This is a genomic window from Streptococcus infantis (genome assembly GCF_018499575.1).
Classification (GTDB): Bacteria; Bacillota; Bacilli; order Lactobacillales; family Streptococcaceae; genus Streptococcus; species Streptococcus infantis_K.
The window spans coordinates 1-55,485 of the sequence record NZ_JAHDAP010000001.1 but is presented as its reverse complement, the minus strand read 5'-3'; the positions used below and the strand labels follow the sequence as shown (position 1 = coordinate 55,485).

Sequence of the window (55,485 nt, the reverse complement as noted above, 5' to 3'; positions counted from 1 at the left end):
GAAATTTTATAAGAGAATACTGACTTACGTAGTTCTTCGGCCAACCAGAGTTGTTCCTCCGTTAGGACTGGAGAAAAATCTAGTACTTCGACAATCTCTTTCAATTCCTCGTTTGCCACTTCCGCATCGGATTCTTGTTCAAATCCTAGAACAATCCCCTGAATCAAGCGATTGGCCTTCCCAAAAGGTACATGAACCCGCATGCCAACTTCCAGCATATCTACAAATTCTTCAGGGACCTTGTAACTATATGGTTGGTCCGTCTGCATCAAGGGAACATCCACAATGATTTTTGCAATAACCATGTCCTCACCTCCTTCTCTACTTAAATCGTTTCAATTGATTGAGTATTCTTGCAATAGAAAAAATAAGATTGAGTCCCCCCAACCTTAAATTTTTTCACCTTCTTCTTTTTCTTTCGCGATTTGCTCTTTGATTTTCTTTTCTTCTTCTTCTCTCAATCGTCTTTCTTCTTCGATTCGACGACGAACAGCTTCGCGTTTTCCTTCTGGATCTGGATGAATGGTTACATTCCCAGATTCAATTTCTTCCAAAGCTCGAAGAGTTGATTTTTCAGATTTGAATTCTTGTGTTGGAGGTGCTCCTGCTTCTAATTCATGAGCACGTTTTGCTTCCAAAATTACGAGTGAATATTTTGATGGTACCTTATCAAGCAAGGTATCAATAGAGGGTTTAAGCATCATTTGTTTGTACCTGTTTTCTATAGTTTATCGAATAGTCGGAGACTTTGGTAGCATATCCTGATAGTGACCGATGACACGATCCACACGGAAATGTTCAGCTTCAATCACACGTTTAACACGTTCTGCAGCAAGAGGAACATGATCATTGACAATGGCGTAGTCGTACTCACGCATCAAAGCAATTTCTTCTTTGGCTTTTTCGATACGTTGGGCAATCACTTCTGCGCTATCCGTACCACGGCCAACGAGACGGTCTTGCAATTCTTCCAAATCTGGCGGTGTCAAAAAGATAAAGACCGCATCCGGAACCTTTTTCTTGACCTGAAGAGCTCCCTGCACTTCAATTTCAAGGAAGACGTCAATACCCTTATCAAGGGTTTCATTAACATAAGTCAGAGGAGTTCCATAGTAGTTTCCTACATACTCTGCATACTCTAACATTTGTCCTTGACGGATCAATTCTTCAAATTCTTCACGCGTACGGAAGAAATAGTCAACTCCGTCTACTTCACCTGGACGTTGAGCCCGTGTTGTCATCGATACAGAATATTGGAATTGATTTTCAGAACTCTCAAAAATTTCTCGTCTAACCGTTCCTTTTCCAACTCCAGAAGGACCTGAAAAAACGATTAGTAAGCCACGGTCTGCCATTATGTCTCCTTTGGATAGTTTGTGAAATGACTCAAAAATTCATCAGAATTCACAGTGTAAAGCCATTTCTGCTTACTACAATCTTTCTATCTAGTGTAACAAAAAAGCAGTAATTTTTCAACTGCTCTTTCTTATTTATTTTGCATAATCAACTGCACGAAGTTCACGAATGACGGTTACCTTGATATTTCCTGGGTAATCAAGTGTGTTTTCGATTTTCTCACGAACTTTGTGAGCCAAGATTGTGACCTTGTCGTCCTTGATTTGACCAGGGTTTACCATGATACGGATTTCGCGACCAGCTTGAAGGGCAAAGCTATTTTGAACACCTTCAAAGCTATTAGCAATTTCCTCTAGGTCATGGAGACGTTTGATGTAGCTTTCAAGTGATTCGCTACGAGCTCCTGGACGGGCTGCGCTTAAGGCGTCCGCTGCAGCAACGAGAACTGCAATCACACTTTCAGGCTCTACATCTCCGTGGTGACTAGCAATCGTGTTAATCACAACTGGATGCTCTTTGTACTTGCGAGCCAATTCAGTACCAATCTCAACGTGGCTGCCTTCTACCTCACGGTCAATGGCTTTACCGATATCGTGGAGGAATCCTGCACGACGAGCGAGAGCCGCATTTTCACCAAGTTCACTAGCCATGATACCAGCCAACTTAGCTACTTCAATGGAGTGACGCAAGACATTTTGTCCATATGAAGTACGGAACTGCAAGCGACCCATGATTTTCATCAAGTCAGGGTGAAGGTTTGGTGCTCCAATTTCATAGGCTGCAGCTTCACCATATTCACGAATTCTGTTATCAATTTCTTGACGGTTTTTCTCAACCAACTCTTCGATACGAGCTGGGTGAATACGTCCATCCTTAAGCAAGGTTTCCATCGTCATACGGGCAATCTCACGGCGGATAGGATCAAAACCTGACAAGGTTACCACTTCTGGCGTATCATCAATGATGACATCAACCCCTGTCAAACTTTCAAAGGTACGGATATTGCGACCTTCACGACCAATGATGCGACCTTTCATGGTATCATCAGGCAGATGAACTGTCGAGTTGGTAGACTCAGCTACATACTCACCAGCAATTCTCTGCATCGCTTGGGACAGGATATCCTTAGCAAGCTTATCTGAACGTTCCTTGACTTCTTGCTCCGCCTCACGAATGCGGCTAGCAATTTCCTTGGTCAAGTCTTCCTCTGTTTGAGCTAAGATAATATCTTTTGCTTCTGACTGTGTCAGACTTCCGACACGCTCAAGTTCAGCTTGCTTTTGCTTTTCAATTTCCTCTAGTTGCTCTTCACGTGCATCAAGGTTTTTTGCTCTATCAGAAATACTTTGTTCTTTTTGTTCAAGTGTTTTTTCTTTGTTCGTCAAATTATCGTCTTTACGGTCAAGGCTCGTAGCTCTCTCCGTCAAACGACTTTCGATTTGCTTGAGTTCTTGACGCTCAGATTTAAATTCGGCGTCCACTTCTTCGCGGTATTTTCTGGCTTCTTCTTTAGCCTCCAATAGTGCTTCTTTTTTAAGGGATTTGCTTTCGCTCTTGGCTTCATTTAGTAATAAATCCGCTTCGCGCTCAGCTTGTCCTCGTAAATTAGTTGCTTCTTGTTCAGCATTTAAAAGCATCAACTCTGCAGCCTCTTGTGATGATTTCATCTTGACTGAGATGCTGACATATCCAATGACTAAACCAATGATGACGGCAAAAACAACTATAACAATTGTCATAATTTCCATGTTTTTACCTCAATTTATTTGTTTATCTGAATGACATGCATTCTTATACATTTTACCACAAAAAAACATTTTTAACAAACCTTAAATGGAAGATATTTTGGTCTTTTTTTGAGTCAATATCTTCATTTTCCCTAGTAAAATAGGCTTCTGTAATCCAGCTATTTTTTAAAAGATTTTTTAAAAAATATAAGAAAAAAGCCTACCTCTCAGTAGACTTAATTTGATTCGATTTTAATCGGCACTCGGCCAAAATTTTGCTCTGCTATACTTGGGTGTCCTAGTTGGTAAATCCGGTCTGCCTTTTGAGTTATAGCATCCCAGGGCTCTTTCCCAATTCGGCTGACGAGATTGACCTGCTCCTTGAGAACTTTAAGGTGTTGTCTGCCTTTTTCGGTAAAACCAAGGACGTGAATGGGTTCTGGCAGGTCACTTTCTCTAGCCTGCACCAAGATATAGGTCAAGAGGCGTCGTACACGCGCTTTTGTGTATCGTTTGGTAGCCACTAACTCAACCAATTCCTCAATAGATTTTGCTATTTTGATCGCTTCCGTGATGCGCACGGCCATTTCCTGATTGAGCTGATAAATAGTAGTTAGGTCAGGATTTGACAAAATTTGATAGCGTAAAAGTGAAAAATAATCTTCCCAGCTCACCTTACTAGCATTTTCAAAGAGATTAACAGAAGGCATAAAGCGTTCTAAGAAATCTTGATCTGATTGATGCTGACGGATGGCTGTCGCCGAAGCAAAGTCCACATCCTTGTCCACAGAATGATATCCTGCCCCCTGACGCTTGATTGGATGAAGTTTGATATCTCTTCCAGCAACTGCCTTGGCGTAGGCAAGAGCTAAGACATGATTGGGCGTATCACCCGAAAATTCAAGACCTGTAAATTCCTTCCACATAGCTTGGGTTTTCTGAGGGTAGGAGAGTGAATCAGGTAGATTGTCCACAAAATTCTCCATCTCTTGACCACGTTCTGCATATAAGTTAGCAATTTTCTGGTAATCTAGAACTTCCTCTGTCCCAAAAGCTAGGATATCAACCCCCAACCGTGCCAAGATATCTACTGCTCCTTGTCCAAAGAAATCCGCTGCTTGTACACTGACTAAAAAGGGCAATTCTACTACCAAGTCTGCCCCATTCTCCAGTGCCATTTGAGCCCGAGTCCACTTATCTACAATAGCAGGCTCGCCTCTCTGCATGAAATTCCCAGACATGGCCACAATTTTCAACCCATCTGCCTGTTTTAGCAGGTATTTATGGCCATTATGAAAAGGATTGAACTCCGCTATAATACCTGTAATGGTCATGGTAATCTCCTACTTCTGCGCGACAAAAAACCAACGAGTACTGGTCTCTGTAGGCTCCTTATCCTCAAAGTCAGCATAAAGCTTGAAGGACTTAAAACCAGCTTGTTCTAGCAAAATATCATAGGTCAAGACTTCATAGGTTCGCTCCTCATGCACTTCGTCGTGACGACTAAAGGAACCATCCGTTTCCTTGATAAAAAAGGTCAACTCATGCACGATAGAATGTGGCGCTGCATCCTCGTAGGTATCCCAAAGCATGGCAAAGTCTTCTGCATTTTCATGATGGGAATAGCCAGGAAAGACCTCATCTGTCTGGTAGGTCGAATGCACATCAAAGATGAAGAGCCCGTCCTCATTGAGAGCATTATAGACTTCTTTAAAGACATCCCCTACTTCCACCTCATCCTGCATGTAGCAGATAGAATCAGAATAGCAGGTCACAAAGTCGTATTTACCAGCCTTGGATAAATCCAGCATATTGCCTTCAATAAAATCAATCTTTTGCTTGGCTGAAGCCGCTCTCTTCTCAGCAATCTTCAACATGTCCGCGCTCAAGTCCAGTCCAGTCACTTCAAAACCAGCCTGAGAAAAGCGCACTGACTGGATGCCTGTTCCACAAGCCAATTCCAAGAGTTTCTTTCTCTCCTTAGTCTTTGGCAAATGACGCAGCGAAAAATCCGTCCATTTATCGTATAAACTATCATCCATCACAGCATCGTAAACAGCCGCAAAGGTTTCGTATGTTGCCATAATCATGATACCAAGAGCATCTCTGGAAATACCACTCGCCCTCACCTTTCTATCCATTTTCTTCTAAAATAAGCAAAGAAAACCCAGTTGACTGCAACTGAGTTCATCTCTTATGCCAAGGCTTCTGAAATATCTACAGAATTCGCTTCATGCCATAATTTTTCAAGATTATAGTGGGCACGCATTTCTTCTGAGAAGATATGCACTACGACACCACCAAGGTCTAGCAAGACCCAGCCTCCAGCTGCGTCGCCTTCAACGTGACTACCTTTAAAGCCCGCTTGGGCTACTTTTTCACGGATATTTTCAGCGATAGCATCCAACTGACGGCTATTCATTGAACTCGTGATGACAAAGTAGTCTGTCACACTGGTCAATTCTTGTACATCAAGTGCAAGAATGTCCTCGGCACGTTTCTCATCAGCCGCTTTCACGACTAGTTCTAGTAATTCTTTTTCGTTCATTTAGTCCTCTTTCAAATAGTGCACATAGGCGTTATAGGTTTCAAGGGTTTGGGGATAGATAGGCAATCCCTGGCGAGCCAAATGTTCCACAGTGCGAGCTGTTTCATAAGCTACTGCCTTATTAAGCGACAAACTTGCAATCTCACGCGCCTGGTCCACCCCTGGAAAGGCACGATTATGCTCGATGTAGTCTGCGACGTAGATGACTTTGTCTAGGTCGGTCATCTGACCAGCTCCGACTGTATGAATTTCAATGGCTCGTAGGATTTTAGAGTCTTGCAAGTTCAAATCTTCCTGAATTTTGTAGATACCGACCATACCATGCCAAACATTATTACCCCAGTTTTTGAGGTTTGGATCTAGTTGATATCGATCAATCAAGTCTAGAAACTCTTGATCTGATAGCTTTTTAGCATAGTCATGAAGAAGGCCTGCTAGACCAGCTTTCTCAACATCAATTCCAAATCGTTCTGCAAGCTCAATAGCTGCACGCTCCACACCCAGACAATGGGTTAAACGTTTTTCAGGTAGAAGCTCCGCCATTTTTTCTAACAATTCTTCACGGGAACAGTTGATATAGTCTTGGTATGCCATCAGTAAAGTCCTTCTTTCTCGATATAGTCTAGCACTGGCTTAGGTAGGAGAAAGTTGGGTGTGCGTCCTTGGGCAATGAAATCACGCACCATGCTAGATGAAATATCCATGAGAGGTACATCCACCCAGATAACTGGATAAGAAGTCCCTGCCTTGTAACGCGGACGTTGAACCCCTACAAACTGAACTAGTTCCACTAACTCATCAATTCGGTACCACTTAGGTAAATAGTCTACCATATCGGCACCGATAATGAAATAGTAATCTGTGTCTGGATTCTTCTCTGTCAGAAGCTTCATGGTGTCGTAGGTGTAAGAAATACCCTTTCGCTCCAGTTCGATTGTCTCAATAGCTAAACCTTCGATTCCTTCGATAGCCAATTCAAGCATCTCGAGGCGATGGTGCTCAGGGATGGTTTCCTTTTTGTCTACGTGAGGGGGTTGGTATTCAGGCATGAGCAGAACCTGATCCAATCCCAACTGTTGGCGCACTTGATCTGCAACAATCAGATGGGCATTATGAACGGGATTAAAATTTCCACCCAAAATACCGACTTGTTTACGTTTTTTATCCTTGATTTCTGGCTCTAACTCCACTTTTGTAAAGGGAGTTAATAATTCGATTGCCATAGGTTAATCTCCTTTACTCTTCTGTAAAAACAGTCTTGGGAGTATCGTGCTTAGATTTCTTTAACTTTTTTAGAAATCTTGCGATTTTCTTTCTTGCTTGATTGTTTATACAAAATCAAGATGCGTCCGATTTTTTGAACTGTGTCCACACCGATTTCTTCTTCCAAGATTTCAGCTACTTCGTGGATATTCTCATCTGTGTTTTGCAAGAGAGTAACCTTGATCAATTCACGGGCATCGAGTGCCTGACGAACACTTGTTTTGATTTGGTCATTGAGACCATTTTTCCCGATTTGGATGATGGGCTTGAGGGTATGTGCCTGGCTGTTGAGGAAGGCACGTTGTTTTGATGTTAATGACATATTTTCTTTAAAAGAGTTTTTTATACTTTTCTGAAGTGGTGACGGACATCAGCAAAGTCCTTCGGACTTTCATGACTAAAATTTGAGCCTAAGGTCTCAAATTTTCCGCAGTTGGTACAATCGCTTGTACCAACTGCCACCACAGCGAAAAGTATTCGTTATGGGCTCGCAATGCTCGCCTTTATATATAACTCTTTCCTTTCTGTGTTTAAATAATTGCTTTTCGTGTGACGACTGCGACGCCTTCTGGTGCCCAGACGGCGACTTTAGCAGTTCCTGTTACACGAATCCAGCCTAGTCCTGAAATAACTAGATCTGTCTTGTCTTTGATAGTAAAGACATGTTGGACCAGTTTTGGAAAATCTTCTTTTTCCTTGCTATTTGGCGGTGTGAGAAGGGTTCCCAGGTGCTTGTCGTAAAAAGCACTGGCTCCCTCCAGTTTAGTACGATGAAGTTTGAGTTCATTGTCAAAGAAGGCTGTGAAACCTTGCTTTTCTCCTGCAATAAAGTCAAAGCGTCCCAATCCACCTAAAAACAGAGTTTGTTCAGGGTTTAGCTGATAGGTTTTTGGTTTGATTTCCTTTTTAGGACTGACATACTTGAGGTTTTTAGCCGTCAAGTAGTGAGCCATCTGATGACGGTGAATAATCCCCGGTGTATCATAGATATAAGATCCGTCATCAAGCGGAATCTCAATCTTGTCCAAGGTTGTACCCGGGAATCGAGACGTCGTGATGACATTCTGGTCACCAGTGATTTCCTGGATGATGGCATTGATAAGGGTTGATTTCCCAACATTGGTCACGCCGACCACATAGACGTCACGTCCCTTACGGTATTGCTCAATCTTGTCGATTACTTCTCTAATAGCATGCTTGTTTTGTGCTGAAGTCAGGACAACATCCACAGGACGAAGACCTTCTTCGTGAGCGCGTTCCATCAGCCAGTGTGTTACCTTGCTGTCCTTAACAGACTTAGGCAAGATGTCTTTTTTATTTCCAACCAAAAGCACATCATTACCTGACACAAAGCGTGGCAAACCTGGGATAACAGAGCCATTGAAGTCAAAAATATCAATGACATTGACCACCAAGGCATCACTGTCTCCTACCTCGTGCAAGAGTTTGAGGAAATCATCATCCGTCAACTGCACATCTGTAATTTCATTATAATGACGAAGACGGAAACAACGTTGGCAATATACTTCTCCAGTTTCCAAACCTTTTTCCAATGCTGACTGAGGTGTAAAACCCAAACCAGTCTTATCTTCCGTCTGAATGGTTGCTCCACAACCAATACAGAGAATTTCTTCCATAGTTAAATTCCTTTTTTATAAGTAATAGGTCCGTACTTTTCAGTTATTTGCTTCATAACACGACGTTCACGAGCTCGGTTGATTTGCGTTTTGATGGAATCGTGCTGCACCAAAGGTTTAACCAAAATCGAGCGAATTCCTGCACGGTGAGCTGCACGAATATCTGTCATGAGCTGATCCCCAACCATGACCACTTCGTTTTTCTCATAGTGGAATTCTTTCATCGCTCGATCAATCCCGAAAGTAAAAGGCTTCAAAGCCCAGTAAACATAATCAATTCCAAATTTTTCAACTGCTCGTTTAACACGTTTCTTAGAATTGTTTGAGACTACGATAATGCGAATTCCTGCATCACGAAGGTCATGCAACCATCGTTTCATCTCTGGAGTCCCGTCAGGGTTATTCCAAGCAATGAGAGTATTATCTAAATCCACCAAAACAGCTTTTATTCCCTGTTTTTGCAGGCTTTCTACTGTCAAATCATATACTGCTTCCACAGCAAAATCTGGCATGTAATGTTCAATCGCCATTCTGGCTCCTTCTCTTTTATTTTCTAGTAATTTTCTTCAGCCATTGAGATAAGGCTGCCCATAAAATCAAGCTAGCTATTAAGATATAAATCCAAGCATTGGGCTCTTCTGTAAATGGTAGAGGAACATTCATTCCGAAAAAACCTGTAATAACCGCAAGAACTGCTAGCAATACTGAGATAATGGTCAAAATTGTCAAACTGTCATTCAGGTTATTGTTAAGGATGTTGTTGTAAGAAGCTGAGAGTTGTTGTAAAACTTGAGAAATCAAATCTGTCATAGACACCAACTGATGGGCTTCGATCATCGCATCGTCAAACTGCTCTCGTTCAACTTCGTTAAATCTCCGATACAGAGCATGACCTTGGATATGTTCCAATAGAAGTCGATTTTGTTTTGCCGCTGCTGTCAAGTAAACCATACCAGTCTCCAAGTCAGAGAGAGCAAAGAGATTTTTTTTGTCGTGGTTTGACGTAGCAAGGCACTAATTTCGTCCTTACTTTTATCCATTTCTTCAATGACAGGATAATAAGCGTTACTAATAATCTCTAAACCGGCAAAGAGAAATTTGTAAATAGAAAGGGACTCATGGCTATTCAGATAAGATAACATTTGATCAATGACATAAGCATTCTTATGGTTACTGATCGTAATCATTCGTTGTTGTTCAACGATAAAGGTCATGGGAATGGCTTCATAGTATTCCTTGTCCTTTTCTAAGTCAAGAACATTATAGATAAAGGTCACAGTCCCATTTTCACGGTTATAGTCCATGTGGGCTCGTTCATTTCTATCCAGAGCATATTCGATAGTTTCCTTATCCAATCCATAGATTTCTGATAAATCTTCAAGATTTTTAATTTTTTCGATATCAAGATTTATCCAGGTACAACCATTTCCTAATTGTTTATCTAAAACCATCATTTCTCCTCTGTCAAACTCCCTCCATTATACCATAAATCAAGGGAAATTTCAGTTCTGCTCTTCTCTTGAAAAATTGCTAACCACAGTAATATTACGGTTGGGAACAAAGTGGAGAGCCTGGTCTTCACCTCTTAGTTGAGTTGTTCGAATTCCGACGCTAACTACTTTTCCCGATACAGTAATGGGACCATTTGTCAAAACAACCTCATCCCCTACATCCAACTGGCGTTCAAAGAGAATAAAGAAACCATTAATAACATCTGATAAAAATCCTTGGGCCCCCATACCAATTGCAACTCCGGCAATCCCAGCCCCAGCTAGTAAACTAGATACAGGTAGTCCTAGGATCGACAAAATGCAGTAGACTAAAAAGAAATAAAGAGTGTAATTAAAAACATTTTCTAATAAACGCGAGATTGTCTTTTGTCTTCCTGCATCACGATTTGAATACTTCAATGAAGGCTTCACAATTTTCTTGACAGCCGCATGGAGAAGCTTTTTAGCTATGTAAAATAGCACAAATAAAATCAAAAGAGAAATCACTTTCGTTAAGAGATTCTCAAATACCGTTGTTAAATCTAACTTATTAAAATAACTTTTAAAAAATTCTTGCATGTAAAACTCCTTTTATCCATTATACCATAAAACGATAGATGCAAGATATTTATAAATATGCGATTTCGTTATGTAAATTTACATTTTGCTTGATTTTCAAGTATATTTATACTATAATCGTTACTATTACTCAAAAAAGGAGATGTGTATGACAAGAATCATTAATGCCTGGAACAAGTCAAGTCTTATCAAACGAATCCTAATTGGAATGCTTCTTGGAACTTTACTTGGATTACTTTTCCCCAATATGCCAGGGATTGGACTCCTAGGTGATCTTTTTGTCGGTGGACTCAAAGCAATCGCCCCTATTTTAGTATTTTTCCTTGTTGCCAATGCCATTTCTCAACATCGAAAAGGAAAAACTACAAATATAAAAACCGTTATACTTTTGTATTTACTTGGAACTTTTGCAGCTGCTCTTGTGGCAGTTTTCATGAGCTTTCTCTTTCCTATTCAGATTAACTTAGCAACAGCCATAACAACGGAAGCAACTTCACCAGATGGAATCGGACAGGTTCTCAGTAATCTTCTATTAAAATTAGTTGATAATCCTCTAAATGCAATCATCCAAGCTAATTACATCGGAATTTTATCTTGGGCTATTGTCTTTGGAATTGCTATGAGAGAAGCTAGTAAGCACAGTAAAGATCTTTTGAAAACCATGTCGGATGTTGTTTCCAAGATTGTTGGTTGGATTATTAATTTAGCCCCTTTTGGTATCCTCGGATTAGTCTTTCAAGCCATTTCAGACCAGGGGATTGCCAGCTTGACCAACTATGGTGTTTTACTGGGACTTTTAATTGCCACTATGCTTTTTGTGGCCCTAGTCATCAATCCATTGATTGCCTTTTTATTCATGAAAAGAAATCCCTATCCACTTGTTTTAAAATGTCTTCGTATCAGCGGTGTAACAGCATTTTTTACTCGTAGCTCTGCTGCAAATATCCCTGTTAATATGAAACTCTGTGAAGATCTCGGTCTTAATCCAAATACCTATACAGTCTCTATCCCATTGGGCTCAACCATTAATATGGCTGGAGCAGCAATTACCATTAACATTTTAACCTTGGCTGCTGTTAACACCCTGGGTATTTCAGTTGATTTTGCAACTGCTTTTGTACTCAGTATTGTCGCAGCTATCTCTGCCTGTGGAGCCTTTGGAATTGCCGGCGGTTCCCTTCTACTCATTCCTGTTGCCTGCAGTCTCTTTGGTATTAGCAACGATATTGCCATGCAAGTTGTTGCAGTCGGATTTGTCATTGGGGTTGTCCAAGACTCTTGTGAAACAGCCCTCAACTCTTCGACAGATGTTCTCTTTACTGCCGTTGCAGAATATGCAAGTCGGAAGGCTTGACCTATTTCAAATTCCTTTTATAATTAGTAGTATAACTATTTTTCATTTGGAAAGTATTCTATGTCTATCACACAACGTACTTTAAAACTAGTCCTAGCAACTTGTTTTGCTTGTTTACTAGCCTACTTTTTTGATTTGTCATCAGCTGTATCAGCTGGTATCATTGCTATCTTAAGTCTATCTGATACGCGAAGAAGCACTATCAAACTAGCTCGTAATAGACTTTTTTCAACCTTGCTAGCTCTGACAATCGGTGTTATCGCCTTTCAACTAACTGGTTATCATATCTGGAGCTTTGGGCTTTACTTAGCAATCTACGTTCCTCTAGCCTATAAACTCGGTTGGGAAATTGGGATTACTCCAAGTAGCGTCTTGGTTAGCCATCTATTAATCCAACAATCAACTTCTCCCTATCTTTTAGTGAATGAACTACTATTATTCCTGATAGGTACTGGCTTTGCACTTCTAATCAATCTCTATATGCCTTCACGAGAAAAAGAAATTCAGCATTATCATACGCTTGTTGAAGAAAAACTCAGAGATGTCCTTCTACGCTTAGCTTACTATTTAAAAAGAGGGGATGGTCGAAATCAAGCTCAACTAGTCAACGAACTTGACCAACTATTGGAGGAAGCCCTCAAACTAGTCTATCTGGACCACTCTGACCATCTCTTTCACCAGACAGATTATCATATCCACTACTTTGAGATGCGCCAAAGACAAACTCGTATCTTGAGAAACATGGCTCAACAGATTAATACCTGTCAACTAGCCGCAAGTGAAAGCCTGATCGTCGCTCAGCTCTTTTCAAAAACAGCTAGCCAACTGAGTCAAACCAGTCCAGCCTATAACTTGTTGGAAGATATCGAGAACTACTTGCAGGTATTTCGCAATCGTTCTCTCCCTAAAACAAGAGAAGAGTTTGAGACACGGGCTATTCTATTGCAACTCTTTCGTGAATTAGAGCATTTTATCCAGATAAAAGTAGATTTCTACAACCGTTATTCTGACAATAACAGTGACAAATAAAAACTTCTATCGGCAAACTAGTTGCTGATAGAAGTTTTTTGTTATGAATAGATTTAATTTTCGCGCTTCTTTCGAATCGACATGAGACTGATGTCTCTCAAACTAAAGTAAGTAAGAGCCAGCATTCCCAATGTAATAAAGATTTCTGCTGGAAGTTGGAAAATCTGCAGGGCAGACAAGAGCAACAAGATTACGAGGGCAACAAATCCAAAGACTAATATTACAACATTGACCGTCCCCTTGATACTTTGAGGTGTCGCAAATACATAGAGTAGTAATAAGAGTATCCCTATGATTAAATAGACCATCTTTATCTCTTTCTAGCTCTTATTCAGCTGATTTTTTCTTTTTGTTTGCTTTCTCACGCTCTGCCTTGTTAAGGATTTGTTTACGCAAACGAATCGATTCAGGCGTTACTTCCATGTACTCATCGTCATTCAAGAACTCAAGTGATTCTTCAAGTGTCAAGATACGAGGAGTTTTAATAACCGCTGTTTGGTCCTTAGTAGCGGAACGAACGTTGGTCATTTGTTTTGCTTTCGTGATATTAACAGTCAAGTCATTTTCACGAGAGTTTTCACCGATGATCATTCCTTCGTAAACCTCGGTACCTGGGTTGACAAAGATAGTACCACGTTCTTCGATAGACATGATAGAGTAAGTTGTAGCCTTACCAGCATCGATAGAAACGAGAGCACCACGGTGACGTCCACCGATTTCACCTGGAATCAATGGCAAGTATTGATCGAAAGTGTGGTTCATGATTCCGTAACCACGAGTCATTGACAAGAACTCAGTTGAGTATCCAATCAAACCACGCGCAGGAACAAGGAAGACCAAGCGAGTTTGCCCGTTTCCAGTTGCAATCATGTCCAACATTTCACCCTTACGCTCAGAAAGGCTTTGGATAACAGAACCTTGGTATTCTTCTGGTGTATCGATTTGCACGCGCTCAAATGGCTCACACTTCACACCATCGATTTCTTTGACGATAACTTCTGGACGAGATACTTGAAGCTCATAACCTTCACGACGCATAGTCTCGATGAGGATTGACAAGTGCAATTCCCCACGTCCTGAAACTGTCCATTTATCTGGTGAGTCTGTTGGATCTACACGAAGAGATACGTCTGTTTGCAGCTCAGCTTGCAAACGTTCTTCAACCTTACGAGAAGTAACCCATTTACCTTCACGACCAGCAAATGGTGAGTTGTTAACCAAGAAGGTCATTTGAAGAGTAGGTTCGTCGATATGAAGAACTGGAAGAGCTTCAACTGCATCTGTTGGAGTGATTGTTTCCCCAACGAAGATGTCTTCCATACCTGATACGGCAATCAAGTCACCAGCCTTAGCTTCTTGGATTTCACGACGTTCCAAACCAAAGAAACCAAAGAGTTTTGTAACACGGAAGTTCTTGGTTGTACCATCAAGTTTAGAAAGAGTAACTTGGTCTCCGACCTTAACAGTACCACGGAAAACACGTCCGATACCGATACGACCAACGAAATCATTGTAGTCCAAGAGTGACACTTGGAATTGAAGTGGCTCATCTGAGTTATCAATTGGAGCTGGAATGTGATCAATAATGGTATCAAAGATTGGCGCCATAGTCTTTTCTTGGTCGGCTGGATCATCTGACAATGAAGATGTTCCGTTGATTGCTGAAGCATAGACTACTGGGAAGTCAAGCTGATCATCATCTGCACCAAGTTCGATGAAAAGTTCCAAAACTTCATCTACTACTTCTGCTGGACGAGCTGATGGTTTGTCGATTTTGTTAACTACAACGATCGGAACAAGATCTTGCTCCAAGGCTTTTTTCAAAACAAAACGGGTCTGAGGCATTGTTCCTTCGTAAGCATCTACGACCAAAACAACACCGTCAACCATTTTCATGATCCGCTCAACTTCTCCACCGAAGTCCGCGTGTCCTGGCGTGTCCATGATATTAATACGAGTTCCGTTGTAGGCAACTGCTGTATTTTTCGCAAGGATAGTGATTCCACGCTCTTTTTCAATATCGTTTGAGTCCATAGCACGCTCAGCTAATTCTGTACGCGCGTCAAGTGTTTCAGATTGTTTTAATAATTCGTCAACGAGGGTTGTTTTACCGTGGTCGACGTGGGCGATAATCGCGATATTACGGATATCTTCTCTTAATTTTGTCATGATTTCCTCTGTTATATTCAAAAATTTATTTTCTAACTGAGCAATTATACCACAATTTTAAGCAAATGACTTAACTCAAGTAAGTGTAAATGTTTTCAAAAGAAAATTCATGGCTTATCTTTTCTTTTCAAAAATCCCGACTTGTGATAAGATAAGCTGGTATGCGTTTAGATAATTTATTGGCCCAGGAAAAAATCAGTCGAAAAACCATGAAACAGGCTCTCCTGAAAAAGGAAATCATGGTAGATAGATTTCCTGCTACTTCCCTTTCACAGAATATCGATACAGGATTGCAAGAGGTGATTTTTCAGGATAGAAAAATCCAAGGATATGAGCACACCTATCTCATGCTCCACAAACCAAGTGGTGTCGTGACAGCAAGTAAGGACAAGAAACTGCCAACAGTTATGGATTTACTCCCTCAACACCTCCAGTCGGATCAGCTCTATGCAATCGGTCGACTAGATCGAGACACAACAGGACTTCTTCTCTTGACTGATAATGGCCCTCTTGGTTTTCAACTTCTCCATCCTCAATATCATGTAGATAAAACTTATCAAGTTGAAGTCAATGGACCGCTCTTATCCGATCACATCCAACAATTCAAAGATGGGATTATCTTTTTAGATGGAACTAGCTGTAAACCTGCTCAACTTGAGATTCTATCTTCAAGTCCTAGTCTCAGCAGAGCCACTATCACCATCTCTGAAGGAAAATTTCATCAGGTTAAAAAAATGTTCCTCTCAGTCGGTGTCAAGGTCACTGCTCTAAAACGAGTTCAGTTTGGGGATTTCACATTAGATTCAGAGCTAGCAGAGGGGCAATACCGTCCCTTGAACCAAGAGGAATTGAAAATCATTAAAAACTACTTAACGAAAAGTGGATAAAACAAAAAAGAGAGTGGGACAGAAATCGGTAATTCGTTAGAATTCGATTTCGTCGTCCCACCTCCGCACAGTTGAGTAGGGCTGTAAAAGCTGATGAAATCAGCGTAGTAGAGCCCACTCAACCACTGCGTCTTGCTCGACAATCCATAAACAATTGAGAGGCTAGAATTTTTGTCCCAAACTCTTTAATTAATTCTCGAAAGTTGTGAGATTAATACGATACAAAAAAGTGCAGAAATTACAAGCCCTAACACAAGCCCTAAAATAGAGAGAATTTTTTCTGTCTTATAGTCTAGTCCAGACTCTTTTTGATGCGAATGTGCCAAGACCAAACCAAAAATACCAAAAATAATACTTAACACTGGAAATCCAAAGGCAGCTATGATAGATATGATACCTAAAACAAATGAAGTTTTTTTCTTTTCTTGTGTATCCATATTATAAAAACTCCTTAAATTTATCACAGATTCATTATACCATATAAAGAGATTTTATCTACGGTGTAATCAATTTTGCTATATGTAAACTTGCCCCTGAGTCAAGAAGCATTAGAATGATTCATACCTATTTCGAGAAGATTGGATCAAACAAAAAAAGCTTTAAAACTAAAGCTTTTTTTGTTAGAACCCTGATTAATGCATCATTAAGATAAGTCCTGCAATCCAGTTAAGTACAGAAATGACAATCCCTACGATATTGAGAATTTTTTCTGTTTTATACACTAGTCCAGATTGATTTTGATGTGAATTAGCCAAGACAAGGCCAATAATCCCCAAAATAAGTCCTATGATTGGAGATAGCAAACCAAGGACGATAGATAGAATACCTAAAACAAGTGAGGCTTTTTTCTTTTCTTGCATAATAAAAAACTCCTTAAATTTAATACAAATTAATTATATCATAAAAAGCTAGAACTGTATATTAAACATATGTGACAACTTTATTTCACATTATTAGCTAGTCTTAACCTTGCCTGTCCAAGAATCCAACCCGTAAGAGAGGATATAAATTTCTGAGAAACCTTGTTTTTTTAAGAAAAGTGCTGCATTTGTAACACGTTGTGCACGTTGGTTTTCATAGAGAAGGACAGGTTTATCCTTGCGAAGAGCTGCCAAACTTGTCTTCAATTGGTTTGAAGGAATATTACGAGCTCCGAGGATATGTTTTCTGTGGAAGTCTGACGGATCACGCAAGTCAATCAACTGACCGGTACGAATCAAAGACTCAAACTCTGCATTGTCAACAATCTTCGCTGCACGACGAATGCGAAGATAGTTGTATCCCATCCATGCTAACATTGCTACGACAAGTCCCCACAAAACCCAAGTTACCATAATACTTAATCTCCATTTTTCTCTAAATAGTCTAATTCTAGTTTGTGCTCTCTGCGCAGAACAGCTTCCGCTTCTAAATAATCTAGCTTATCCATCAAGCCAGCATCATAGATTCGAGATAGTTCAATCTTCATTAATTCAATGTCATAAAGACGTTTGCCCATATAGACAAGAATGCCGAACTGTTTGAGAAATTGTTGCACATCGTAGAGTGTTTTCATAGCTTTCATTTTAGCAAAAAATCAGATTTTTTTCAATAGTTCCCAGGGAAGACTTCCTTTTTACTGCTTACTAATTTTCTTAATACTCTGATAGAGAAGATAGCCAACAATCATTCCAACAAAATTCTGCAACAAATTGTGAGGAATATCCGTCAGAGCTACACCCCAACCTTTCATCCAAGAAGTTGCACATGCATAACCGGCTACCATGATAAAAGTTGCCAAAACTAATCCAAGCCATTGCCATTTCCCTTTAAAACCTGCAAAATAACCCTGCAAACCATGGAAAAGCAAGCTGAAGAACATCCAATGAGGATAGCCTGAGATCAGGTCAATAATGAAACCTCCTAGCCCTCCGACAACGGCTCCTTCCCGGCGACCATAATAAAAAGCGGTGAAGAAGATACCAGCATCTAAAAGAGTTAAGATTCCTGTTTGAGTTGGGATTTTTACAATATAACCTAAAACTACTGATAGAGCAGTTAGTATAGATAATAGGGCGATTTTAGTTGTTTTGGTTTGCTTCATACTGTCTCACTCCATACTGATCTGCTTGTGCAATGGCACGGTAAACAAAGGCTTTAGAACTTTCTATTGCTGGCAAGAGTTCTTCTCCCTTGACTAGCTGGCTAGCAATGCTGGATGCAAAGGTACATCCTGCACCTGCATTTTGTCCTTGGATGACTGGATTTTCAAGAATAGTGAAATTCTCTCCATCATAAAAGACATCCACAGCCTTATCCTGACTGAGGCGATTCCCTCCCTTGATAATGACTGCTGGCGCTCCTAAGTCATGTAATTTCTGAGCTACAGCTTTCATATCATCCAGACTTTCAATCTTTTGATCTGCAAGCAATTCTGCCTCAGGAAGGTTAGGAGTAATGACAGATACATAAGGGAAAAAGCGAATCAACTCTTGACAGAGCTCGCTGACTGCAACATCATGCGTTTCCTTACAAACGAGAACAGGATCTAATACGACAGGCACTCCTGCACGCTCCTTGATAAAGTTGAGAGCTTTCTCAGCAACACCGACCGTTGGTAATAGACCTATCTTAATCCCTCCAAAGTCTACGCTCTTAAGGCTATCCAGCTGTTGTTGGAAAATAGTCTCATCTGTCGGAAAGACTTCAAAACCATTTTCAGTCAAGGCAGTCAAGCAGGTCATGGCCACAAAACCATGCAGACCATTTAAAGTATAGGTCGCAAGGTCAGCTGCCAATCCACCACCACTAAAAATATCATTTCCTGAAAGTGCTAAAATACGATTATTCTTCATAACGAATCTCCTTTAAATACAATCCATTAGGTGCTGCAGTTGGACCTGCCAACTGTCTGTCTTTTTTCTCCAAGATGAGGTCAATCTGTTCAATGGGCATACGGTTATTACCAATTTTAAGCAGGGTTCCGACCATATTTCGAATCTGCTTATAGAGGAAACCATTTCCAGAGAAAGTAAAGGTCAAAAACTGCCCTGTTTCATCAACCCTGAGACTGGCTTCCGTGATTGTTCTTACCTTGTCCTCCACACTTGTTCCGGCAGCAGTAAAACCGGTAAAATCATGGGTTCCTTCTAATTTCTTTACAGCCTTTTGAATGCGTTCCACATCTAGCGGATAAGGATAATGGGTCGCATAATGGCGACGCATGGGATTTTTAGGACGCCCTCTATCCACGATAAACTCATAGGTCTTGCTGTGCCTAGCATAACGACAATGAAAATCATCCGCCACTATCTCAATCGAAATCACGTCGATGTCTTCAGGACTTTGGGTATCGAGAGCGAAACGAAGCTTTTCCTCATCCATCTGATAGGGGAGGTCAAAGTGGATGACCTGCCCTAGTGCATGGACCCCACTGTCCGTTCGCCCAGCGCCATGAATGGTAACGGCCTGTCCTTTATTTAGTTTGGTTAAAGTTTTTTCAATTTCCTCTTGGACACTACGCGCGTGTGGTTGCCGCTGAAAACCAGCAAAAGCGTAGCCATCATAGGAAATGATTGCTTTATATCTAGTCATATATCTATTTTATCAAGAAAATTTCTCTGCAACAAGTTTGAAAACTAAAAAATGTACGGGTACAGTCCTCGATATCATCTAGTCCTTACCTAGATTTTCTCATTATGTATTTACGTTCTGGAACTTCAATGGTTTGAACAATTTCAAATCCTTCTTTTTGGTAAAGATTCTGAGCTCTTTGATTTGCCTCATAGACATTTAGAGAAATAGTATCTATGTCTTCATTTTCAAAGGCTAAACTGACAAATTTCCTTAAAGCCTGGCTACCTAAGCCCTGCCCCTGTTTCTGGGGGTTGATAAAAAATCTCCCGATATGAAGATTCCTGTCTTCTAGCCTGATTTTCTGGATAAGCCCCACAAACTCTTGTCCATCAAATATTGAAAAAATTCCTTCAAAATCTTGCAAGACTTGAATTGTCAAGGGAAAAGGAATCATTGGTCCCATCCATTGCTTCTGAAAACTTTCTCCCAAAGCATTAGACCAGCGACAAATGAGTTGGGCATTTTCTATCTGAAGTCCTTTTTCAAAGTTAATTTTCATATTTGCTCCTAAAATTTCTCCTTTATCCAACTATTATACTCTTTCTCTTATTTTTTCCGAATTAATAAGTATGATTCACCTTTACTTTTTTCTTGTTGGAGCTATTTTTGCTTCCTTTCTTGGATTGGTTATTGATCGTTTCCCTGAGCAATCCATTGTTTTCCCTGCTAGTCACTGTGATTCTTGTCAGACTCGCTTGAGACCACTGGATTTGATTCCATTTCTCTCACAGGTATTCAATCGCTTTCGCTGTCGCTATTGCAAGTCAAGCTATCCTGTCTGGTATGCTTTCTTTGAGTTGTCCTTGGGACTGCTCTTTCTAGCTGAGTCTGTAGGATTTTTAACTTTGGGGCAAGTTATCTTGATAACTGCCGGCTTGACTTTGGGCATCTATGACTTTCGCCATCAGGAATATCCCTTACTAGTCTGGCTGACTTTCCACCTAATCCTCATGGTTTGCTGTGGTTGGAATCTAGTTATGATTTTCTTTCTTATCTTGGGAATTTTGGCTCACTTTATCGATATCCGCATAGGTGCAGGGGATTTTCTCTTTCTGGCTTCTTGTGCACTTATTTTTAGCCTAACTGAAATGCTGTTTTTAATTCAATTTTCTTCCACAACTGGCATTCTAGCCTTTCTCCTACTAAAGAAAAAGGAAAGACTACCTTTTGTACCTTTCCTCTTGCTGGCTGCTTGTTTGATTATTTTCTACAAATTATTATTGTAAATATATTTGTAATATTGTATACTAAATATAGCAAAAATAGGAGAATTATTATGAAATTTGAGTTGCCAAATATAAACTTTGAACTCCCAAAACTAGAAGTTCCAAAAATTGATGAAAATTCAATGATGCAAGTTCTTGATTGGGCTTACGATACAACTATTAATGGAATTCCTGGACAAAAAACAATTCAAGAATTAGCGGATGATTACCTAAAGAACGACAATGTTGATACTGCTATTTCAAAAATGATTGCTTTTCAAACTAGTAAAGCCGCTCTATCTGGCTTTGTCACTGGATTCGGAGGAATTTTAACTTTACCAGTAACTATCCCTGCAAATGTGACATCCGTAATTTTAGTTCAAATGAGAATGATTGCTACCATTGCTTATATGCGTGGATACGACTTAAAAAGTGATCAGGTCCAGACTTTTGTATATGCAGCACTTACAGGAACTACTGTAGCTGATATTGCAAAGAAAGCTGGGATTGTAGTGGCTGAGAAATTAGCCCAAGGAATGATTAAAAAAATTCCTGGAGAGGTGCTAAAGAAAATCAATCAAGCAGTTGGATTTCGATTGGTTACGAAATTCGGACAAAAAGGAGTAGTCAACTTAGGGAAAATGATTCCTGTAGCAGGTGCACTTATTGGAGCAGGAGTTGATACTATTTCTACACAAGTTATTGCAAATCATGCACTAAGTGTCTTCACTTCTAATGGAATTAATCTTGGAGATGACTTAATTATTGATATGGATGAAATACAATAAAAAAGTCTTATATTCTTTTATTATCTTCATACTTATCGAATAAAATTAACATAAATTTCTGCCCTCAAAGAGGGCTTTTTATTTTTTATATGCATCAAATTATCTGATGGCTATCATTTAATCAGATTACTTCATTTGCCTCCAAAACCGGCATTCTAGTCTTTCTCCTACTAAAGAAAAAGGAAAGACTTCCTTTTGTGCCTTTCCTCTTGCTTGCTGCTTGTATGATTATTTTTGGTAAGCTACTGCTTCTCGGATAAAGTCAGCGATTTCTGCTATTTGTCCTTCATGCAGAGCCTTAACAATCTTGGAACCGACGATAACACCGTCTGATACAGCATTGAAGCGTTCTACATCAGTCTGAGTGGATACACCAAATCCTGTTAAAACTGGAATGTCAGCCACTTGATGAAGTTGAGCCAAGTGCTTGTCCAAGTCATCTCGGTAATTGCCTGACTTCCCTGTCACCCCATTGATAGCAACTGCATAGACAAAACCTTCAGCTCCCTCAATGAGTTCCTTTTGACGGTCAATTCCTGTCGTCAAGCTGACAAGTGGAATCAAGGCAATGTCTGTACCTGCCAAAAAGGGCTCTACAAAGTTAGCGTGCTCATGAGGGAGGTCTGGTATAATCAAGCCCTTGACTGCTGTATCAGCAAGATCTTTAACCAATTTCTCCACATCGTACTGAAAGAGGGGGTTAAAGTAGGTCATGATGACAAGCGGAATTTCTGTTTCAATGGTTTTCAAAGTTTCAACCAAAGCCTGGGTAGAGGTCCCGCGAGCTAGACTGCGCAAGCCTGCTTCTTCGATAACAGGACCATCTGCAACCGGATCCGAGAAAGGAACTCCTACCTCAATGGCAGACACACCTAAATTTTCTAAAAAGTGAATTGTTTCACCGAGACCATCTAATCCTTTTTCGTGATCTCCAGCCATAATATAGGGGACAAAAATTCCCTTTCCAGTTGCTTTGATAGCGTTCAGTTTTTCTGTTAGTGTCTTAGGCATGAGCTTCTCCCTTCTTTGCTGCGTCTGCTTCCAAGCGGTCTTTAACTTGAACTACATCTTTGTCCCCGCGACCTGATAGACAGACAATCATAGACTTGTCTGGGCCAAGTTCTTTGGCTAATTTCACCGCAAAGGCGATAGCGTGACTAGACTCTAAGGCTGGGATAATCCCTTCCACACGAGACAAGAGTTGGAAGCCTTCCAAGGCTTCCTCATCTGTCACAGGAACATAGGTCGCACGCTTGATATCGTGGTAATGAGAATGTTCTGGACCGATACCTGGGTAGTCCAAACCTGCTGAGATAGAGAAGGCTTCTAAGATTTGTCCATGGGCATCTTGGAGAACATCCATGAGAGAACCGTGAAGAACTCCTGGGCGACCCTTGGTCAAGGTAGCTGCGTGATGCTCTGTATCCACACCAAGTCCTGCCGCTTCAGCTCCATACATAGCTACAGATTCATCTTCCACAAATGGATGGAAGAGACCGATAGCATTAGAACCACCACCAACACAGGCTACTAGGGCATCTGGCAAATCTTGCCCTGTCAAGTCACGGTACTGTTGTTTAGCTTCTAGACCGATAACACTTTGAAAATCACGCACAATTTCTGGAAAAGGATGAGGCCCCAAGGCAGAACCAAGGATATAGTGGGTATCATCGATGTTGGCTACCCAAGAACGAAGGGCTGCATTGACTGCATCCTTGAGCACGCGCGAACCATCTGTTACAGCTTCCACCTTGGCTCCCAAAAGTTCCATACGGAAGACATTGAGGGCTTGGCGTTTGACATCTTCCTCACCCATGTAGATTGTACATTCCATGTTAAAGAGGGCTGCCGCAGTCGCAGTTGCTACACCATGCTGACCAGCACCTGTTTCAGCAATAATTTTCTTTTTGCCCATACGTTTAGCCAGTAAAACTTGTCCTAAGGCATTGTTAATCTTGTGGGCGCCTGTATGGTTGAGGTCTTCACGTTTGAGATAAATCTTGGCTCCGCCGATATGCTGGGTCAAGTTTTTTGCGTAGTAAAGAGGCGTTTCACGTCCCACATACTGGCGCAAGAGTTGGTTTAATTCCTCTTGGAAACTTGGATCTGCCTGACTTTCACGATAAGCCTCTTCCAACTCCAATACTGCTGTCATCAATGTTTCTGGGACAAAACGTCCACCGAATTTCCCGTAAAATCCGTCTTTATTTGGTTCTTGATATGCCATGCTTTACCCTCTCTATAAATCTTCTAATCTTTTCATGATCTTTTTGTCCGTCTGTTTCCACTCCGCTTGATACATCTACTGCATAGGGAGAGAAATGCTGAATCGCTCTTGCTACATTGTCCTCATTTAGTCCGCCCGCGATGAAGAAAGGCTGGGCTAGTTCTGTCGTATCCAGTTGCCCCCAATCAAAGGTCTGGCCACTCCCCGCCACAGGGGCATCAAAGAGTAGATAATCTGCCTGAGAATTGGGTACATGACCCTCTCCATCGACCTGAACAGCTTGAATACTGGCACAAGGCAAATTCTCAAATAAATCATCCGGCACTTGACCATGAATTTGAACCAAGTCCAAGCCAACTTTGTTGATCGCTTCTAGCAGTTGGGCCCGACTTGGTGAAACAAATACCCCAACCTTTTTTACATCTGCAGGAATGATCTCAGCCAACTCAGCAGCCTGATCCAAGGTCACCTGTCTTTTGCTAGGAGCAAAGACAAAACCGATGTAGTCGACTCCTACCGACACAGCTGTTTCTACTGCTCCTTTTGTCGATAATCCGCAAATCTTAACCTTTGTCAATCTGCAACTCCTTGATTCTCTGGGCTACATCTTCTGCCTGCATAAGAGCCGTTCCCACCAAAATTCCGTTAAAGTATGGTGCAACACGTTTCGCATCCTGTCCTGTAAAAATGGCAGATTCGGAAATGTAGAAGCAATCATCCTTGAAGTATTTGGCTAAGTCTACGCTGGTCTGCAAGTCGACTTCAAAAGTGGTTAAATTGCGATTGTTGACACCGATAATTTGAGCTCCAAGGCGATGAGCTACTTCTAGTTCCGATAGATTGTGAGTTTCTACCAAAACTTCTAAGCCAAGCTCTGTCGCGTAGTCGTAAAGTTCCTTCAATCGTTTCTCGGATAATGCCGCTACGATGAGCAAGATGACTGTTGCACCAGCATTTCGAGCACGGATAATTTGCTTTTCATCGATGATAAAATCCTTGTTCAGCGTCGGAATCTCTACCTGACTAGAAATCTCTCGCAGATAATCCAAATGACCTTTAAAGAAAACCTCATCTGTCAGAACAGAAATCATAACTGCTCCGTTATCCTCGTAAGTCTGGGCCTGTTGTACGATATCCACATCAAGGTTGATATCACCCAGACTTGGGCTTGCCTTTTTGACCTCAGCAACGATTTGCAAACGGTCTTGGTGGTTTTTTAAATATTCAGCCAAGCGATAAGTAGCACGCAAGGGCTGAAGCTCCTCTCGCTCCATCTTTTCAACTTCACGCGCCTTCTGCTCCAAGATACGTTTCAAAAATTCCTGACTCATCTTTGGTACTCCTGTAATAGTCTTAGTTTTTCAAGAGCCTTACCACTGGCAATCACTTGACGTGCCAATTCAACTCCGTCCTTGATACTGTTTGCTTTCCCATTGGCGTAGAATCCGAGACCTGCATTTAAGACTGTTGTTTCCAAGAATGGACTTGGTTCGTTATTAAGAACGCTAACAAGAATGGCTGCATTCTCATGAGCATTTCCCCCACGAATGTCCTCAATAGCGATGCGCTCCATACCCAAATCTTCTGGAGTAAAGGTTGATAAAGTGATTTCTCCATCTTCAAGGAGGGCGATGCTAGTAGTTCCATTCAAACCAGCCTCATCCAATCCTTCTGGACCAGCAACTACGATGGCACGTTTGCGACCCATATTTTTCAAAACCTGAGCAGTACTTTCCAAAAGTTCAGGACGACTGATTCCTAGAAGCTGTGTTTCCAAAACCATTGGATGGATGAGAGGTCCTGTCAAATTCATGATAGTTGGAATTCCCAACTCCAAACGAGCTGGCATAATGTATTTCATGGCTGGGTGCATGTTTTTGGCAAAGAGAAAGACGATTCCTGTTTGGTCAAATACCTTACCCAGTTGTGATGGTTTAAGGTCAATATTAATTCCCAAAGCTTGCAAGACATCTGCCGAACCAGATTTAGAAGAAATAGAGCGATTACCATGTTTGGCCATGTGGATTCCCCCACCTGCCAAGACAAAAGCTGCAGTTGTTGAAATGTTAAAGCTAAATGACTTATCTCCACCGGTACCACAATTATCCATGGCATCTTGAATGTTTGTTGGAATATGTTGAGCATGTCCTCTCATAACTTGAGCGAGGGCTGTTCTTTCTTCAGGTGTTTCTCCCTTCATTTTAAGGGCTAAAAGCAGTGAAGCGATTTGTGCTTCTGTCACTCGCCCTGTCACGATGCGTTCAATCACATCTGTCATTTCAACACTTGATAGATCTTCAAAGTTTGCTAATTTTTCAATAATTTCTTTCATCTTGTTTTCCTCACTTTACAACCTTCTCGATAAAATTCTGAATAGAAGATAAGCCATCCGGCGTCCCAATACTTTCTGGATGATACTGCAAGCCATAAATCGGCAAGGTTTTGTGTTGAATCCCCATGATAGCTTGATCATCTATCGAACGAGCTGTCACTTCAAAGTCTTCTGGCATCTCTTCAATTAAAATACTGTGGTAACGCATGACTGGACGATTGTCCTCAATCCCTTGATAGAGAACTGACGGAGCCTCAAATCGAATCTGACTTTGTTTCCCATGCATGACTTTTGGTGCCAAGCCCAACTTGCCACCAAAGACTTCTGCGATAGCTTGGTGTCCCAGACAAATTCCTAGAATCGGTTTCTTACCTGCAAAATCACGAATCATTTCTTCCATCTTCCCAGCATCAGCTGGCCAGCCTGGACCAGGAGAAAAGACTAATCCATCTGCCTTTTCAGCACGTTCATAAAGATGCGGATCATCATTTCTCAAAACCTGAACTTCTGCAAAATTCCCGATGTATTGGGCTAGGTTATAGGTAAATGAATCATAATTATCAATCAATAAAATCATGGTCTAAGTTCTCCCATTCTCGTCATAGATTTAGCTTTGTTAATCGTTTCTTGGTATTCGTTCTGAGCGATGGAATCATAGACAATTCCTGCACCAGCCTGTACGTAAGCTGTTTTATTTTTAAGAATCATGGTTCGGATAGCAATGGCAAAATCCATATCTCCAGTTGCTGATAGGTAACCGATAGCTCCTGCATATATGCCTCGCTTCTCTGTTTCTAGTTCATAGATGCGTTTCATGGCCCGAATCTTTGGTGCTCCCGATACTGTTCCTGCCGGAAGAGTCGCTTTCAAGGCATCCATGGCAGTCAGTTCAGGAAGCAAACGCCCTTTAACGACGCTAGTCAAATGCATGACATAGCGGAAAAATTCGACTTCCATATACTTGGTTACTTGAACACTGGCTATTTCAGCAATTCTACCGATATCATTTCGTCCCAAGTCCACCAACATTCGGTGTTCTGCCGTTTCCTTTTCATCAGAAAGTAGATCAGTTGCAAGTGCTGCATCTTCCTCGTCATTGGCACCTCTAGGTCGCGTACCTGCAATTGGATTGGTTGTCACAAGGCCATTCTTGACGGACACCAAGCTCTCTGGACTGGCACCGATGATTTGATAATCTCCAAAATCAAAAAAGTAGAGGTAATTTGATGGATTGGTTACTCGGAGATTTCTGTAGAAGTCAAAAGGATTTCCAGTTACTTCTGCTGAGAAGCGCTGGCTGAGCACACATTGGAACATGTCTCCATTGCGAATCAAGTCACGAGCTGTTTCTACTATTTCTTCAAATTTCTGAGGTGCAATATGTGGTCTAAACTGAAGTGGAGAAACGTCCAAGTCTTCAAATTCATTTGGAGCAGGGATTTTCAACTCCTCTAAAACTTGATCCAAAGCCGCTTCTAGTTCTTCTTTGCTTCGATCACTGTAAAGAGTATCCTCGATGATATGAATTTTTTCTTTCTTGTGGTCAAATACCATATAACTCTCGTAAACAAAGAAATGCATATCTGGTGTCCCAATCGTATCCTCAGGAAGCTGGCCAATCTCTTCGTAAAGAGAAATCATGTCGTAACCAACAAAGCCAATCGCTCCACCACCAAAAGGTAGGTCTGAATGGTGCTGGCTCTTATGAGTCACCTCATAGAGAAAATCCAAGGGGTCACGATCAATGACTTGGCCATTTTGATATAGGACTCCATTCTCAAACTTAATCTCAAAAACTGGATTATAGGCCAAGATAGAAAATCGAGCATTTTCCTTTTCTCTTGGGATACTTTCAAGTATGACCTTGTGTTGTCCGTTCAAGCGCATATACGCCAAGATTGGTGATAAAACATCTCCATGAATGATTCGTTCCATTGTATTTTCCCTTTCAGTTCTTTTTAAATCCCGTGTTGAATCTACAAAAAATCCCCACGCAAAATAACTTGCGTGAGGACGAAATTCGCGGTGCCACCTCAATTATAGGATTTCTCCTATCTCTCAATCCTGTCTCAGAACCTTCTTGTAACAGGCTGTGCGATAAAGGGCACTCCCTTGAGAATCATGTTTTCTTCTCTCATTTTCAGATGGACCCAATCTTACAGCTTTCTCTGCTTGTTTTCAGCAACCACAAGCTCTCTGTGAGAGAAATCTCTGTATCTTTTCCATCTTTTATTTTTTAGCTTCAAGGTAGTCTGCAATAGCAGCTACGTCCTTGTCTCCACGACCAGAGACATTGATGACGATAATCTCATCTTTACTTAGTTTTGGTGCTCGTTTGACTGCTTCTGCAATAGCATGGGAGCTTTCAATAGCTGGGATAATTCCTTCAGTCTTGCTAAGTAAAAGCAAGGCTTGGACAGCTTCTTCATCAGTCGCTGCAACATATTCTACACGACCAGAGTCTTTAAAGAAGGCGTGTTCTGGTCCAACCCCTGGATAGTCTAAACCAGCAGAGATAGAGTAAACAGGTGCAACATTTCCGTCTTCGCCAAAGACTGCATAGGTTTTCATTCCATCGACAATTCCTACACTACCCTTGGTCATTGTTGCCGCGTGTTTGTCGGTATCTAAACCGTGACCAGCAGCTTCTACCCCAACCAATTTTACTTCTTCATCAGCTACATACTGTGAAAAGGCACCGATAGCATTGGAACCACCACCTACACAGGCAATAACGTAATCTGGCAGACGTCCTTCTTTTTCCAAGATTTGACGACGTGATTCTTCACTGATGACTTTTTGAAACTCATGGACAATGGTTGGATAAGGGTGAGGACCTACAGCTGAACCTAGAACATAGAAAGCTTCAAGGTCATTCATCCAGGCTCCAAAGGCTGCATCAACCGCATCCTTCAGAGTACGTGTTCCTGTTTCAACTGCGTGAACAGTTGCTCCCATCATCTCCATACGGAAGACGTTAAGACGTTGGCGTTCCACATCTTCTGCCCCCATATAGACATCGCAGGACATGCCAAACTTAGCTGCAGCTGCAGCCGTCGCAACACCGTGCTGTCCAGCTCCTGTCTCGGCAATGACACGTTTTTTACCCATGCGTTTGGCAAGAAGAATCTGTCCCAAAACGTTATTGAGTTTATGTGAACCCAAGTGGTTCAGGTCTTCACGCTTAAGGTAAATCTTAGCTCCACCTAGGTGCTCTGTCAAGCTCTCTGCATAGTATAGTGGTGTTTCACGACCCGAATAGTCCTGCAAGTAATGGCGATATTCAGCTAAAAATTCTGGATCATCCTTGTATTTTTCAAATGTCACTTCCAATTCATCTAGCAAAGCCTGAATTGGTTCTGGTACAAAACTACCACCAAATTGTCCAAAATATCCTTTTGTTGTCATAAATTTTTCCTCTTTTCTATTATTCTAAAATATGAAAAAGCCCACACACGGAATCTACTTCCATGTGAGGGCGTCTGTAACGCGGTACCACCTCAATTGTAAAGAGATTATCCCCTTTACATCTCTGCCTTGTCTAACAACAAGTTGCACTGTAAGGTGTGCCTACCGAATTTTCATTGTTTCAAATTCATTTTTAAAATCAGCCCAATTTCACTAGTTCCAACCACCTGTTCGCAGTAACCACAGGCTCCCTGAAGATCAAAAATAACTACTTTTCTGATTTGTTGAGTTAATTATATGTTATTGTTTTTCCTTTGTCAACCGTTTTCGTTCATTTTTTACTAATTTTTTTATTAGTTTTTTGAAGAAGCAAGAATTTGTTCAGAAACTCTAACAAAAGTCTCAATGATATAATCTACTTCTTCATCCGTTAATTTCGTGTGAAGTGGTAGTGTAATCTCATTTACAAAGTAGGCATAAGCCTTAGGATAGTTTGCCATATCAAAGCCAAGATTCTTATAAGCTGTCAAAAGTGGAAGCGGTTTGTAGTGAACGTTACTTGCGATTCCAGCTTTGGCCAATTCTTGGATAATTTGATTGCGTTGTTCGAGACTAGCACCTTCTACATGGGTAACGTAAAGGTGACGACAAGATTCAACAGTATCTGTCTCATGAGCCAATGGGTGAATACGAGTTCCTGTAAATCCACGGTCATAGCGAGTTACGATTTCTTTACGACGTTGAAGCAAGCCAGGATAACGATCCAATTGTACCAAACCAATTGAAGCCATGATATCCGTCATGTTGCACTTGTAGGCAGGAGTTACGATATCGTATTCCCATGAACCTAGTTGCATCTTAGCTAGCGCATCCTTCGTTTGACCATGAAGAGATAGGATTTGGAATTCCTTGTACATTTCTTCATCATCAATAGCTGGATTAGCTTTCCAAGTTGCACTTCCCCCTTCTGCAGTTGTAAAATTCTTGACTGCGTGGAAGGAGAATGATGTGAAGTCTGCAATAGAACCAGCTGGTTGCCCTTTGTATGTTGAACCCAAAGCATGGGCGCTATCTGAGACCACAACGATACGGTTAAAGACTTTTTGCCACTTGCTAGTAGCTGTAAAGAGGTCACGTTTTTTCTCAACTACTTGGAACAAACGGTCATAGTCACAGATAATACCTGCTAGCTCAACTGGGATGATAACCTTAGTCTTCTCAGTAATCGCTTGCTCAAGCTTGTCATAGTCCATTTCAAAGGTATCACCTTGGATGTCAACCATAACTGGTGTAGCACCTACGTGAGTGATAACGCTACATGATGCTGTATAAGTCATAGCCGGAACGATAACTTCATCGCCAGGACCCACTTCAAGCACGCGCAAGATCAATTCAAGAGCTGCTGTTGCAGAGTTGAGGCAGACTGTCTTAGGTGTCTGAGTATAGGCAGATAGACGACGCTCCAATTCTTTTGTCTTTGGACCTGTTGTGATCCAACCAGAACGGAGGGTATCTGCTACTTCAGCAATTTCAGCTTCGGTAATATCAGGTGGTGAAAATGGAATATTATACTTTGTCATTGTTTTACTCCTTTGATCGGTTTCAATCTTGCGACTACTTATTTTAAAACTTCAAATACAGTCTGGAACATGATTTTAATATCCCCGAAGAAATTGAAATCACGTAGGTAGGCTAGGTTAAAGTGCATTTTTTCTGGAAGGACTCTTTCCACATAAGCCTGGTCAACAGTCATACCTTTTGCAGTCATTTGACTGATGATGGCATCCTCATCTTTATAGTTAATGCTTGCAAGAGAAGTAATCCCTGCAGGTAAGAGCAAAGTCGCCATCATTTCAGGGCTATACTGCTCTGTGTAGCGTGGTACTTCTGGACGAGTTCCCACAAAGGACATCTCTCCTTTGAGGACATTAACCAATTGCGGCAATTCATCCAAACGGACACGTCGAATGAAATTTCCAACTTTTGTGATACGGCTGTCATTGGCAGAAGTTACCAGACTTCCTTTCTTGTCCGCATCCGTTACCATAGTCCGGAATTTCCAAATCTTGAAATGTCGGTTGTACTGGGTTACCCGCACTTGCTTGTAAATAACTGGGCCCTTGCTATCTAGCTTGATCCAAATGCTTAGAATCAGAAATAAGGGTGAGGTCAAGATTAACAAGACTAAGGCTAGAAACAAATCTAGACAACGCTTGAGAATCAGTGAGCCTTTTCTTCTAGATACAAGCTGGTAGTATGGTTTTACCTCACTCAATTGCATTTCTTGAGGTAGTTCATCCCATTTCAGCATGCACATTCTCCTCTGTTTTTTATATATAATCTTTATTAACATTCTACATTATACCACAAAATGAAAGAGGCAGTGCAAGAAATCTGTGTTTTAAAGGAATTCATTCTTAGGAAAGAGCTCCTGCCTGCAAGCTATACATCTTGTGATAGGTTCCACCCATTGCTAGGAGTTCCTCGTGGGTTCCACTTTCGATGATGCGTCCCTTATCAAGAACATAGATACAATTAGCATCTTGAATGGTAGAAAGGCGATGGGCGATGGCAATGGTTGTCCGACCTTGTCTCATCTTAGCTAGGGAATTTTGAACCAGAGCTTCTGTTTCAGAATCGATATTGGCTGTCGCTTCATCCAAAATCAGAATTTTAGGTTGACTAGCAACAGTTCTGGCAAAGGCAAGCAGTTGACGTTGACCCGTTGAAAAACTCGAACCACGCTCAGATACAGGGGCATCATAACCTAAAGGAAGGTCCTGAATGAAGGAATCTGCATCGACAAATTCTGCGGCAGCCTTGACCTGGTCATCGCTGATATCTTGGTACATGGCGATATTGGACTTAATGGTCCCATGATAGAGGAAGGGTTCCTGTAGGACCAGCCCGATGTTTTTTCTCAGCTCCTCTTGACGAAACTCTCGAATATCCACACCATCTAGGAGAACTCGACCAGACTGAAATTCATAAAAGCGCATGAGAACATTAATGATAGAAGATTTCCCAGAGCCAGTATGCCCGACAAAGGCAATGGTTTCACCTTTATTGACTGTAAAGGAGATATCATCAAGAATCTGGTGTTTTCCGTCATAAGAGAAGGACACATGTTCAAAACGGATATTTCCTTCTTGAATCTCCGCTTGTCCATTTTCTTGGACCGGTTCATAGTTGGTCTCATCGATAAGTGCAAAGACACGACCTGCTGACACCATGGATGTCTGAAGAGTAGAAAAGTTCTGTGTCACCTCGATGAGCGGATCAAAGAGACGGTTGATGTACTGGATAAAGGCATACATAGTTCCTGCCGTTATTCCTAGATAAAGACCACGATAGCCAAAATAAGCCATCAAAACTGCATACCCCAATAGCTTCAGTAAGCTCATGGCCGGACGTAAAAAGAGGGAGTCCAAGGCTACTGAACGGTTAGCGTAAACTAGATGTTCCTGATTTATCTCATCAAACTCTTCTTGCAGGCGCTTTTCTTGGTTAAAGGCTTGAATGATGCGAATCCCTTCGATATTTTCTGCCAGCTTACTGTTAATATCTGACAAGAGACTTCTGGTTTTTTCGATAACCTTGACCGATTTTTTACGGTAGAGATTGACCAAAAGGAAAATCAAGGGTAAAAAGAGTAGAACCAAAGCTGTCAGACGATAGTCCAGAACAAGCATGGTATAAAGAGTCGTCACAAAGATAAAGACTGCTGAGATAAAGCTGGATAAGATTCCCGAAAACATATCACTAATAGTCTCAGTATCATTGGTCAATCGCGAGACGATAGAACCTGCAGGTGTTTTATCAAAATAAGACATACCTAGCTTTTCCATATTGGCAAAGGCATCACGTCGAATATCTCTAACAATGCTATAGGACACACGCGCAAAGAGAAGGTTTCCCACATATTGGACAATAGTTTGAAGAATGTAGAGTCCATAGTAGGCCAGCAAAACTGTAACAGCAAGCTGGTTGAGGTTATGTAGATACTGGTCGATAAAGTGCGAAGCTACCAAGGGGATGATACTCTTGATAACAGTCGTCGTAAGGAGAAAAGCGAGTGCTAAAAAGGTGAGGAGACCGTAAGGCATGAGATAGGACAACAAGCGTTTCAATACAGCCCATTGTTCTTGTTTATTGCGCATCTTCTTCTCCTTTCATTTCTAACTGTTGAGACTGGTAGGTTTGTGCATACCAACCATCCAAGGCGAGTAAGTCTTCGTGTGTCCCTCGCTCAATGATACGACCATCCTGCATGACCAAAATCAAATCCGCATGAACAACTGCACTGAGACGATGGGCAGTGATGATGGTTGTTTTATCTTTACGAGTTTCCTTGAGATTATCGATAATCGCGAACTCTGTCTTAGCATCCACAGCTGACAAGGAATCATCTAAAATCAAGATATCAGGATTTAAAATCATAGCCCGACTCATAGCCAGACGTTGCTTTTGTCCACCAGATAGACTGACTCCTTTCTCGCCGATAACTGTATCAAATCCCTGGGGCATGGCTTGAATATCTTGATAGACTTGAGCCAGCTTAGTTGCTTCTTCTACTTCTGAGAAAGGCAGGTCAGGATTTCCAAAGCGGATATTATCTAGGATAGAGCTGGCAAAGAGAAATTGATCCTGTGGGACGTAACCCATCAAACTACGTAAGTCAGCTAGTCGATAGTCCCGAATGTCATGACCATTTAGATAAATAGCTCCTTGGTCAACATCATACTCACGTAGGAGCAACTTAATCAGAGCTGTTTTTCCTGAACCAGTTTGCCCAACCAAACCCAGTGTTTGGCCTTTTTCGAGACTAAAGTAAATATCTTGCAGCGTCTCCTCGTCTTCAAAGGCAAAACTATCAATAGCATAGTCCAAACGCCCATTTTCAATCCCGTCAAGTGGAGATTCTGGATCTTTGACAGGTGACTCTTGGGACAAGAGGCTCTCAATCCGTTGATAAGAGACTTTCCCTCTCTGAGTAATATTAAAGAGAAAACCAATTGCCATCAAGGGCCAGACCAGCATATCCAAGTAAGAGATAAAAGTGACCAGATTCCCAACAGTTACCTGTCCTGCTTGTACCATAAAGGCACCGACCAAGAGAGTTAAAGCATAGGAAGAACCAACAAAAAGCAGAACCATCGGGTCAAAGAGACTATCATATTTCATGGTTTGCAGATTCTTTTGGAAGGTCAAATCATTGACTTCCTGGAAAGATGCCAATTCATCAGACTGATAGCCAAAGGATTTGGTTACCTTAATTCCTGACACAGATTCCTGAACCTTATTGTTGAGTTCAGAAAAGGCTGCTTGCGATTCCCCAAAAGCCTTATGGGTCTTTCTCCCCAGGCGACTAGTCGCATAGGCCATAAATGGCAAGGGAAGAATGGAAACCAAGGTCATCTGCCAAGAAATGCTAAAGAGCATGGTCAACAAAGTTACTAAGGCTGTGATAGAGGCATCTACTGCCGACATAACTCCCCCACCGGCTAGACGAGTCAGGGCATTGATATCATTGGTTGCGTGTGCCATCAAATCCCCTGTTCGATAATTCTGATAAAATGCAGGCGACATTTTTGTAAAGTGCTCAAATAGTCTTGAACGCATGATTTGTCCCAGTCGGTAGGAAGTCCCTAGAATATACATGCGCCAAACGTAACGCAGATAGTACATCCCAAAAGCTGCTAGCAGGAGATAAAAGAGATGAAGCAAGAGCTCATCCTGTGTTAATCGTCCCGAAGTGATGGCATCAATTACTCTCCCCATAACCATAGGTGGGATGAGGTTGAGCACAGAAACCAAAATCAGAGCTACAATTCCAACTAGGTAACGGCGTTTTTCTAATTTAAAAAACCACCAAAGTTTTTGGATGATGGACATAAAATTCCTTTCTAATGACAAATGGAAACCTGAGGCGACTGCCTCAGGTTTTTCTTATTCATAGGTGACGACACTTACTTGAACCTTGTCATACTCATCGATAAAGATATTCATAGGAGTAACATTTCATTTATTTTCAATCCTTTACATAAATCATTCTTTATTATAAAGGAATGACCTTGATTTTTCAAACTATACGCTGGGGAATTACTGCTTTTTCTGGTATAATATTGTCTATAATCTGAATGAAAAGGTAAACATTATGAAACTGATCTCATGGAATATTGATTCCCTCAACGCTGCACTCACGAGCGACTCTGCGCGTGCGAAATTATCACAAGACGTCCTCCAAACCTTGGTAGCCGAAGACTCTGATATCATCGCTATCCAAGAAACCAAGCTCTCAGCTACAGGACCTACTAAAAAACACCTTGAGATACTGGAAGAACTCTTCCCCGGATATGAAAATACTTGGCGTTCCTCTCAAGAGCCTGCCCGTAAAGGCTATGCTGGAACCATGTTCCTCTACAAGAAAGAACTGACTCCAAGCATCAGCTTCCCAGAAATCGGTGCACCTTCTACCATGGACTCTGAAGGTCGTATCATCACTCTAGAATTTGATACATTTTTCGTGACTCAAGTATATACTCCTAATGCTGGAGATGGTCTTAAACGCTTGGAAGAACGTCAAGTTTGGGATGTCAAATATGCTGAGTACTTGGCTGAACTAGACCAGCAAAAACCTGTCCTAGCAACTGGGGACTACAATGTTGCCCACAAGGAAATTGACCTTGCCAACCCAGCCAGCAACCGCCGTTCACCAGGTTTCACAGACGAAGAACGTGAAGGATTTACAAATCTTTTAGCCAAAGGATTTACAGACACTTTCCGTCATATCCATGGAGACGTTCCAGAACGCTATACTTGGTGGGCGCAACGCAGCAAGACTTCAAAAATCAACAATACAGGCTGGAGAATCGACTACTGGCTCACAAGTAACCGTGTAGCAGACAAGGTTACCAAGTCAGATATGATTGACTCAGGAGCACGCCAAGACCACACACCGATTGTGATGGAGATTGATTTCTAAGGAGAAAACGAATGGACTATCAAGCTGTCATCCCTGAATTTGTCGTATCGGATATCGAGAAATCGTGTCACTTCTACTGCGACTTATTGGGATTCTCTGTCGAATACGAGCGTCCTGAGGAAAAGTTTCTCTTCCTTTCGCTTGAAGACTGCCAGCTAATGCTAGAAGAAGGCAACGCAGAAGAATTATCCCAACTGACTTATCCTTTCGGACGCGGTGTCAATATTTCCTTTGGCATCAAGGATGTCCCTCAGCTCCACCAAAAACTGCTGGAAGCTGAATATCCTATCCATCGTCCGCTGACAAAAAGAAAATTTCGAGTGGGAGATAGCTTTATTTATCCCCATGAATTTGCAGTTTTGGATCCAGATGGCTATTTTTTAAGATTTAGTGAATAAGAAAAAGGAGGCTGATAGCCTCTTTTTCAGTAGGTAAACATGAATTGACAGACCTGTAAATCCAGTGACCAAAACCTTTGCTAAAGCCTATGAAATCAACATGTCAAAGAACTTTGATAGCCGTTTTTTGTATAATTGAGTAGAATGAAATCAGAAAGCGAGGAAATTTTATGCAAGTCGGAAAACAAATCCAGCACTATCGTAAAAAGAAAAACTTATCTCAATATGATTTAGCTGAAATAATTTTTGTCAGTCGCCAATCCATTTCCAACTGGGAGCGTGGCGCGACCTACCCTGATATTCAAAACCTACTCTTGCTGAGCAAGGTCTTTGAAGTGTCATTAGACAAACTAGTAAAAGGAGATTTGGAAACTATGAAACAAATTATTCACGACCAAGAATTTATACGTTATCAAAAAGATGGAATAATCTTTAGCATACTGCTATTTGGTTTTCCTATCATCAGCATACCCTTAATTCTTTATTTGGATTGGTATGGTATCGCTATTAGTTGCTTGATTTTTGCTATCGCTATGTTCTACGCTCTACGCATTGAAAAATTCAAGAAACAGCATAATCTTCGCACCTATCGACAGATTGTCGCCTATGTTCAAGGACGTAACCTTAGCGAGATTGAAGAAGCTGAAGAAAGGGGTAAGGCTCCCTACCAAAGAATCATCCTTCCCATTCTATTTGGCCTTGGAATTGGCGCTTTTGCTCTGCTATTTTATTGGCTCTTACATACTTTCTTCACTATCAAATAAAAGCGAAGTCATCAGACCTCGCTTTTTAAATGTATTAAAATTTATAGAGTTGTGGATAGTGAACACACTCTGGGTTTTTAGGGCGTAACTATCTACTCATTTTAATTTATATCCTCACCTGTCTATCTTCAGACCGTTGGCCTGTGACAAACATGGTGAAGGTTGCCTTGCAGACATTTCGGCCATCTTGGTTGGTGATATCAACATCGACGACACAAGTGGTACGTCCATGATGGACACATTCTCCTTTGATAGTGAGAACATCCCCTAGATTTCCTGCTTTCAGATAGTTGATGGATGACTGGAGTGTCACTCCGTCTAAACCAAGCGAAATCACCACAAGACCACTGATTTGGTCACATAGGGTAAATAGATAGCCTCCATGGGCATTTCCATAATAGTTGAGTGAAGAGTCCACTACTTTTGTTGTTACCACAACGTGACCATCTCTCATTTTTTCGATTTCGTAATTTTCAAAGGCAGATATAGCGTCAAAGTGAAAATCTTTCATACGTTCCTCCTGATATTTCAAACGACACTATGATACTACTTTTCAAGACTCTACGCAAGAGAGAAGCACTTATTCAGGTAAAACTCCAACCTGCTCCACAAAGCGCATAAAGGCAACTTGTCCTTCTTCTGTTTGCTTGTAAACTCCTGCATCTTCCAAAACTCGAGCAAAGATTTTTCCAACAGATTCTTGAACGATATTAAGAGCTTGGTCTTTGTCAGTCAATCCAGGATGGGATTCCTTCAACTCATCCGCCCATTCTTGGTGATAATCTGCTACTGAAACATCCTCTCCAACCAGGTAAGCTGCAACCTGCTCCACTTCTTCCTTCAAGCGTGGTGGCAAGATAGCCAATCCCATAACCTCTATCAAGCCGATATTTTCCTTCTTGATATGTTGGACATCCTTGTGGGGATGATAGATACCATCTGGATGCTCTGGAGATGTTTGATTGTCTCTCAAGACCAAATCCAACTCAAACTGCCCATCTCGCTTACGGGCTATCGGTGTGATAGTGTGATGCGGTGTTCCATTACTTTCTGCCAAGACCTTCACACTTGGATCTGAATACTGACGCCAAGAAAGTAAGATTTTCTCAGCAAGGTTGGTCAGCTCGTCTTTTGAATCCGACGTCAATCGAATCACAGACATAGGCCACTGAACAATTCCTGCTTTGACTGATTCAAAACCTTCAAAGGTAAAGCTTTTCTGAATAGGAGCCACTTCCATTGGGAATACATGGCGCCCACCTTGGTAATGATCATGGGTCAAGATTGAACCACCAACAATTGGTAGGTCAGCATTTGAACCAGCAAAGTAGCCTGGGAACTGCTCCACAATCGCTAACAAACGTTTAAAACTTTGGCGACTAATAGCCATGGGACGATGTTGGCTGTCTAGGAAAATACAGTGCTCATTAAAGTAAGCGTAAGGCGAATACTGGAAGCCCCACTCCTGCCCAGAAATATCAAAACGTATAATACGATGATTGCTTCTAGCAGGATGATTGACACGACCATGATAGCCTTCATTTTCCATACAGAGCTGACATTGAGGATAGTTACTGGATTTAACCAACTTAGCTGCCGCAATCTCCTTTGGATCCTTTTCAGGCTTAGACAGATTGATGGTAATCTCCAGTTCACCGTAGTCAGACGGTACACGATAAGCAATATTCTTTGCGATAGCCTTTAGTTTGATGTAGTCATTCTTCTGACTGAGTTGGTAGAAGTCCGCAATCGCCTGCTCTGGTGACTGGGCATAGGTAGCCCAAAAGTCACGATTGACCTGACTTGGACAAGGGGTTACCAAGTCCATGAGGTCTGCACCGAGAATTTCACGCGCAGCCAGACTATCTTCAATCGTTTCCAAGCGAACGGCTTCCTCGACAAGCTGATCTTTGAGATCAATCAAGTTATCCTGGTCAGTCTTAACTTCCAGAGCACCATCTCCAACTAGTGCTAAAACACGATTGGTCAAATAAATCCGATCCAACTCTTCAAAGCTACTTTCTGCAATGACTTTAGTCACAAAATTTTCTACTAAGGTCACTAGAAAACCTCCTTCTGACTATTCAAGAACGCGAGTTCCACCTGCCACTTCAGCGATATAGAAGCTTGGTGCATAGCCAACGATTTCTTCATAGTGCTTGCCAACAGCTTCTTTAAAGGCCTCAACCGCATCTTTTTGAACCAAGGCGATCGCACAGCCACCGAAACCTGCTCCTGTCATACGAGCACCGAGAACACCTTCTTGAGCCCAAGCCGTATGAACAAGGGTATCTAATTCCAATCCAGTCACTTCATAATCATGCTCAAGAGAAACGTGAGATGCATTCATCAAACGACCAAACTTGTCCAAATCTCCTGCTTGAAGTGCTGCTTGCGCTTTAAGGGTACGTTGGTTTTCAAGAACGGCGTGGCGAGCACGTTTCAAACGATTTGCGTCTTTGATTAGGTAGCTGTATTCATCAAAAGCCCATTCATCCAATTCGCCTAAAGTCTGGATATCCAAGGCCACTTGGAGTTCTTCTACCGCTTTTTCACATTCAGCACGACGTTCATTGTACTTAGAATCTGCTAGCTCACGGCGTTTGTTGGTATTCATGATCACAACAACATTTTCCTTCAAATCAAGTGGAACCAAGTCGTATTCTAGAGTATTTGTATCTAGGTAAATAGCTCGTTGATCTGCTCCCATACCGATAGCAAATTGGTCCATGATACCAGAGTTAACACCGATAAAGTTATTTTCTGTTAGTTTTCCGATTTTAACTAAGTCTAGACGATCCAATTTTAGGTCAAAGAGATATTCTGCTACGACACCAGTCAAAAGCTCCAAAGAAGCTGAAGAAGACAAGCCCGCACCATTTGGGATATTCCCAAAGACATAGAAATCAAAACCTTTGTCAATCACATGCCCAGCTTCTTGCAAGAAATGAAGGACACCTTTTGAATAGTTGGTCCAGTTGTGCTCTTTCTCAAACTTAAGGTCAGCTAGAGGAACTTCGATAATTCCTTTGTCCTCAAAGTTTGCTGAGTAGAAACGCAAGACTTGGTCATCACGTTTACGAGCAGCCCCATAAGTTCCGAGTGAAATAGCTGCCGGGAAAACATGGCCACCGTTGTAGTCAGTATGCTCCCCAATCAGGTTGATACGGCCTGGTGAGAAGAAGGTTTGATCTGCTTCTTGACCAAAAACAGCAAGAAAATCCTTGCGAAGTGCATCAGCAGTAAGATGTTGTGTCATATGAATTCTCCTTTGACAATTTGTCAGGTAAAAAAGTTTACCTTGTAATCGTTTTCTTCTATTGTACCCAAGGGTTTTGCTTTGGTCAACATTTTTACCGATATTTTACTAAACTATGAGTAAAAAGATAGAAAAATATGCTATAATAACCTAAAAAGGAGGGGAATTATGGCTACACTCAAAGATATTGCTCAGTTAGCCTCTGTCTCAATCGCAACTGTATCCCGTGTCCTCAATCGCGATCAGAGTCTATCTGTCACAGAAGAAACCCGACATCGTATTTTAACTGTCGCTGAAGAACTTGGTTATACCAAGCATCTCAAAACAGGCGAAGGTCACAAACTGAAACAAAAGATTGCCATTATCCAGTGGGTCAGCGAACAAGGTGAATTGGAAGACCTCTACTACTACCAGATTCGACTAGGAATCGAAAATAGGGCACAAGAATTAGATTACGAAATCTTACGCTATTTCAATGATCAACCTTTTACGCTTAGCGAAGAAGTCATTGGAATTCTTTGTATTGGAAAATTTAGCCAAGCACAGATTGCATCATTTGAAGAATATCAAAAACCTCTAGTTTTTCTAGATAGTGACACCATAGCCTTGGGACACACCTGTGTCATTACAGATTTTAATAATGCTGTTAGACTGGTGGTTGATTACTTTACCGACCACGGGATTAAGAAGATTGGTATCTTATCCGGCCTTGAAACGACTACTGACCAAGAAGAAGTCATCGCAGATAAACGCTTAGAGTACTTTAAATCCTATACACAAGAAAAAGAGATTTATAACGAAAAATTCATTTTCCAAGGTCTATTTACTGCCCAATCTGGATACGACTTGATGAAAAAGGCTATCGAAAAATTAGGAGATAAACTTCCACAAGCCTTTTTTGCAGCTAGTGATAGTTTGGCAATCGGAGCCCTTCGCGCTCTTCAAGAAGCCAGCATCAGCATACCAGAGCGCGTGAGCATTATTTCCTTTAATGATACCATTCTAACCAAGCAAGTTTTCCCACCACTTTCCAGTATCACAGTCTACACCGAAGAAATGGGACGCACAGGAATGGATATTCTGAATAGGGACGTCCTTCATGGACGAAAAATTCCAAGCCTCACTATGCTCGGAACCAAACTGACTTTAAGAGAAAGCACCTTGCATTAAGTACAAGAGTTGAATACAAAAAATCCTAATAAGAGCTTCTCAGTTCTCTATTAGGATTTTCTTTTTTATACTCAAAGAGCAAACTAGGAAGCGAGCCGCAAGCTGCTCAAAGCACTGCTTTGAGGTTGTAGATAAGACTGACGAAGTCAGTCACATATATAATCCAAGACGAAGCTGACGTGGTTTGAAGAGATTTTTGAAGAGTATTAATCCATCACAATCATAGATTTAATAGTCTTACGTTCATCCATATCCTTATAAGCTTGGTCGATATCTTTCAGTTTATAGCTTGAAGTAAAGACACGACCTGGATTGATATCACCATCAAGAACAGCTTTGAGCAAGAATTGCTTATCGTATGTTGTTGCAGAAGCTGCTCCTCCTGCCACGGAAAGGTTTTGGGCAAATGTGGATCCAAGGACACGATTATTGTAGTGAGGCACACCGACAAAACCTAAGCGTCCCCCATTATGAAGGACCCCAAGGGCTTGCTCAACAGCCGCCTCGGTACCAACACATTCAAGAGCTGCATCTGCTCCACCGCCGAGAATTTCACGCACCTTGGCAATCCCTTCTGCTCCTCGCTCAGCTACAACGGCTGTCGCACCTGACTCCAAGGCCATCTTTTGACGATCTTCGTGACGACTCATAAGGACAATTTGTGAAGCCCCACGCATCTTAGCCGCAATCACGGCACATTGGCCAACAGCTCCATCGCCAATAACGACAACTTTATCTCCTGGTTTCACATGAGCCACACGCGCTGCATGATAGCCAGTCGGCATGACATCAGCCAGAGTCAAGAGAGACTTAAGCATCCCTTCTGTGTAGTCAGACGGTTGTCTAGGTATTTTGACGAGTGCCCAATTGGCAAAGTGGAAACGGATATACTCAGCTTGTACACCACCAGAAAAGTTGTTACCAATGTGTCGGTCACAAGAACCATCAAAGCCCGAACGACAGGCATCACACTGGCCACAACCATGTGTGAAAGGGGCAATGACAAAATCACCGGGCTTGACCGTTGTAATGGCTTCTCCAATTTCTTCAACGATTCCAATCGCTTCGTGTCCACTATTTTTGTGGCCCTCTTTAATATCTGGATTGCGATAACTCCAAAGGTCCGAACCACAAACGCAAGCACGAACCACACGGATAATCACATCATCTGCTTCTTGAATACTTGGACGTTTAATTTCCTCAATGCCGACCTGACCTGCCTTTGTGTAAACTACTGATTTCATAAACATTTACCTCTCTGTATCTAACTTACTTCAAGTATACACTTTTTATGAAGCTTTCGCTCACTTATACTACGCTTCATCAATGACGATGATCGTAATCATGACTTTGACTAGATTCCAGCTCTTCGACATTACGCTTATGAGCTCGGTGGGTTGCTAAGTCTTCATCCACCTCAATGGTGACATTTTGAAAGCCACTCTCTTTGAGCAAGTCTCGGATAGATTCTTTACAGACCTCCATATGCTTGACATGCTCCAGACAAACGTGAATAATGGCATTTTTCTCCAAACCATCCATGGTCCAGAGATTGAGCTGATTCACACTGGCCACATACTCCAATTGCTCCAAATCACTCGTTACTTGCTCGATATCCACTCCTTCTGGTACAGCATCCAAGAAAATCTTTAGCGTAGACCAAAAACGTGGAATGGCTTTTGACAAGATAAAGAAGGAAATGACAAGCGACAAGAGAGGATCTAAGATATACCAATCCGTAAATCGTAGAATAATAGCCATCAGGATGACGGCGACCCAACCAAGTGTGTCTTCCAGAAAATGCAGGCTAAGAATCGACTCGTTCTTTGTTTTCCCATTACGAACCACTAAACTCGCTAGCACATTGATCGTAACCGCGATGATCCCTAGCCAGAGAATGCCCTCATCATTGACAGGTTGGGGATGAAAGATTTTCGTTATATTTTCCAAAATGACAAAAACTGATCCTGTCATCAGAATCACAGCCGTTATCAAAGCTCCTAGAAGGCTAAATCGTTTGTAACCCAAGGTGTAACGGCTATCCTCTTCACGATTGGAGATCGTTTCTAGAACGGCTGATACCCCAATTGCGATTGCATCTCCCATGTCGTGAACGGAATCAGCAAGAACTGCACTCGATCCAAATACTCCTCCAGCGATAAACTCGACAATGGCATAACTCAAATTCAAGAAAAATGCTAACCAAACAGCATGTTTTGTCTTCATAATCCTTAATCCTCTGATATAATAGATTCATGAACATCTTGTTCATTATCTATTATCCAATACTATCAACAGAAAGGATAGAAGCATTCTGTTCAGTTTGTAAGTTACTGAACAGTTTGTTCAAATTGTTCATATGAGTACTCAAGATCGTCGCATTACCAAGACTCGAAAAGCTATCTATGCTGCTTTCTTACAATTACTAAATCAAAAAAACTTTGAAACCATCACTGTTCAGGAGATAATAGACCTAGCAGATGTCGGTCGTTCCACCTTTTATAGCCATTATGAAAGTAAAGAATTACTCCTAGACGAGCTCTGCCGTTATCTCTTCCATCATCTTTTTGAATGTGAGAAAAATATATCTAAAGAAGCTTATTTGGCTCATATCTTTTTGCATTTTAAGAAAAATCAAGACCATATCACCAGCCTCCTTTTTTCAAAAAATGACTACTTCCTCCGTCAATTACAGAAAGAATTGGAACACCACGTCTACCCCATGGTTGTAGAGGACTTACAAGTTGCCTATCCTAATATTCCTGACTCCTACCTCAAGCACTTTGTTGTAACAAACTTTATCGAGACGTTAACTTGGTGGCTCAGAGAAGGAAAAATTTATTCTGAGCGAGAAGTGGTTGATTTTTATCTAGAAATCCTAAAAGCAAGTTCTAAATAAAGAACAAAAATCCAATTAAACAAAAAAACAACTTTTAAAAGTTGTTTTTTTATTTAATATTTAGAAAACTTCTACTTCCACAAACCACCTAAGATTTGTTTTTCTAACAAGTCTAAGTCCTCTTTTCTCACTTCGCCATTGTCACCGACGATATATAGTTGAGAGAAGTAAGCTAACAAAGGACCTACACAGATGCGAACCATTTGAGGAATCGTTAATTCAGGATTAACACGTGGATCTGCCAACAATTCCTTGTGGAGCGTCAGAAGTTTATCCTGAATAGTATTCCAGATAAAAATCTGTTCATATCTCAGCTTATTATTAGAAAACATTTCATGCAAAATAATTTTCATCAGAGCACGATTCTTTTTGAGATAGGTCATGCGATTGTGGACAAGATAATGAACCCTTTCTTCGGTCGTTTCAAAAGTTAACAGTTCCTCAAAAAAACTTCCGAAAAGCCCTGGAACGACAGGGTGTAAAATAGCCGTTAACAAATCGACTTTCGTTTTAAAATACTTAAATAAGGTGGCCTGACTGAGTCCAGCATGCTCGGCTATGTGAAGGGTAGAGGTTCCATTATAACCCTTGGTCGAAATAAGGTCCACTGCCGACCGCATGATTTTTTTCTTCCCTTGAGGATAATCTGCTTCCTCTAAGAAATCTTCAAATGATTCAAAAATAGTCTTATCCATTCAACATTCATCCCTTTTAGTTTTTTATTTCTCTTTAAACCTTACGGTAACGGCGCAAGCCTACAATATTAAGGATTGTCAAGATGACAAGGAAAATCAGTAGAACGCCGATATTTGGCAAAATATCTCCAATGCCACGTCCGTAAAGAATAATCTGACTCATTGCATCACCTGAGTAGGTTAAAGGCAAAAACTTTCCTACCGTTTGAGCCCAGTCTCCCATCGATGACAATGGAATAATTCCTGATAAAAAGAGCTGTGGCATAATCACAAGAGGAATAAATTGCATCATTTGGAATTCTGATTTAGCCAAGGTAGACAAGAGAATTCCGAAGGCCAATGCCACAAGTGCCAGTACTACATTAACTATTATAACATGAAATAGATTTCCAACAACTTCTACATCTAACAACCAAATAGCCGCTAGGACTACGACTGCTGTTTGAAGAATCGCAATGAGACCATAAGACAACATGTAACCATATACGATTTCAGAACGTTTGACTGGAGTTGCTAATAAACGCTCTAGTGTTCCACTGGTACGTTCTTTCAAAAGTGCCATACCTGAAATCAAAAAAACAAAAAAGAAAACTACAAAGCCTATCAAAACTGGAATCATACTTGTAAAAAAGCTTGTATTTTCATCACCATACTGGTAGGATTCCTTAATTTCTGGTGCTTTTGCCTCCAAATTCAATTGTGGAAGAGCTTGTTTGACACGAGTCATTAGTTGATTACTTCCTTCACTGGCGATACTCGTCCGCAATACTTGTCGAGTCATAGATGTTTTAGAGGCATCGGTATTAGCATAATCTACTTGATATTCACCATTTTTATAAGAAATCACCGCATCTACTTTTTCATCAGCTAAGTCTTTCTTCGCTTGATCGAGGTCCTTGTAAGTCTGTACACTAACATGGTCTACATCATCCATTTTCGTCACCAAACTAGTTGGAAGATCTTGTGTTGCTAGTTTAATATTCACGGCTGTACTAGCTGAAAACATGAGATTCATCAACCACATAATAAATACTGGCGCAACAAACATCATGGCAAGAGTTCGTTTGTCACGAAGCAATTCTTTTATCACTTTTTTCGCAATAGCTAAGGTTCTCATCTTACTCTCCTTCCGCCTTCAAAAAGACTTCTTCAATACTTGAAACACCATAACCTTCTTTGAGATTTTTTGGTGTATCAAAGGCAATGATTTTTCCACCTAACAAGAGCCCAACCTTATCCGTAAGCTCTGCTTCATCCATAACATGAGTGGTGACTAAGATTCCTCCCCCCTTGTCTCTGAGCGTCATCAACTCTTGCCAGATTTTCTTTCGAAGCGAAGGGTCGATACCAACAGTTGGTTCGTCCAAAATCAAGAGTTGCGGATTTCCTAAAAGTGCAATGGCTAGCGACAAGCGTCGTTTCATTCCTCCGGAATAACCAGATACTGCCTTGCTTAAATGCTCTGTCAAATCCACTACTTGAGCTACATGGGCAATTTCATCCTTTAAGACTTTTTTTGATAGGCCTTTTAGCTGACCGAAAAATTCTAAATTTTCTTTTCCTGACAAGGCCTCATAAAGAGCATCTGACTGCGCCATATAGCCAATATCTCCCAGAATGTGACGATTTGGCATGGTGTGGTCTAAGACTAAAGCCATACCGCTATCCGCCTTTTCCATTCCTAACATGGTTTTAATCATAGTTGATTTACCAGCACCTGATGGACCGATTAGACCAATAATTTCTCCAGGTTTTAAATCAAAACCAACCTGATCTAAGACCATTTGACGACCAAAAGATTTTTCTAAATCTTGCATATGTAGCAATGTTTTCATTTGTATCCTCCTAGGTGAGTATTCACTCACTTTTGAATATGAGACTATTATAGTGAGTACTCACTCACTTGTCAAATAAAAAGTAAAATTTTCATAACAAAAAATCTTCGAATACAAATCGAAGATTTTTAAGAATTCATAAGGAAATCTGCTTCTACTTTAGAAGAGCTTCTCGAATCAAAAATTCACGCGCTACTGTTTCCGCTGACTTACCTTCAACTCCGACTTGATAGTTAAGCTGGCTCATCTGGCTTTCTGTAATCTTGCCAGCCAGTTTATTAAGAACCGCTTCCAACTCTGGATGTTTTTTCAGTAATTCAGCTTTCATGAGTGGAGCCCCTTGATAAGGTGGGAAGAGTTGCTTGTCATCTTCCAAAACCTGTAAATCATAACGCGCCAACTCCGCATCAGTCGAGTAGGCGTCCGTGATTTGAATATCCCCTGACTGAACAGCCTGATAGCGAAGGGCTGGCTCCATGGTGGAGACTTGTAGATTGAGGCCATAGACCTTCTGTAAGCCCTTGTTTCCATCCTCACGGTCATTAAACTCCAGAGTGAATCCCGCCTTGAGCTGTCCTTCTACTTTTTTCAAGTCTGAAATCGTCTTAAGTCCATATTCTTGCGCAATTTTTTTGGGAACTGCTATAGCATAAGTATTTTGATAAGCCATGGGTTTGAGCAAGGCTAGATGATCCTGTTTGGCAATGCCGTCACGAGCCACCTCGTAAACCTTTTCTGGGTCATGCCCAATTTGTGGAGATGGTTGGAGGAGACTCTCTGTCACTGTTCCAGAAAATTCTGGATAGATATCAATGTCCCCTTTTTTCAGCGCTTGATAAAGAAAGTCTGTCTTCCCAAAGTTAGGTTTGACCGTCACCGTCATATCCGTATTTTCCTCAATGAGAAGCTTGTACATATTCATGAGAATCTCAGGTTCAGGTCCCAACTTCCCAGCTATAACCAGATTTTCTTTCTCTTTATTTGGAATCATGCTTGGAGCATAACTTACTCCCAAACCAAGCACCATAACAGCAAAGGCTGCAACAATTGTACGCAACTTTGCCTTTTCCAACCATTTGAGAATAACATTAAAGAGAATGGCCAAGATGGCTGATGAGATTGCGCCGATTAAAATGAGACTAGCATTCCGACGATCAATTCCCAAAAGGATAAAGGAGCCTAGTCCTCCAGCTCCCACAAGAGCAGCTAGAGTTGCTGTCCCAATGATCATAACGGTTGCTGTACGAACCCCCGATACAATGACAGGCATGGCCAGTGGAATTTCAAACTTCTTGAGTCGCTCCCACTTAGTCATTCCAAAAGCAACCCCTGCCTCCTCAAGACTAGGATCAATGCCGTTCAAGGCTGTGATTGTATTTTCCAAAATCGGGAAAATAGCATAAATGACTAGAGCTGTAAGGGCCGGTAAGGTTCCAATTCCCATGAAAGGAATAAAGAGCCCCAACAAAGCCATTGAGGGAATGGTCTGGAAGATACCCGCAACTTGTAGCACCCAGTTCGCTACTTTTTTGTGGCTATTTAGATAAACCGCAAGTGGGATGGTCAGAAAAATAGCAACCAATAAGGTCAAAAGAGATAATTGTAAGTGTTGCCCAAGAGCGGTTAACCATTCTCCAAAACGTTCTTGAAATGTTGAAATCAAATTAGACATGAAGGCTACCTCCAAACAAGTTTGCTACAAAGTCTGTCGCAGGCGCTTGTAAAATTGTTTCAGGGTCTGCCACCTGGCGAATTTCTCCATCCTGCAAAACTGCAATTCGATCCCCTAATTTCAAAGCCTCATCCGTATCATGAGTAACGAAGATGGTAGTCATACCGAACTCCTTGTGCAAATCCTTGGTGAGAGCTTGCAACTGCTTGCGAGAGATAGCATCCAAGGCTGAAAAGGGCTCATCCATCAGCAAGATTTTTGGTTCCCCAATGATGGCCCGCACAATACCAATCCGCTGTTGCTCGCCACCAGATAACTCGCTTGGTAAACGATGGGCATAATCTGCAGCAGGTAGGCCAACCTTGTCCAAGAGTTCTTCGGTTTTAGAGGCAATTTTCTCCTTGCTCCAGCCCTTCATCTCAGGAATCAATGCTATATTTTCCGCAACTGTCAAATTAGGAAATAGGGCAATAGCTTGAAGGACATAGCCGGTACTGAGACGTAATTCCCGTTCATCATAGTCCTTGATGCGTTTTCCATCCATGTAGATATTGCCATCTGTCGGTTCCAAAAGACGGTTAATCATCTTGATCATGGTGGTCTTTCCAGATCCTGAAGGACCCACTAGCACCATGAACTCTCCATTTTCAATGCGGAGATTGACATCTTTTAAAATGTCCTTATCCGTGTAGCGCAAGGCTACATGTTTATATTCAATCATTTTTTTCCTCAATAAGTTTTCTATCTCTAAGAGTATCCAATAGGCTACTTGCTGGATGCCCTAGGACTTTTTCGATATCTGTTGAAACCCCAGCCTGTTCCCCAACTTTAATAGCTGTATAAGTACTGACCCAGGCATCGTACTCCCAAGTTTGTGCTGGCCATTTTTTCCGTGACTCATAAGCTTCTTCTACTGATTCATCCACATACGTGATGGCGTCACCCGTCTCCTTTGAGAGAAGCGCTACGATTTCTTCCATGGAAAGATCCTCTGGCCCAGTCAAGTTCAAGGTTTGATTTTCCCACTCCTTAGGATTTAAAAGAATCTCTGCTGCAACCCTAGATGTGTCCTTACGGGCAACAGCTGACACAAGACCACTGCCGGCCGGACCACGAATCTCTCCATTTTCAAGCGCCATATCAATCAGGAAGTCCAAGTAAAAATTATCTCTCAAAAAAGTGTAGGTGAACCCTAATTCCTTGATATAGGCTTCTGTCTGGGCATGATCTCGAGACAAGGTGAAAGTCGCCTTCTCATCTGCCCCATAAAAGGAGGTATAAACGATATGCTCTACTCCTGCTAGCTTTGCAGCATCTAAAAACTCCTTGTGCTCCTTGACACGCTCAGGATTTTCCCGAGCAGAAACCATCAACAAGATATCGATCCCCTTTAAGGCCTCAACCACCTCTGGAGTTTTGGCATACACCATCTGACGAATTTCCGCAGACGCGTAAACTTTTGCACGCTCTGGGCTTCGTGCTAGATGGACGGAAGCGATTCCTTTTTTTTTCGATAAGATCAGCCACATAGGAGCCTAAGTTCCCTGTTACACCTGTAATTCCGATCATAACTGTTACTTCCTTTCCCTAGATGTCATTCTCTTTAGCTTTTAGATTTGAGATAATTCTCTCTTGATAGGCCTCAAATTCTCGGATTTCTTGATCTGAAAATCCTTGGTAGAAAATCTCCCCCAATTCTTTACTGACACGGTCTCCAATTTCTTTTTGTGCCCAACCGAGGTCTGTCAAAGAGATATATTTTTTCCTTTTATCCTGCGTGCAAGGTTGAATCGTGACCAAACCTTGTTCTTCCAATTTCTTGACCATACTGGTCAATGTATTATTGGCTAGACCCGTCGCAAGAGCGATATCGGTCGCAGTAGCGCACCCCAACTCTTGCTTCCACAAAATCGTTAAAATTTTTCCCTGTTCACTTCTGTATTGAGCATTTGGTTCCTTGCTCAAGAGTTTTTGAAAGATTCGCCCATTCAACAAACGAATCTGTAGAGCTTGGTAGCCACCTAACATCTTGTCCATTTTGTCTCCTTTTTGTTCTATATCGAACTTTCTATATTCTACCTCTTTCCCTTTCAACTGTCAATTATTTCGATATAGAAGTGTTATTTTTTTAATAAGTCTAAATAAATCTCATAATTAAAATCCATAAGAATATTGAGTACAACTGTCATATCAGGGAGTTAGTTCTGAAACTATATAACCATCTCTTGGCTACCTCTTCATTTGAAAAGCCAAATTCTCCTGTGAGGAAATATAGGTTAAAGGCCTTTGTACTGACCTGTCTTGTGCTCCTGCATGAGCACAAAATCGGCTAAACGAAGCTAAACCCTCGCAGCTATTTGAATTACATTGTCAAAGAAAACATTCATCTGTAAACTATTTTCATATAGAAATAACAAAAACTTCCTACTAAAAAGTAGAAAGCCATCATTTTTATAAAATTAAACAGGAATCACATCAGAAGCATTCCTCTTAAAGAAAGTACTATGAGCTAGATAAGGACCGTACTTACGATTTTGACTATAAACCAACCATAAAGGAATGATAAAAATTTTTATAAAGTAGAGGAAGAAAAAAAGTAAAAAAGAACTGAAACTAAGATCCTTCAACTCAAGAAAATAAAGAAAAAAGAAAATTGTAGCATTTAATAGAATATTTAAACCCGTAGCAAAACTAGCTGACATGGTATTCGTTTTAATCTGAGGATTAAAGAGTTTGATAAGAAATAAAGCTAATAAGGAAGTATTATAGATACAAATCGGCTTGTAGTCATGACGATAGAAAACTAAACATTTATGATTATAAAAAATAAGTCCTCTGCTAAAATTACTTGCTTTGTTAATCCAAACATGGGAGACTCCACTAATATCACTCCAAGGAACAAATAAATCTAATCTTCTAAGGTAAATCCCATCCTGTGAAATATAAAATTTCCAAGGAAAAAGAAAATTTATGCCAATGCCAACTAAAATTAATAAAAGAAGGCAATACACTAACTGTATTTGATCAAAACTAAAAGTGTAATCAAAAAGGGGAATCGATTGAAATCCTCGGCCAACAATTTGATTAAAACCTAGAAAAAACAAAACAATGATAAATAAAACAAATCTATAAAAAATACTACGAAACTTAACACCTTTTGTCATAAATTATGTTCTCCTAAATTATACAATCATCGTCAAATAATACTATATAATTTTATCTAACAATAGTATACCATTAAATACTCAAAGAATATAAAAATGATAGAAAGAGATATTAAAAATAGAGCCTAGCTAAAAACTAAACTCTTTTTCTTTTATTCTTCTTCAACCAAGCGTTTAAACTCCGCTTGGATTTCTGCATTTTCTGTCGGTTTTAAGTACATGACCCCACCATTAGTAGTCGGTGAATGAAAGACAATTGCTTCTCCTGTATTGCTTATCGCAAAGAAGTAACTATGAACATCCGGATATTTATCCCAATTACTATAACGCTCTACAATTCGATACTGGGCATTTCCTAGACCTGTATCCGTATACTCGGCATTCATTTTCTCACTTGGTCCATCATCCCTAAGGGTATAGAGATGGTCAGCCCCAACATCCCCTCCTGCGATCCCCTTTTGGTAATTGGGTTGTCCTAGTCTTTCGCCCCAGTCCTTTATAAAAGCTTCAAGTTTGGCAGATTTGTTAGCGTTCCAAGGAGCTTTTTGCTCTTCACCTGAAATAGTCTTGCTGCTAGTAGAAGTTTCAAATTTCTGCCAATCAAGTTGATTGAGATCTAGCATTTCAGCCTCTGTTTTTCCAAAATCTGCATGTAAACTCTTATTCCCAGGAACTCGGATATCCTGTTCTTGTAATTTACTTGCAGCTTGCTCATTTACATTTAGATGATACAGCACTCCTCTACCTTCACCTGTTCCAGAGGACCAACTTAATTCTAAGACATCACCGCTCTGATAGATATTCATAGCATTTCTAGCACCACCGTGACCTGCTACAAAACCTTCTGCTAGAAGTACCGGTTTCTCATTTACTAAATAATAAAGCCCCGAAATAAAATAACCACCACTAGATTGCTCAACACCGATTAGTAATTCCTTTACACCATCTTGATTAAGATCTGTATAGACATAGCGCATCTTATCCGCTTGATAAACTGCATTTTCAAGTGCCCAACTATCAATAGGCCGATCAGTTGTATTCAGATTTTTATAAAGATCTAGAATTTTAGCTGTATCCTTAGGTGTAGAAAGAATTTTTTGGTAATCATCAAAAATCGGCTTGTATAATTCTTTATAATCTTTCTTAGATGATTCATTCGTTGTAGACTGACTAGTAGAAGACGATAAGCTGCTATCCTTACTAGAAATTTCAACATTTTGACTCCTACAACCAAATGTAAATAAACTTAGAACAAGAACAAAGAAAGATCCTAATACTTTTTTATTCTCCATAGCATTCTCCTTAATAGTTACAGAAAAATAATGCTTAAATCTCTCTTACATTATACCAAATATAAAAAACTTTAACATAAAAGAATAAAACTTAAAAAACAATAACTAATTTAAAATATGAAAAATGGGAAAATAAAAAAAGAGCTAAAAAGCTCTTTCATTACGGAGAATAAGGGATTCGAACCCTTGCGCCGGTTACCCGACCTAACGATTTAGCAAACCGTCCTCTTCAGCCTCTTGAGTAATTCTCCTATTAATGGGCACGAGTGGACTCGAACCACCGACCTCACGCTTATCAGGCGTGCGCTCTAACCACCTGAGCTACGCGCCCAAGTTAAAAACTTGGTAATGAACAAAGTTCAAAGCGGGTGACGAGAATCGAACTCGCGACAACAGCTTGGAAGGCTGTAGTTTTACCACTAAACTACACCCGCATAAATATATAAAAATATGGCGCGAGACGGAATCGAACCGCCGACACATGGAGCTTCAATCCATTGCTCTACCAACTGAGCTACCGAGCCAATATTGCGGGAGCAGGATTTGAACCTACGACCTTCGGGTTATGAGCCCGACGAGCTACCGAGCTGCTCCATCCCGCGTTAATAATAAATAAAGGAGGATGTGGGATTCGAACCCACGCACGCTTTTACACGCCTGACGGTTTTCAAGACCGTTCCCTTCAGCCGGACTTGGGTAATCCTCCATCATTCCAATGGACCTTGTAGGACTTGAACCTACGACCACTCGGTTATGAGCCGAGAGCTCTAACCAGCTGAGCTAAAGGTCCAACAAGATCATTATAGCGGCGAAGGGGATCGAACCCCCGACCTCCCGGGTATGAACCGGACGCTCTAGCCAGCTGAGCTACACCGCCATCAATCGGGAAGACAGGATTCGAACCTGCGACACCTTGGTCCCAAACCAAGTACTCTACCAAGCTGAGCTACTTCCCGAATTAAATTGTTAATGCACCCTAGAGGAGTCGAACCTCTAACCGCCTGATTCGTAGTCAGGTACTCTATCCAGTTGAGCTAAGGGTGCTCTTCAATATATGCCGAGGACCGGAATCGAACCGGTACGATCGTTACCAATCGCAGGATTTTAAGTCCTGTGCGTCTGCCAGTTCCGCCACCCCGGCCTCTATAAGCGAACGACGGGATTCGAACCCGCGACCCCCACCTTGGCAAGGTGGTGTTCTACCACTGAACTACGTTCGCATCGACTCTGGTTTATATTAAAAAAAATGCCGGCTACATGACTTGAACACGCGACCCTCTGATTACAAATCAGATGCTCTACCAACTGAGCTAAGCCGGCTGATTTCTATTATGCGGGTTAAGGGACTTGAACCCCCACGCCGTTAAGCGCCAGATCCTAAATCTGGTGCGTCTGCCAATTCCGCCAAACCCGCAAATATGACCCGTACTGGGCTCGAACCAGTGACCCATTGATTAAAAGTCAATTGCTCTACCAACTGAGCTAACGAGTCAAATAACTTTCGTTATTACGGTCCCGACGGGAATCGAACCCGCGATCTTCGCCGTGACAGGGCGACGTGATAACCGCTACACTACGGGACCTATGGGAGTTAACGGGATCGAACCGCTGACCCTCTGCTTGTAAGGCAGATGCTCTCCCAGCTGAGCTAAACTCCCTAGAGCTAAGCGACTTCCATATCTCACAGGGGGCAACCCCCAACTACTTCCGGCGTTCTAGGGCTTAACTTCTGTGTTCG

58 protein-coding genes, 17 tRNA genes, 3 pseudogenes and 2 other annotated features (1 of these 80 only partly in view) are annotated in these 55,485 nt (G+C 41.3%); of the genes and pseudogenes, 11 read left to right on the top strand and 67 right to left on the bottom strand.

What is annotated here, in order from left to right:
* The 14 genes and pseudogenes from KJR31_RS00390 to KJR31_RS00325 all read right to left on the bottom strand — a co-directional run.
* A protein-coding gene (locus KJR31_RS00390; RefSeq protein WP_214261571.1) for a primosomal protein N' crosses the window boundary here: on the bottom strand, positions 1-305 show its start. It extends 2,092 nt beyond the left edge of the window; the window shows 305 of its 2,397 coding nt (coding positions 1-305); the start codon lies at positions 303-305; its stop codon lies beyond the left edge, outside the window.
* Positions 306-389: 84 nt separating this feature from the next.
* Positions 390-704, bottom strand: coding sequence for a DNA-directed RNA polymerase subunit omega (rpoZ, locus tag KJR31_RS00385; RefSeq protein WP_006152731.1), 315 nt, complete (start codon positions 702-704; stop codon positions 390-392).
* Positions 705-728: 24 nt separating this feature from the next.
* Positions 729-1,355 (bottom strand): guanylate kinase, encoded by a 627-nt coding sequence (gmk, locus tag KJR31_RS00380; protein WP_000775049.1) that lies wholly within the window; start codon positions 1,353-1,355, stop codon positions 729-731.
* A 135-nt stretch (positions 1,356-1,490) separates the two neighbouring features.
* Complete coding sequence (locus KJR31_RS00375) at positions 1,491-3,104, bottom strand: ribonuclease Y (protein ID WP_214261570.1); 1,614 nt, start codon at positions 3,102-3,104, stop codon at positions 1,491-1,493.
* A 215-nt stretch (positions 3,105-3,319) separates the two neighbouring features.
* Positions 3,320-4,417 (bottom strand): nucleotidyltransferase, encoded by a 1,098-nt coding sequence (locus KJR31_RS00370; RefSeq protein ID WP_214261569.1) that lies wholly within the window; start codon positions 4,415-4,417, stop codon positions 3,320-3,322.
* A gap of 9 nt (positions 4,418-4,426) precedes the next feature.
* Positions 4,427-5,167, bottom strand: a complete 741-nt coding sequence (locus KJR31_RS00365; RefSeq protein ID WP_284444668.1) for a class I SAM-dependent DNA methyltransferase — start codon at positions 5,165-5,167, stop codon at positions 4,427-4,429.
* 110 nt (positions 5,168-5,277) lie between these two features.
* Complete coding sequence (rsfS, locus tag KJR31_RS00360) at positions 5,278-5,631, bottom strand: ribosome silencing factor (protein ID WP_004251400.1); 354 nt, start codon at positions 5,629-5,631, stop codon at positions 5,278-5,280.
* Complete coding sequence (gene yqeK / locus KJR31_RS00355) at positions 5,632-6,225, bottom strand: bis(5'-nucleosyl)-tetraphosphatase (symmetrical) YqeK (RefSeq protein ID WP_214261568.1); 594 nt, start codon at positions 6,223-6,225, stop codon at positions 5,632-5,634.
* The gene (locus KJR31_RS00350; protein ID WP_214261567.1) at positions 6,225-6,854 is read right to left on the bottom strand and encodes a nicotinate-nucleotide adenylyltransferase; all 630 of its coding nucleotides are present in this window, start codon (positions 6,852-6,854) and stop codon (positions 6,225-6,227) included. Before KJR31_RS00350 ends, yqeK begins: the two co-directional genes overlap by 1 nt.
* Before the next feature lie 50 nt (positions 6,855-6,904).
* Positions 6,905-7,216, bottom strand: a complete 312-nt coding sequence (gene yhbY, locus KJR31_RS00345) for a ribosome assembly RNA-binding protein YhbY (protein WP_000060171.1) — start codon at positions 7,214-7,216, stop codon at positions 6,905-6,907.
* A gap of 208 nt (positions 7,217-7,424) precedes the next feature.
* Complete coding sequence (yqeH, locus tag KJR31_RS00340) at positions 7,425-8,531, bottom strand: ribosome biogenesis GTPase YqeH (RefSeq protein ID WP_214261566.1); 1,107 nt, start codon at positions 8,529-8,531, stop codon at positions 7,425-7,427.
* A 2-nt stretch (positions 8,532-8,533) separates the two neighbouring features.
* Positions 8,534-9,061: a YqeG family HAD IIIA-type phosphatase gene (locus tag KJR31_RS00335; RefSeq protein WP_214261565.1), complete on the bottom strand. Its 528-nt coding sequence runs from the start codon at positions 9,059-9,061 to the stop codon at positions 8,534-8,536.
* Between the two features lie 16 nt (positions 9,062-9,077).
* Positions 9,078-9,982: pseudogene (locus tag KJR31_RS00330) on the bottom strand (magnesium transporter CorA family protein).
* A gap of 51 nt (positions 9,983-10,033) precedes the next feature.
* Positions 10,034-10,600 (bottom strand): mechanosensitive ion channel family protein, encoded by a 567-nt coding sequence (locus KJR31_RS00325; RefSeq protein WP_214261564.1) that lies wholly within the window; start codon positions 10,598-10,600, stop codon positions 10,034-10,036.
* A 148-nt stretch (positions 10,601-10,748) separates the two neighbouring features.
* On the opposite strand from KJR31_RS00325, the gene sstT reads away from it, so the two are divergent.
* Positions 10,749-11,954, top strand: coding sequence for a serine/threonine transporter SstT (sstT, locus tag KJR31_RS00320; protein ID WP_214261563.1), 1,206 nt, complete (start codon positions 10,749-10,751; stop codon positions 11,952-11,954).
* A 60-nt stretch (positions 11,955-12,014) separates the two neighbouring features.
* A complete protein-coding gene (locus KJR31_RS00315) occupies positions 12,015-12,983 on the top strand; it encodes an aromatic acid exporter family protein (protein WP_214261562.1) in 969 nt (322 codons plus the stop codon).
* A 53-nt stretch (positions 12,984-13,036) separates the two neighbouring features.
* Here KJR31_RS00315 and KJR31_RS00310 read toward each other — a convergent pair whose 3' ends face one another.
* Complete coding sequence (locus KJR31_RS00310; RefSeq protein ID WP_214261561.1) at positions 13,037-13,291, bottom strand: DUF3165 family protein; 255 nt, start codon at positions 13,289-13,291, stop codon at positions 13,037-13,039.
* 19 nt (positions 13,292-13,310) lie between these two features.
* Positions 13,311-15,152, bottom strand: coding sequence for a translational GTPase TypA (gene typA / locus KJR31_RS00305; RefSeq protein ID WP_214261560.1), 1,842 nt, complete (start codon positions 15,150-15,152; stop codon positions 13,311-13,313).
* 161 nt (positions 15,153-15,313) lie between these two features.
* Here typA and KJR31_RS00300 point away from each other — a divergent pair, with 161 nt between their 5' ends.
* On the top strand, positions 15,314-16,039 hold the full coding sequence (locus KJR31_RS00300) for a 16S rRNA pseudouridine(516) synthase (RefSeq protein WP_214261559.1): 726 nt from the start codon (positions 15,314-15,316) through the stop codon (positions 16,037-16,039).
* A 185-nt stretch (positions 16,040-16,224) separates the two neighbouring features.
* On the opposite strand, the gene KJR31_RS00295 is transcribed toward KJR31_RS00300, so the two are convergent.
* The 8 genes from KJR31_RS00295 to KJR31_RS00260 all read right to left on the bottom strand — a co-directional run bounded on the left by KJR31_RS00295 (position 16,225) and on the right by KJR31_RS00260 (position 20,153).
* Positions 16,225-16,476, bottom strand: a complete 252-nt coding sequence (locus tag KJR31_RS00295; RefSeq protein WP_214261558.1) for a hypothetical protein — start codon at positions 16,474-16,476, stop codon at positions 16,225-16,227.
* A 195-nt stretch (positions 16,477-16,671) separates the two neighbouring features.
* Positions 16,672-16,899, bottom strand: coding sequence for a DUF4190 domain-containing protein (locus tag KJR31_RS00290; protein WP_214261557.1), 228 nt, complete (start codon positions 16,897-16,899; stop codon positions 16,672-16,674).
* 93 nt (positions 16,900-16,992) lie between these two features.
* Positions 16,993-17,373, bottom strand: coding sequence for a rhodanese-like domain-containing protein (locus KJR31_RS00285; RefSeq protein ID WP_214261556.1), 381 nt, complete (start codon positions 17,371-17,373; stop codon positions 16,993-16,995).
* A 5-nt stretch (positions 17,374-17,378) separates the two neighbouring features.
* Complete coding sequence (locus KJR31_RS00280) at positions 17,379-17,603, bottom strand: YqgQ family protein (protein ID WP_024053574.1); 225 nt, start codon at positions 17,601-17,603, stop codon at positions 17,379-17,381.
* 51 nt (positions 17,604-17,654) lie between these two features.
* On the bottom strand, positions 17,655-18,122 hold the full coding sequence (locus KJR31_RS00275) for an ECF transporter S component (protein ID WP_214261555.1): 468 nt from the start codon (positions 18,120-18,122) through the stop codon (positions 17,655-17,657).
* Positions 18,100-18,873: a bifunctional hydroxymethylpyrimidine kinase/phosphomethylpyrimidine kinase gene (locus KJR31_RS00270; RefSeq protein WP_214261554.1), complete on the bottom strand. Its 774-nt coding sequence runs from the start codon at positions 18,871-18,873 to the stop codon at positions 18,100-18,102. The genes KJR31_RS00275 and KJR31_RS00270 overlap by 23 nt, the downstream gene beginning before the upstream one ends.
* The gene (truA, locus tag KJR31_RS00265; RefSeq protein WP_214261553.1) at positions 18,863-19,612 is read right to left on the bottom strand and encodes a tRNA pseudouridine(38-40) synthase TruA; all 750 of its coding nucleotides are present in this window, start codon (positions 19,610-19,612) and stop codon (positions 18,863-18,865) included. The genes KJR31_RS00270 and truA overlap by 11 nt, the downstream gene beginning before the upstream one ends.
* Positions 19,613-19,697: 85 nt before the next feature.
* Positions 19,698-20,153 (bottom strand): GNAT family N-acetyltransferase, encoded by a 456-nt coding sequence (locus KJR31_RS00260; protein WP_214262511.1) that lies wholly within the window; start codon positions 20,151-20,153, stop codon positions 19,698-19,700.
* Positions 20,154-20,223: 70 nt separating this feature from the next.
* Here KJR31_RS00260 and KJR31_RS00255 point away from each other — a divergent pair, with 70 nt between their 5' ends.
* The 3 genes and pseudogenes from KJR31_RS00255 to KJR31_RS00245 all read left to right on the top strand — a co-directional run.
* Positions 20,224-20,880, top strand: a complete 657-nt coding sequence (locus tag KJR31_RS00255; RefSeq protein ID WP_214261552.1) for a prepilin peptidase — start codon at positions 20,224-20,226, stop codon at positions 20,878-20,880.
* A gap of 50 nt (positions 20,881-20,930) precedes the next feature.
* On the top strand, positions 20,931-21,647 hold the full coding sequence (locus tag KJR31_RS00250) for an EcsC family protein (RefSeq protein WP_214261551.1): 717 nt from the start codon (positions 20,931-20,933) through the stop codon (positions 21,645-21,647).
* Between the two features lie 125 nt (positions 21,648-21,772).
* Positions 21,773-21,907 (top strand): annotated as a pseudogene (locus tag KJR31_RS00245) (prepilin peptidase); the annotation flags it as partial.
* On the opposite strand, the gene trpA reads toward KJR31_RS00245, so the two are convergent.
* The 12 genes from trpA to KJR31_RS00185 all read right to left on the bottom strand — a co-directional run bounded on the left by trpA (position 21,876) and on the right by KJR31_RS00185 (position 35,509).
* Positions 21,876-22,658, bottom strand: coding sequence for a tryptophan synthase subunit alpha (trpA, locus tag KJR31_RS00240; protein WP_214261550.1), 783 nt, complete (start codon positions 22,656-22,658; stop codon positions 21,876-21,878). The pseudogene KJR31_RS00245 and the gene trpA sit on opposite strands and share 32 nt — an antisense overlap.
* The gene (gene trpB / locus KJR31_RS00235) at positions 22,651-23,874 is read right to left on the bottom strand and encodes a tryptophan synthase subunit beta (protein ID WP_214261549.1); all 1,224 of its coding nucleotides are present in this window, start codon (positions 23,872-23,874) and stop codon (positions 22,651-22,653) included. The genes trpA and trpB (KJR31_RS00235) overlap by 8 nt, the downstream gene beginning before the upstream one ends.
* Positions 23,852-24,451 (bottom strand): phosphoribosylanthranilate isomerase, encoded by a 600-nt coding sequence (locus tag KJR31_RS00230; RefSeq protein WP_214261548.1) that lies wholly within the window; start codon positions 24,449-24,451, stop codon positions 23,852-23,854. The genes trpB (KJR31_RS00235) and KJR31_RS00230 overlap by 23 nt, the downstream gene beginning before the upstream one ends.
* Positions 24,438-25,205 carry an indole-3-glycerol phosphate synthase TrpC gene (gene trpC / locus KJR31_RS00225; RefSeq protein WP_214261547.1) on the bottom strand — a complete coding sequence of 256 codons (768 nt, stop codon included), beginning with the start codon at positions 25,203-25,205 and terminating at the stop codon, positions 24,438-24,440. Before trpC ends, KJR31_RS00230 begins: the two co-directional genes overlap by 14 nt.
* Positions 25,202-26,206, bottom strand: coding sequence for an anthranilate phosphoribosyltransferase (gene trpD / locus KJR31_RS00220; protein WP_214261546.1), 1,005 nt, complete (start codon positions 26,204-26,206; stop codon positions 25,202-25,204). Before trpD ends, trpC begins: the two co-directional genes overlap by 4 nt.
* A 10-nt stretch (positions 26,207-26,216) precedes the next feature.
* A complete protein-coding gene (locus KJR31_RS00215; protein WP_214261545.1) occupies positions 26,217-26,783 on the bottom strand; it encodes an aminodeoxychorismate/anthranilate synthase component II in 567 nt (188 codons plus the stop codon).
* Positions 26,780-28,141 (bottom strand): anthranilate synthase component I, encoded by a 1,362-nt coding sequence (gene trpE, locus KJR31_RS00210; protein ID WP_214261544.1) that lies wholly within the window; start codon positions 28,139-28,141, stop codon positions 26,780-26,782. Before trpE ends, KJR31_RS00215 begins: the two co-directional genes overlap by 4 nt.
* Positions 28,142-28,212: 71 nt before the next feature.
* Positions 28,213-28,439: a binding site (T-box leader), on the bottom strand.
* On the bottom strand, positions 28,436-29,614 hold the full coding sequence (gene trpB, locus KJR31_RS00205) for a tryptophan synthase subunit beta (protein ID WP_214261543.1): 1,179 nt from the start codon (positions 29,612-29,614) through the stop codon (positions 28,436-28,438). It overlaps the preceding feature by 4 nt.
* A gap of 63 nt (positions 29,615-29,677) precedes the next feature.
* Positions 29,678-29,902, bottom strand: a binding site (T-box leader).
* A 65-nt stretch (positions 29,903-29,967) separates the two neighbouring features.
* Entirely contained in the window at positions 29,968-31,194 is a 1,227-nt protein-coding gene (locus tag KJR31_RS00200; RefSeq protein ID WP_214261542.1) for a DegT/DnrJ/EryC1/StrS family aminotransferase, read from the bottom strand.
* A 38-nt stretch (positions 31,195-31,232) separates the two neighbouring features.
* Complete coding sequence (locus KJR31_RS00195; RefSeq protein ID WP_214261541.1) at positions 31,233-31,925, bottom strand: sugar transferase; 693 nt, start codon at positions 31,923-31,925, stop codon at positions 31,233-31,235.
* A 106-nt stretch (positions 31,926-32,031) separates the two neighbouring features.
* Positions 32,032-33,774 (bottom strand): ABC transporter ATP-binding protein, encoded by a 1,743-nt coding sequence (locus KJR31_RS00190; protein WP_214261540.1) that lies wholly within the window; start codon positions 33,772-33,774, stop codon positions 32,032-32,034.
* Positions 33,764-35,509 carry an ABC transporter ATP-binding protein gene (locus tag KJR31_RS00185; RefSeq protein ID WP_214261539.1) on the bottom strand — a complete coding sequence of 582 codons (1,746 nt, stop codon included), beginning with the start codon at positions 35,507-35,509 and terminating at the stop codon, positions 33,764-33,766. The genes KJR31_RS00190 and KJR31_RS00185 overlap by 11 nt, the downstream gene beginning before the upstream one ends.
* 262 nt (positions 35,510-35,771) lie before the next feature.
* Here KJR31_RS00185 and KJR31_RS00180 point away from each other — a divergent pair, with 262 nt between their 5' ends.
* From KJR31_RS00180 to KJR31_RS00170, 3 genes are all read left to right on the top strand, one after another.
* Positions 35,772-36,599, top strand: coding sequence for an exodeoxyribonuclease III (locus KJR31_RS00180; protein WP_214261538.1), 828 nt, complete (start codon positions 35,772-35,774; stop codon positions 36,597-36,599).
* A gap of 11 nt (positions 36,600-36,610) precedes the next feature.
* Entirely contained in the window at positions 36,611-36,997 is a 387-nt protein-coding gene (locus tag KJR31_RS00175) for a bleomycin resistance protein (RefSeq protein WP_214261537.1), read from the top strand.
* A 170-nt stretch (positions 36,998-37,167) separates the two neighbouring features.
* A complete protein-coding gene (locus KJR31_RS00170) occupies positions 37,168-37,761 on the top strand; it encodes a helix-turn-helix domain-containing protein (protein WP_214261536.1) in 594 nt (197 codons plus the stop codon).
* Positions 37,762-37,867: 106 nt separating this feature from the next.
* Here the strand turns inward: KJR31_RS00170 and KJR31_RS00165 are convergent, their stop codons facing one another.
* The 3 genes from KJR31_RS00165 to KJR31_RS00155 all read right to left on the bottom strand — a co-directional run bounded on the left by KJR31_RS00165 (position 37,868) and on the right by KJR31_RS00155 (position 41,020).
* Complete coding sequence (locus KJR31_RS00165; protein ID WP_036759319.1) at positions 37,868-38,272, bottom strand: PaaI family thioesterase; 405 nt, start codon at positions 38,270-38,272, stop codon at positions 37,868-37,870.
* A gap of 69 nt (positions 38,273-38,341) precedes the next feature.
* Complete coding sequence (locus KJR31_RS00160; protein ID WP_214261535.1) at positions 38,342-39,823, bottom strand: UDP-glucose--hexose-1-phosphate uridylyltransferase; 1,482 nt, start codon at positions 39,821-39,823, stop codon at positions 38,342-38,344.
* Positions 39,824-39,841: 18 nt separating this feature from the next.
* Complete coding sequence (locus tag KJR31_RS00155; protein WP_214261534.1) at positions 39,842-41,020, bottom strand: galactokinase; 1,179 nt, start codon at positions 41,018-41,020, stop codon at positions 39,842-39,844.
* A 168-nt stretch (positions 41,021-41,188) separates the two neighbouring features.
* Here KJR31_RS00155 and KJR31_RS00150 point away from each other — a divergent pair, with 168 nt between their 5' ends.
* Positions 41,189-42,190, top strand: a complete 1,002-nt coding sequence (locus KJR31_RS00150) for a LacI family DNA-binding transcriptional regulator (protein WP_214261533.1) — start codon at positions 41,189-41,191, stop codon at positions 42,188-42,190.
* 206 nt (positions 42,191-42,396) lie between these two features.
* Here KJR31_RS00150 and KJR31_RS00145 read toward each other — a convergent pair whose 3' ends face one another.
* On the bottom strand, positions 42,397-43,434 hold the full coding sequence (locus tag KJR31_RS00145) for a zinc-binding dehydrogenase (RefSeq protein ID WP_214261532.1): 1,038 nt from the start codon (positions 43,432-43,434) through the stop codon (positions 42,397-42,399).
* Positions 43,435-43,513: 79 nt separating this feature from the next.
* The gene (locus KJR31_RS00140; protein WP_214261531.1) at positions 43,514-44,416 is read right to left on the bottom strand and encodes a cation diffusion facilitator family transporter; all 903 of its coding nucleotides are present in this window, start codon (positions 44,414-44,416) and stop codon (positions 43,514-43,516) included.
* A gap of 133 nt (positions 44,417-44,549) precedes the next feature.
* Between KJR31_RS00140 and KJR31_RS00135 the strand changes: the two genes are divergently transcribed.
* The gene (locus tag KJR31_RS00135; RefSeq protein ID WP_214261530.1) at positions 44,550-45,089 is read left to right on the top strand and encodes a TetR/AcrR family transcriptional regulator; all 540 of its coding nucleotides are present in this window, start codon (positions 44,550-44,552) and stop codon (positions 45,087-45,089) included.
* Positions 45,090-45,160: 71 nt separating this feature from the next.
* On the opposite strand, the gene KJR31_RS00130 is transcribed toward KJR31_RS00135, so the two are convergent.
* From KJR31_RS00130 to KJR31_RS00005, 26 genes and pseudogenes are all read right to left on the bottom strand, one after another.
* The gene (locus KJR31_RS00130) at positions 45,161-45,784 is read right to left on the bottom strand and encodes a TetR/AcrR family transcriptional regulator (RefSeq protein WP_214261529.1); all 624 of its coding nucleotides are present in this window, start codon (positions 45,782-45,784) and stop codon (positions 45,161-45,163) included.
* A gap of 34 nt (positions 45,785-45,818) precedes the next feature.
* The gene (locus KJR31_RS00125) at positions 45,819-46,901 is read right to left on the bottom strand and encodes an ABC transporter permease (RefSeq protein WP_214261528.1); all 1,083 of its coding nucleotides are present in this window, start codon (positions 46,899-46,901) and stop codon (positions 45,819-45,821) included.
* Between the two features lies 1 nt (position 46,902).
* Positions 46,903-47,619, bottom strand: coding sequence for an ABC transporter ATP-binding protein (locus KJR31_RS00120; RefSeq protein WP_214261527.1), 717 nt, complete (start codon positions 47,617-47,619; stop codon positions 46,903-46,905).
* 154 nt (positions 47,620-47,773) lie between these two features.
* A complete protein-coding gene (locus KJR31_RS00115) occupies positions 47,774-49,291 on the bottom strand; it encodes an ABC transporter permease/substrate-binding protein (RefSeq protein WP_214261526.1) in 1,518 nt (505 codons plus the stop codon).
* Positions 49,284-50,012, bottom strand: a complete 729-nt coding sequence (locus KJR31_RS00110; RefSeq protein ID WP_214261525.1) for an ABC transporter ATP-binding protein — start codon at positions 50,010-50,012, stop codon at positions 49,284-49,286. The genes KJR31_RS00115 and KJR31_RS00110 overlap by 8 nt, the downstream gene beginning before the upstream one ends.
* A pseudogene (locus KJR31_RS00105) lies at positions 50,005-50,860 on the bottom strand (SDR family oxidoreductase). Before KJR31_RS00105 ends, KJR31_RS00110 begins: the two are co-directional and overlap by 8 nt.
* Positions 50,861-50,878: 18 nt before the next feature.
* Positions 50,879-51,328, bottom strand: coding sequence for a MarR family winged helix-turn-helix transcriptional regulator (locus KJR31_RS00100; RefSeq protein ID WP_214261524.1), 450 nt, complete (start codon positions 51,326-51,328; stop codon positions 50,879-50,881).
* Positions 51,329-51,750: 422 nt separating this feature from the next.
* Entirely contained in the window at positions 51,751-52,455 is a 705-nt protein-coding gene (locus KJR31_RS00095) for a hypothetical protein (protein ID WP_214261523.1), read from the bottom strand.
* A 152-nt stretch (positions 52,456-52,607) separates the two neighbouring features.
* Positions 52,608-53,747, bottom strand: a complete 1,140-nt coding sequence (locus KJR31_RS00090; protein WP_214261522.1) for a DUF4767 domain-containing protein — start codon at positions 53,745-53,747, stop codon at positions 52,608-52,610.
* A 163-nt stretch (positions 53,748-53,910) separates the two neighbouring features.
* Positions 53,911-53,998 (bottom strand) — tRNA-Ser (locus tag KJR31_RS00085).
* Between the two features lie 6 nt (positions 53,999-54,004).
* Positions 54,005-54,078, bottom strand: a tRNA-Ile gene (locus KJR31_RS00080).
* 32 nt (positions 54,079-54,110) lie between these two features.
* Positions 54,111-54,181, bottom strand: a tRNA-Gly gene (locus tag KJR31_RS00075).
* Between the two features lie 17 nt (positions 54,182-54,198).
* Positions 54,199-54,271: transfer RNA gene (locus KJR31_RS00070), tRNA-Phe, on the bottom strand.
* A gap of 4 nt (positions 54,272-54,275) precedes the next feature.
* Positions 54,276-54,349: transfer RNA gene (locus tag KJR31_RS00065), tRNA-Met, on the bottom strand.
* Positions 54,350-54,363: 14 nt separating this feature from the next.
* Positions 54,364-54,453: transfer RNA gene (locus KJR31_RS00060), tRNA-Ser, on the bottom strand.
* Between the two features lie 10 nt (positions 54,454-54,463).
* Positions 54,464-54,537: transfer RNA gene (locus tag KJR31_RS00055), tRNA-Ile, on the bottom strand.
* Between the two features lie 13 nt (positions 54,538-54,550).
* Positions 54,551-54,624 (bottom strand) — tRNA-Met (locus KJR31_RS00050).
* Between the two features lie 5 nt (positions 54,625-54,629).
* Positions 54,630-54,703 (bottom strand) — tRNA-Pro (locus KJR31_RS00045).
* 14 nt (positions 54,704-54,717) lie between these two features.
* Positions 54,718-54,791, bottom strand: a tRNA-Arg gene (locus tag KJR31_RS00040).
* A gap of 11 nt (positions 54,792-54,802) precedes the next feature.
* Positions 54,803-54,888: transfer RNA gene (locus tag KJR31_RS00035), tRNA-Leu, on the bottom strand.
* Between the two features lie 7 nt (positions 54,889-54,895).
* Positions 54,896-54,967 (bottom strand) — tRNA-Gly (locus KJR31_RS00030).
* A 27-nt stretch (positions 54,968-54,994) separates the two neighbouring features.
* Positions 54,995-55,067 (bottom strand) — tRNA-Thr (locus KJR31_RS00025).
* A gap of 12 nt (positions 55,068-55,079) precedes the next feature.
* Positions 55,080-55,161, bottom strand: a tRNA-Leu gene (locus KJR31_RS00020).
* A gap of 5 nt (positions 55,162-55,166) precedes the next feature.
* Positions 55,167-55,239 (bottom strand) — tRNA-Lys (locus tag KJR31_RS00015).
* Between the two features lie 18 nt (positions 55,240-55,257).
* Positions 55,258-55,330: transfer RNA gene (locus KJR31_RS00010), tRNA-Asp, on the bottom strand.
* Positions 55,331-55,332: 2 nt separating this feature from the next.
* Positions 55,333-55,405 (bottom strand) — tRNA-Val (locus KJR31_RS00005).
* Positions 55,406-55,485 lie beyond the last annotated feature (80 nt).

What these genes read in the sequence shown, in the direction of transcription:
- KJR31_RS00155 (WP_214261534.1), bottom strand. Translation starts at nt 41,020, where the DNA reads ATGACACAACATCTTACTGCTGATGCACTTCGCAAGGATTTTCTTGCT.
- trpB (WP_214261543.1), bottom strand. Translation starts at nt 29,614, where the DNA reads ATGACAACAAAAGGATATTTTGGACAATTTGGTGGTAGTTTTGTACCA.
- KJR31_RS00150 (WP_214261533.1), top strand. Translation starts at nt 41,189, where the DNA reads ATGGCTACACTCAAAGATATTGCTCAGTTAGCCTCTGTCTCAATCGCA.
- rsfS (WP_004251400.1), bottom strand. Translation starts at nt 5,631, where the DNA reads ATGAACGAAAAAGAATTACTAGAACTAGTCGTGAAAGCGGCTGATGAG.
- KJR31_RS00310 (WP_214261561.1), bottom strand. Translation starts at nt 13,291, where the DNA reads ATGGTCTATTTAATCATAGGGATACTCTTATTACTACTCTATGTATTT.
- KJR31_RS00350 (WP_214261567.1), bottom strand. Translation starts at nt 6,854, where the DNA reads ATGGCAATCGAATTATTAACTCCCTTTACAAAAGTGGAGTTAGAGCCA.
- typA (WP_214261560.1), bottom strand. Translation starts at nt 15,152, where the DNA reads ATGACAAAATTAAGAGAAGATATCCGTAATATCGCGATTATCGCCCAC.
- KJR31_RS00375 (WP_214261570.1), bottom strand. Translation starts at nt 3,104, where the DNA reads ATGGAAATTATGACAATTGTTATAGTTGTTTTTGCCGTCATCATTGGT.
- KJR31_RS00200 (WP_214261542.1), bottom strand. Translation starts at nt 31,194, where the DNA reads ATGACAAAGTATAATATTCCATTTTCACCACCTGATATTACCGAAGCT.
- yqeH (WP_214261566.1), bottom strand. Translation starts at nt 8,531, where the DNA reads ATGGAAGAAATTCTCTGTATTGGTTGTGGAGCAACCATTCAGACGGAA.
- KJR31_RS00130 (WP_214261529.1), bottom strand. Translation starts at nt 45,784, where the DNA reads ATGGATAAGACTATTTTTGAATCATTTGAAGATTTCTTAGAGGAAGCA.
- KJR31_RS00180 (WP_214261538.1), top strand. Translation starts at nt 35,772, where the DNA reads ATGAAACTGATCTCATGGAATATTGATTCCCTCAACGCTGCACTCACG.
- KJR31_RS00090 (WP_214261522.1), bottom strand. Translation starts at nt 53,747, where the DNA reads ATGGAGAATAAAAAAGTATTAGGATCTTTCTTTGTTCTTGTTCTAAGT.
- trpD (WP_214261546.1), bottom strand. Translation starts at nt 26,206, where the DNA reads ATGAAAGAAATTATTGAAAAATTAGCAAACTTTGAAGATCTATCAAGT.
- KJR31_RS00145 (WP_214261532.1), bottom strand. Translation starts at nt 43,434, where the DNA reads ATGAAATCAGTAGTTTACACAAAGGCAGGTCAGGTCGGCATTGAGGAA.
- gmk (WP_000775049.1), bottom strand. Translation starts at nt 1,355, where the DNA reads ATGGCAGACCGTGGCTTACTAATCGTTTTTTCAGGTCCTTCTGGAGTT.
- KJR31_RS00295 (WP_214261558.1), bottom strand. Translation starts at nt 16,476, where the DNA reads ATGGATACACAAGAAAAGAAAAAAACTTCATTTGTTTTAGGTATCATA.
- yhbY (WP_000060171.1), bottom strand. Translation starts at nt 7,216, where the DNA reads ATGTCATTAACATCAAAACAACGTGCCTTCCTCAACAGCCAGGCACAT.
- trpA (WP_214261550.1), bottom strand. Translation starts at nt 22,658, where the DNA reads ATGCCTAAGACACTAACAGAAAAACTGAACGCTATCAAAGCAACTGGA.
- KJR31_RS00140 (WP_214261531.1), bottom strand. Translation starts at nt 44,416, where the DNA reads ATGAAGACAAAACATGCTGTTTGGTTAGCATTTTTCTTGAATTTGAGT.
- KJR31_RS00120 (WP_214261527.1), bottom strand. Translation starts at nt 47,619, where the DNA reads ATGAAAACATTGCTACATATGCAAGATTTAGAAAAATCTTTTGGTCGT.
- yqeK (WP_214261568.1), bottom strand. Translation starts at nt 6,225, where the DNA reads ATGGCATACCAAGACTATATCAACTGTTCCCGTGAAGAATTGTTAGAA.
- KJR31_RS00250 (WP_214261551.1), top strand. Translation starts at nt 20,931, where the DNA reads ATGAAATTTGAGTTGCCAAATATAAACTTTGAACTCCCAAAACTAGAA.
- KJR31_RS00315 (WP_214261562.1), top strand. Translation starts at nt 12,015, where the DNA reads ATGTCTATCACACAACGTACTTTAAAACTAGTCCTAGCAACTTGTTTT.
- KJR31_RS00100 (WP_214261524.1), bottom strand. Translation starts at nt 51,328, where the DNA reads ATGGACAAGATGTTAGGTGGCTACCAAGCTCTACAGATTCGTTTGTTG.
- KJR31_RS00370 (WP_214261569.1), bottom strand. Translation starts at nt 4,417, where the DNA reads ATGACCATTACAGGTATTATAGCGGAGTTCAATCCTTTTCATAATGGC.
- KJR31_RS00185 (WP_214261539.1), bottom strand. Translation starts at nt 35,509, where the DNA reads ATGTCCATCATCCAAAAACTTTGGTGGTTTTTTAAATTAGAAAAACGC.
- KJR31_RS00175 (WP_214261537.1), top strand. Translation starts at nt 36,611, where the DNA reads ATGGACTATCAAGCTGTCATCCCTGAATTTGTCGTATCGGATATCGAG.
- KJR31_RS00115 (WP_214261526.1), bottom strand. Translation starts at nt 49,291, where the DNA reads ATGTCTAATTTGATTTCAACATTTCAAGAACGTTTTGGAGAATGGTTA.
- KJR31_RS00135 (WP_214261530.1), top strand. Translation starts at nt 44,550, where the DNA reads ATGAGTACTCAAGATCGTCGCATTACCAAGACTCGAAAAGCTATCTAT.
- KJR31_RS00170 (WP_214261536.1), top strand. Translation starts at nt 37,168, where the DNA reads ATGCAAGTCGGAAAACAAATCCAGCACTATCGTAAAAAGAAAAACTTA.
- KJR31_RS00190 (WP_214261540.1), bottom strand. Translation starts at nt 33,774, where the DNA reads ATGCGCAATAAACAAGAACAATGGGCTGTATTGAAACGCTTGTTGTCC.
- KJR31_RS00095 (WP_214261523.1), bottom strand. Translation starts at nt 52,455, where the DNA reads ATGACAAAAGGTGTTAAGTTTCGTAGTATTTTTTATAGATTTGTTTTA.
- KJR31_RS00255 (WP_214261552.1), top strand. Translation starts at nt 20,224, where the DNA reads ATGATTCACCTTTACTTTTTTCTTGTTGGAGCTATTTTTGCTTCCTTT.
- KJR31_RS00325 (WP_214261564.1), bottom strand. Translation starts at nt 10,600, where the DNA reads ATGCAAGAATTTTTTAAAAGTTATTTTAATAAGTTAGATTTAACAACG.
- KJR31_RS00165 (WP_036759319.1), bottom strand. Translation starts at nt 38,272, where the DNA reads ATGAAAGATTTTCACTTTGACGCTATATCTGCCTTTGAAAATTACGAA.
- KJR31_RS00195 (WP_214261541.1), bottom strand. Translation starts at nt 31,925, where the DNA reads ATGCTGAAATGGGATGAACTACCTCAAGAAATGCAATTGAGTGAGGTA.
- trpE (WP_214261544.1), bottom strand. Translation starts at nt 28,141, where the DNA reads ATGGAACGAATCATTCATGGAGATGTTTTATCACCAATCTTGGCGTAT.
- KJR31_RS00275 (WP_214261555.1), bottom strand. Translation starts at nt 18,122, where the DNA reads ATGAAGCAAACCAAAACAACTAAAATCGCCCTATTATCTATACTAACT.
- KJR31_RS00270 (WP_214261554.1), bottom strand. Translation starts at nt 18,873, where the DNA reads ATGAAGAATAATCGTATTTTAGCACTTTCAGGAAATGATATTTTTAGT.
- trpB (WP_214261549.1), bottom strand. Translation starts at nt 23,874, where the DNA reads ATGGCATATCAAGAACCAAATAAAGACGGATTTTACGGGAAATTCGGT.
- KJR31_RS00290 (WP_214261557.1), bottom strand. Translation starts at nt 16,899, where the DNA reads ATGCAAGAAAAGAAAAAAGCCTCACTTGTTTTAGGTATTCTATCTATC.
- KJR31_RS00260 (WP_214262511.1), bottom strand. Translation starts at nt 20,153, where the DNA reads ATGAAAATTAACTTTGAAAAAGGACTTCAGATAGAAAATGCCCAACTC.
- KJR31_RS00365 (WP_284444668.1), bottom strand. Translation starts at nt 5,167, where the DNA reads ATGGCAACATACGAAACCTTTGCGGCTGTTTACGATGCTGTGATGGAT.
- KJR31_RS00215 (WP_214261545.1), bottom strand. Translation starts at nt 26,783, where the DNA reads ATGATTTTATTGATTGATAATTATGATTCATTTACCTATAACCTAGCC.
- KJR31_RS00110 (WP_214261525.1), bottom strand. Translation starts at nt 50,012, where the DNA reads ATGATTGAATATAAACATGTAGCCTTGCGCTACACGGATAAGGACATT.
- KJR31_RS00280 (WP_024053574.1), bottom strand. Translation starts at nt 17,603, where the DNA reads ATGAAAGCTATGAAAACACTCTACGATGTGCAACAATTTCTCAAACAG.
- KJR31_RS00335 (WP_214261565.1), bottom strand. Translation starts at nt 9,061, where the DNA reads ATGGCGATTGAACATTACATGCCAGATTTTGCTGTGGAAGCAGTATAT.
- KJR31_RS00125 (WP_214261528.1), bottom strand. Translation starts at nt 46,901, where the DNA reads ATGAGAACCTTAGCTATTGCGAAAAAAGTGATAAAAGAATTGCTTCGT.
- rpoZ (WP_006152731.1), bottom strand. Translation starts at nt 704, where the DNA reads ATGATGCTTAAACCCTCTATTGATACCTTGCTTGATAAGGTACCATCA.
- sstT (WP_214261563.1), top strand. Translation starts at nt 10,749, where the DNA reads ATGACAAGAATCATTAATGCCTGGAACAAGTCAAGTCTTATCAAACGA.
- trpC (WP_214261547.1), bottom strand. Translation starts at nt 25,205, where the DNA reads ATGAGTCAGGAATTTTTGAAACGTATCTTGGAGCAGAAGGCGCGTGAA.
- truA (WP_214261553.1), bottom strand. Translation starts at nt 19,612, where the DNA reads ATGACTAGATATAAAGCAATCATTTCCTATGATGGCTACGCTTTTGCT.
- KJR31_RS00300 (WP_214261559.1), top strand. Translation starts at nt 15,314, where the DNA reads ATGCGTTTAGATAATTTATTGGCCCAGGAAAAAATCAGTCGAAAAACC.
- KJR31_RS00285 (WP_214261556.1), bottom strand. Translation starts at nt 17,373, where the DNA reads ATGGTAACTTGGGTTTTGTGGGGACTTGTCGTAGCAATGTTAGCATGG.